At 63.4% G+C, this 55,650-nt stretch carries 54 protein-coding genes, 7 pseudogenes and 1 riboswitch (1 of these 62 only partly in view); of the genes and pseudogenes, 16 read left to right on the forward strand and 45 right to left on the reverse strand.

Annotated features, from left to right (window positions below; genetic code table 11):
• A partial coding sequence (locus tag ACQ4MM_RS12380; protein ID WP_431477647.1) for a DUF520 family protein occupies window positions 1-222 on the reverse strand: 222 nt, incomplete at its 3' end.
• Window positions 223-356: 134 nt separating this feature from the next.
• On the opposite strand from ACQ4MM_RS12380, the gene murB reads away from it, so the two are divergent.
• Entirely contained in the window at window positions 357-1,382 is a 1,026-nt protein-coding gene (gene murB, locus ACQ4MM_RS12385; RefSeq protein WP_431477648.1) for a UDP-N-acetylmuramate dehydrogenase, read from the forward strand.
• An 84-nt stretch (window positions 1,383-1,466) separates the two neighbouring features.
• Here murB and ACQ4MM_RS12390 read toward each other — a convergent pair whose 3' ends face one another.
• The 13 genes and pseudogenes from ACQ4MM_RS12390 to ACQ4MM_RS12450 all read right to left on the reverse strand — a co-directional run bounded on the left by ACQ4MM_RS12390 (window position 1,467) and on the right by ACQ4MM_RS12450 (window position 17,720).
• The gene (locus ACQ4MM_RS12390) at window positions 1,467-2,483 is read right to left on the reverse strand and encodes a diguanylate cyclase (RefSeq protein ID WP_431477649.1); all 1,017 of its coding nucleotides are present in this window, start codon (window positions 2,481-2,483) and stop codon (window positions 1,467-1,469) included.
• A 9-nt stretch (window positions 2,484-2,492) separates the two neighbouring features.
• Window positions 2,493-3,521 (reverse strand): chemotaxis-specific protein-glutamate methyltransferase CheB, encoded by a 1,029-nt coding sequence (gene cheB / locus ACQ4MM_RS12395; protein WP_431477650.1) that lies wholly within the window; start codon window positions 3,519-3,521, stop codon window positions 2,493-2,495.
• Window positions 3,518-5,794, reverse strand: coding sequence for a hybrid sensor histidine kinase/response regulator (locus ACQ4MM_RS12400; RefSeq protein ID WP_431477651.1), 2,277 nt, complete (start codon window positions 5,792-5,794; stop codon window positions 3,518-3,520). The genes cheB and ACQ4MM_RS12400 overlap by 4 nt, the downstream gene beginning before the upstream one ends.
• Window positions 5,791-6,462 (reverse strand): chemotaxis protein CheW, encoded by a 672-nt coding sequence (locus tag ACQ4MM_RS12405; RefSeq protein ID WP_431477652.1) that lies wholly within the window; start codon window positions 6,460-6,462, stop codon window positions 5,791-5,793. Before ACQ4MM_RS12405 ends, ACQ4MM_RS12400 begins: the two co-directional genes overlap by 4 nt.
• A 15-nt stretch (window positions 6,463-6,477) precedes the next feature.
• Window positions 6,478-7,761, reverse strand: a complete 1,284-nt coding sequence (locus tag ACQ4MM_RS12410) for a CheR family methyltransferase (protein WP_431477653.1) — start codon at window positions 7,759-7,761, stop codon at window positions 6,478-6,480.
• On the reverse strand, window positions 7,758-8,216 hold the full coding sequence (locus ACQ4MM_RS12415; protein WP_431477654.1) for a chemotaxis protein CheW: 459 nt from the start codon (window positions 8,214-8,216) through the stop codon (window positions 7,758-7,760). The genes ACQ4MM_RS12410 and ACQ4MM_RS12415 overlap by 4 nt, the downstream gene beginning before the upstream one ends.
• Window positions 8,213-10,024 (reverse strand): methyl-accepting chemotaxis protein, encoded by a 1,812-nt coding sequence (locus ACQ4MM_RS12420; RefSeq protein WP_431477655.1) that lies wholly within the window; start codon window positions 10,022-10,024, stop codon window positions 8,213-8,215. Before ACQ4MM_RS12420 ends, ACQ4MM_RS12415 begins: the two co-directional genes overlap by 4 nt.
• A 96-nt stretch (window positions 10,025-10,120) precedes the next feature.
• Window positions 10,121-11,355: pseudogene (locus ACQ4MM_RS12425) on the reverse strand (argininosuccinate synthase).
• Window positions 11,356-11,362: 7 nt separating this feature from the next.
• Window positions 11,363-12,309 (reverse strand): annotated as a pseudogene (gene argF / locus ACQ4MM_RS12430) (ornithine carbamoyltransferase).
• Window positions 12,310-12,341: 32 nt separating this feature from the next.
• The gene (locus tag ACQ4MM_RS12435) at window positions 12,342-15,191 is read right to left on the reverse strand and encodes an ATP-binding protein (protein ID WP_431477656.1); all 2,850 of its coding nucleotides are present in this window, start codon (window positions 15,189-15,191) and stop codon (window positions 12,342-12,344) included.
• A gap of 11 nt (window positions 15,192-15,202) precedes the next feature.
• Window positions 15,203-16,102 (reverse strand): ribosome small subunit-dependent GTPase A, encoded by a 900-nt coding sequence (gene rsgA, locus ACQ4MM_RS12440; RefSeq protein ID WP_431477657.1) that lies wholly within the window; start codon window positions 16,100-16,102, stop codon window positions 15,203-15,205.
• Window positions 16,099-16,440 carry a 4a-hydroxytetrahydrobiopterin dehydratase gene (locus tag ACQ4MM_RS12445; protein WP_431477658.1) on the reverse strand — a complete coding sequence of 114 codons (342 nt, stop codon included), beginning with the start codon at window positions 16,438-16,440 and terminating at the stop codon, window positions 16,099-16,101. The genes rsgA and ACQ4MM_RS12445 overlap by 4 nt, the downstream gene beginning before the upstream one ends.
• A gap of 8 nt (window positions 16,441-16,448) precedes the next feature.
• On the reverse strand, window positions 16,449-17,720 hold the full coding sequence (locus tag ACQ4MM_RS12450; RefSeq protein ID WP_431477659.1) for a M48 family metallopeptidase: 1,272 nt from the start codon (window positions 17,718-17,720) through the stop codon (window positions 16,449-16,451).
• 58 nt (window positions 17,721-17,778) lie between these two features.
• On the opposite strand from ACQ4MM_RS12450, the gene orn reads away from it, so the two are divergent.
• Complete coding sequence (orn, locus tag ACQ4MM_RS12455) at window positions 17,779-18,366, forward strand: oligoribonuclease (protein ID WP_431477660.1); 588 nt, start codon at window positions 17,779-17,781, stop codon at window positions 18,364-18,366.
• Between the two features lie 114 nt (window positions 18,367-18,480).
• On the opposite strand, the gene ACQ4MM_RS12460 is transcribed toward orn, so the two are convergent.
• The 9 genes from ACQ4MM_RS12460 to ACQ4MM_RS12500 form a co-directional block, all read right to left on the reverse strand.
• On the reverse strand, window positions 18,481-19,836 hold the full coding sequence (locus tag ACQ4MM_RS12460; protein WP_431477661.1) for a DUF3526 domain-containing protein: 1,356 nt from the start codon (window positions 19,834-19,836) through the stop codon (window positions 18,481-18,483).
• Entirely contained in the window at window positions 19,836-21,269 is a 1,434-nt protein-coding gene (locus ACQ4MM_RS12465; RefSeq protein ID WP_431477662.1) for a DUF3526 domain-containing protein, read from the reverse strand. The genes ACQ4MM_RS12460 and ACQ4MM_RS12465 overlap by 1 nt, the downstream gene beginning before the upstream one ends.
• Entirely contained in the window at window positions 21,266-21,991 is a 726-nt protein-coding gene (locus tag ACQ4MM_RS12470; RefSeq protein WP_431477663.1) for an ABC transporter ATP-binding protein, read from the reverse strand. The genes ACQ4MM_RS12465 and ACQ4MM_RS12470 overlap by 4 nt, the downstream gene beginning before the upstream one ends.
• A gap of 17 nt (window positions 21,992-22,008) precedes the next feature.
• The gene (locus tag ACQ4MM_RS12475) at window positions 22,009-24,114 is read right to left on the reverse strand and encodes a TonB-dependent siderophore receptor (protein WP_431477664.1); all 2,106 of its coding nucleotides are present in this window, start codon (window positions 24,112-24,114) and stop codon (window positions 22,009-22,011) included.
• A gap of 58 nt (window positions 24,115-24,172) precedes the next feature.
• On the reverse strand, window positions 24,173-24,505 hold the full coding sequence (locus ACQ4MM_RS12480) for a hypothetical protein (protein ID WP_431477665.1): 333 nt from the start codon (window positions 24,503-24,505) through the stop codon (window positions 24,173-24,175).
• A gap of 74 nt (window positions 24,506-24,579) precedes the next feature.
• Complete coding sequence (locus tag ACQ4MM_RS12485; protein ID WP_431477666.1) at window positions 24,580-24,912, reverse strand: hypothetical protein; 333 nt, start codon at window positions 24,910-24,912, stop codon at window positions 24,580-24,582.
• Window positions 24,913-24,959: 47 nt separating this feature from the next.
• A complete protein-coding gene (locus ACQ4MM_RS12490; RefSeq protein ID WP_431477667.1) occupies window positions 24,960-25,103 on the reverse strand; it encodes a hypothetical protein in 144 nt (47 codons plus the stop codon).
• Window positions 25,100-25,783 (reverse strand): crotonase/enoyl-CoA hydratase family protein, encoded by a 684-nt coding sequence (locus ACQ4MM_RS12495; protein WP_431477668.1) that lies wholly within the window; start codon window positions 25,781-25,783, stop codon window positions 25,100-25,102. The genes ACQ4MM_RS12490 and ACQ4MM_RS12495 overlap by 4 nt, the downstream gene beginning before the upstream one ends.
• Before the next feature lie 13 nt (window positions 25,784-25,796).
• Complete coding sequence (locus ACQ4MM_RS12500; protein ID WP_431477669.1) at window positions 25,797-26,486, reverse strand: UPF0149 family protein; 690 nt, start codon at window positions 26,484-26,486, stop codon at window positions 25,797-25,799.
• Between the two features lie 66 nt (window positions 26,487-26,552).
• On the opposite strand from ACQ4MM_RS12500, the gene ACQ4MM_RS12505 reads away from it, so the two are divergent.
• On the forward strand, window positions 26,553-27,530 hold the full coding sequence (locus ACQ4MM_RS12505) for a serine/threonine protein kinase (protein WP_431477670.1): 978 nt from the start codon (window positions 26,553-26,555) through the stop codon (window positions 27,528-27,530).
• A 45-nt stretch (window positions 27,531-27,575) separates the two neighbouring features.
• Here ACQ4MM_RS12505 and ACQ4MM_RS12510 read toward each other — a convergent pair whose 3' ends face one another.
• Window positions 27,576-27,992 (reverse strand): YidB family protein, encoded by a 417-nt coding sequence (locus ACQ4MM_RS12510; protein ID WP_431477671.1) that lies wholly within the window; start codon window positions 27,990-27,992, stop codon window positions 27,576-27,578.
• Window positions 27,993-28,254: 262 nt separating this feature from the next.
• Here ACQ4MM_RS12510 and ACQ4MM_RS12515 point away from each other — a divergent pair, with 262 nt between their 5' ends.
• The gene (locus ACQ4MM_RS12515) at window positions 28,255-30,543 is read left to right on the forward strand and encodes a hypothetical protein (RefSeq protein WP_431477672.1); all 2,289 of its coding nucleotides are present in this window, start codon (window positions 28,255-28,257) and stop codon (window positions 30,541-30,543) included.
• Window positions 30,544-30,591: 48 nt separating this feature from the next.
• Here the strand turns inward: ACQ4MM_RS12515 and ACQ4MM_RS12520 are convergent, their stop codons facing one another.
• Window positions 30,592-30,954: a hypothetical protein gene (locus tag ACQ4MM_RS12520; RefSeq protein WP_431477673.1), complete on the reverse strand. Its 363-nt coding sequence runs from the start codon at window positions 30,952-30,954 to the stop codon at window positions 30,592-30,594.
• Window positions 30,951-31,986 (reverse strand): annotated as a pseudogene (locus tag ACQ4MM_RS12525) (DUF475 domain-containing protein). The gene ACQ4MM_RS12520 and the pseudogene ACQ4MM_RS12525 overlap by 4 nt, the downstream one beginning before the upstream one ends.
• 68 nt (window positions 31,987-32,054) lie before the next feature.
• Between ACQ4MM_RS12525 and ACQ4MM_RS12530 the strand changes: the two are divergent.
• From ACQ4MM_RS12530 to ACQ4MM_RS12560, 7 genes and pseudogenes are all read left to right on the forward strand, one after another.
• Window positions 32,055-32,475, forward strand: a pseudogene (locus tag ACQ4MM_RS12530) (divergent PAP2 family protein).
• 226 nt (window positions 32,476-32,701) lie between these two features.
• Window positions 32,702-33,187 carry a biotin/lipoyl-binding protein gene (locus ACQ4MM_RS12535; protein WP_431477674.1) on the forward strand — a complete coding sequence of 162 codons (486 nt, stop codon included), beginning with the start codon at window positions 32,702-32,704 and terminating at the stop codon, window positions 33,185-33,187.
• A gap of 129 nt (window positions 33,188-33,316) precedes the next feature.
• Window positions 33,317-33,889: pseudogene (locus tag ACQ4MM_RS12540) on the forward strand (efflux RND transporter periplasmic adaptor subunit); the annotation flags it as partial.
• Window positions 33,890-33,920: 31 nt separating this feature from the next.
• Window positions 33,921-37,143: pseudogene (locus ACQ4MM_RS12545) on the forward strand (efflux RND transporter permease subunit).
• Window positions 37,144-37,218: 75 nt separating this feature from the next.
• Window positions 37,219-40,432, forward strand: a pseudogene (locus ACQ4MM_RS12550) (efflux RND transporter permease subunit).
• Window positions 40,433-40,596: 164 nt separating this feature from the next.
• A complete protein-coding gene (locus tag ACQ4MM_RS12555; RefSeq protein ID WP_431477675.1) occupies window positions 40,597-42,051 on the forward strand; it encodes an OmpP1/FadL family transporter in 1,455 nt (484 codons plus the stop codon).
• A 71-nt stretch (window positions 42,052-42,122) separates the two neighbouring features.
• On the forward strand, window positions 42,123-42,548 hold the full coding sequence (locus ACQ4MM_RS12560; protein WP_431477676.1) for a hypothetical protein: 426 nt from the start codon (window positions 42,123-42,125) through the stop codon (window positions 42,546-42,548).
• A 311-nt stretch (window positions 42,549-42,859) separates the two neighbouring features.
• Here ACQ4MM_RS12560 and ACQ4MM_RS12565 read toward each other — a convergent pair whose 3' ends face one another.
• From ACQ4MM_RS12565 to ACQ4MM_RS12575, 3 genes are all read right to left on the reverse strand, one after another.
• Window positions 42,860-43,186 (reverse strand): hypothetical protein, encoded by a 327-nt coding sequence (locus tag ACQ4MM_RS12565; protein ID WP_431477677.1) that lies wholly within the window; start codon window positions 43,184-43,186, stop codon window positions 42,860-42,862.
• Between the two features lie 41 nt (window positions 43,187-43,227).
• Window positions 43,228-43,332: riboswitch (SAM-I-IV-variant riboswitch) on the reverse strand.
• A 135-nt stretch (window positions 43,333-43,467) separates the two neighbouring features.
• Complete coding sequence (locus ACQ4MM_RS12570; RefSeq protein ID WP_431477678.1) at window positions 43,468-43,803, reverse strand: hypothetical protein; 336 nt, start codon at window positions 43,801-43,803, stop codon at window positions 43,468-43,470.
• A 6-nt stretch (window positions 43,804-43,809) separates the two neighbouring features.
• On the reverse strand, window positions 43,810-44,451 hold the full coding sequence (locus tag ACQ4MM_RS12575) for a GNAT family N-acetyltransferase (RefSeq protein WP_431477679.1): 642 nt from the start codon (window positions 44,449-44,451) through the stop codon (window positions 43,810-43,812).
• A gap of 203 nt (window positions 44,452-44,654) precedes the next feature.
• Between ACQ4MM_RS12575 and ACQ4MM_RS12580 the strand changes: the two genes are divergently transcribed.
• Window positions 44,655-44,981, forward strand: a complete 327-nt coding sequence (locus ACQ4MM_RS12580; RefSeq protein ID WP_431477680.1) for a hypothetical protein — start codon at window positions 44,655-44,657, stop codon at window positions 44,979-44,981.
• A gap of 145 nt (window positions 44,982-45,126) precedes the next feature.
• Window positions 45,127-45,507, forward strand: a complete 381-nt coding sequence (locus ACQ4MM_RS12585) for a hypothetical protein (RefSeq protein WP_431477681.1) — start codon at window positions 45,127-45,129, stop codon at window positions 45,505-45,507.
• Between the two features lie 310 nt (window positions 45,508-45,817).
• On the opposite strand, the gene ACQ4MM_RS12590 is transcribed toward ACQ4MM_RS12585, so the two are convergent.
• Window positions 45,818-45,997, reverse strand: coding sequence for a hypothetical protein (locus ACQ4MM_RS12590; RefSeq protein ID WP_431477682.1), 180 nt, complete (start codon window positions 45,995-45,997; stop codon window positions 45,818-45,820).
• Between ACQ4MM_RS12590 and ACQ4MM_RS12595 the strand changes: the two genes are divergently transcribed.
• The 3 genes from ACQ4MM_RS12595 to ACQ4MM_RS12605 are packed head-to-tail and all read left to right on the forward strand — an operon-like array spanning window position 45,987 to window position 46,970.
• Window positions 45,987-46,271, forward strand: coding sequence for a hypothetical protein (locus ACQ4MM_RS12595; RefSeq protein ID WP_431477683.1), 285 nt, complete (start codon window positions 45,987-45,989; stop codon window positions 46,269-46,271). The two genes, ACQ4MM_RS12590 and ACQ4MM_RS12595, sit on opposite strands and share 11 nt — an antisense overlap.
• Window positions 46,265-46,477, forward strand: a complete 213-nt coding sequence (locus ACQ4MM_RS12600) for a hypothetical protein (RefSeq protein ID WP_431477684.1) — start codon at window positions 46,265-46,267, stop codon at window positions 46,475-46,477. The genes ACQ4MM_RS12595 and ACQ4MM_RS12600 overlap by 7 nt, the downstream gene beginning before the upstream one ends.
• Window positions 46,428-46,970 carry a hypothetical protein gene (locus ACQ4MM_RS12605; protein ID WP_431477685.1) on the forward strand — a complete coding sequence of 181 codons (543 nt, stop codon included), beginning with the start codon at window positions 46,428-46,430 and terminating at the stop codon, window positions 46,968-46,970. The genes ACQ4MM_RS12600 and ACQ4MM_RS12605 overlap by 50 nt, the downstream gene beginning before the upstream one ends.
• 473 nt (window positions 46,971-47,443) lie before the next feature.
• Here the strand turns inward: ACQ4MM_RS12605 and ACQ4MM_RS12610 are convergent, their stop codons facing one another.
• The 15 genes from ACQ4MM_RS12610 to ACQ4MM_RS12680 form a co-directional block, all read right to left on the reverse strand.
• The gene (locus ACQ4MM_RS12610; protein WP_431477686.1) at window positions 47,444-47,758 is read right to left on the reverse strand and encodes an NAD(P)H-hydrate dehydratase; all 315 of its coding nucleotides are present in this window, start codon (window positions 47,756-47,758) and stop codon (window positions 47,444-47,446) included.
• A 208-nt stretch (window positions 47,759-47,966) separates the two neighbouring features.
• Window positions 47,967-48,203, reverse strand: a complete 237-nt coding sequence (locus ACQ4MM_RS12615; protein WP_431477687.1) for a hypothetical protein — start codon at window positions 48,201-48,203, stop codon at window positions 47,967-47,969.
• The gene (locus tag ACQ4MM_RS12620; protein ID WP_431477688.1) at window positions 48,175-48,330 is read right to left on the reverse strand and encodes a hypothetical protein; all 156 of its coding nucleotides are present in this window, start codon (window positions 48,328-48,330) and stop codon (window positions 48,175-48,177) included. The genes ACQ4MM_RS12615 and ACQ4MM_RS12620 overlap by 29 nt, the downstream gene beginning before the upstream one ends.
• A complete protein-coding gene (locus tag ACQ4MM_RS12625; RefSeq protein ID WP_431477806.1) occupies window positions 48,327-48,767 on the reverse strand; it encodes a histidine phosphatase family protein in 441 nt (146 codons plus the stop codon). The genes ACQ4MM_RS12620 and ACQ4MM_RS12625 overlap by 4 nt, the downstream gene beginning before the upstream one ends.
• Window positions 48,722-48,880: a histidine phosphatase family protein gene (locus ACQ4MM_RS12630; protein ID WP_431477689.1), complete on the reverse strand. Its 159-nt coding sequence runs from the start codon at window positions 48,878-48,880 to the stop codon at window positions 48,722-48,724. Before ACQ4MM_RS12630 ends, ACQ4MM_RS12625 begins: the two co-directional genes overlap by 46 nt.
• Window positions 48,813-49,094 carry a histidine phosphatase family protein gene (locus ACQ4MM_RS12635; RefSeq protein WP_431477690.1) on the reverse strand — a complete coding sequence of 94 codons (282 nt, stop codon included), beginning with the start codon at window positions 49,092-49,094 and terminating at the stop codon, window positions 48,813-48,815. The genes ACQ4MM_RS12630 and ACQ4MM_RS12635 overlap by 68 nt, the downstream gene beginning before the upstream one ends.
• Window positions 49,095-49,456: 362 nt before the next feature.
• A complete protein-coding gene (locus tag ACQ4MM_RS12640; RefSeq protein WP_431477691.1) occupies window positions 49,457-49,663 on the reverse strand; it encodes a hypothetical protein in 207 nt (68 codons plus the stop codon).
• Between the two features lie 166 nt (window positions 49,664-49,829).
• Window positions 49,830-50,384, reverse strand: a complete 555-nt coding sequence (locus tag ACQ4MM_RS12645; protein WP_431477692.1) for a hypothetical protein — start codon at window positions 50,382-50,384, stop codon at window positions 49,830-49,832.
• Between the two features lie 149 nt (window positions 50,385-50,533).
• Window positions 50,534-51,016, reverse strand: coding sequence for a hypothetical protein (locus tag ACQ4MM_RS12650; RefSeq protein ID WP_431477693.1), 483 nt, complete (start codon window positions 51,014-51,016; stop codon window positions 50,534-50,536).
• A gap of 134 nt (window positions 51,017-51,150) precedes the next feature.
• Window positions 51,151-51,534, reverse strand: a complete 384-nt coding sequence (locus ACQ4MM_RS12655; RefSeq protein ID WP_431477694.1) for a hypothetical protein — start codon at window positions 51,532-51,534, stop codon at window positions 51,151-51,153.
• A gap of 258 nt (window positions 51,535-51,792) precedes the next feature.
• A complete protein-coding gene (locus ACQ4MM_RS12660) occupies window positions 51,793-52,803 on the reverse strand; it encodes a pectate lyase family protein (RefSeq protein ID WP_431477695.1) in 1,011 nt (336 codons plus the stop codon).
• Window positions 52,804-52,834: 31 nt separating this feature from the next.
• Complete coding sequence (locus ACQ4MM_RS12665; RefSeq protein WP_431477696.1) at window positions 52,835-53,404, reverse strand: PEP-CTERM sorting domain-containing protein; 570 nt, start codon at window positions 53,402-53,404, stop codon at window positions 52,835-52,837.
• Window positions 53,405-53,504: 100 nt separating this feature from the next.
• Window positions 53,505-54,185 carry a sensor histidine kinase gene (locus tag ACQ4MM_RS12670; RefSeq protein WP_431477697.1) on the reverse strand — a complete coding sequence of 227 codons (681 nt, stop codon included), beginning with the start codon at window positions 54,183-54,185 and terminating at the stop codon, window positions 53,505-53,507.
• A 27-nt stretch (window positions 54,186-54,212) separates the two neighbouring features.
• A complete protein-coding gene (locus ACQ4MM_RS12675) occupies window positions 54,213-54,824 on the reverse strand; it encodes a hypothetical protein (RefSeq protein ID WP_431477698.1) in 612 nt (203 codons plus the stop codon).
• Between the two features lie 28 nt (window positions 54,825-54,852).
• Window positions 54,853-55,650, reverse strand: partial view of a sigma-54-dependent transcriptional regulator gene (locus tag ACQ4MM_RS12680; protein WP_431477699.1) — the 3' portion only. It continues 588 nt past the right edge of the window; 798 of the gene's 1,386 nt are visible here — the last part of the coding sequence; the start codon falls outside the window, past its right edge — the gene reads right to left on this strand; the stop codon is at window positions 54,853-54,855.

Consider the following 55,650-nt stretch of genomic DNA (forward strand, 5'->3'; position numbering starts at 1 on the left):
CACGTCGACCTTGCGTTTGGCCAGCTTGTTGGTCAGCACATCGCGTACCTGGCTAAGCTGGAACTCCGAATCGGCGAATGCCGTCAGGTCGTTTTCTTTTTGTTCTACGCGCGCATCGCTGCCTTTGAAGTCGAAGCGGGTCGAGATTTCCTTGTTGCTTTGATCGACGGCGTTGCGCACCTCGATCATGTCCGCTTCGGATACTACGTCAAACGATGGCATATTCTTTCCTTTACAATGAAGCACCCGCCCTACGGGCGGATTCAAAAGAAGCGACATTTTAACGGACAAACAAGCGAACGCTCGGTCGTTTTTGTCATAATTGCACTATAATCGAGCAAAAACTTGATCTGCCCATGCCTTTCCCCGATTTTCTCCAGCACGACTACTCACTGAAGCAATTAAATACATTCCGTATTGATGTACGCGCCAAACATTACCTGCGCGTGACATCGCTGGAGCTATTGCGCAGCGCGTTAGCCGATCCGCAACTGGCCGCCATGCCGCGCCTGGTGCTGGGCGGCGGCAGCAACCTTCTGCTGACGCGCGATTTCCCCGGCCTGGTGCTGCATATTGCGCTGGAAGGCCGCGAAATCCTGGCCGGTACCGCGACGCACCACCACGTCCGCGCTGCAGCCGGGGAAAACTGGCACGACTTCGTGCAGTGGACGCTGGCGCAAGGCGTTGGCGGGCTGGAAAACCTGTCGCTGATCCCGGGTACCGTGGGCGCAGCTCCGATTCAGAATATTGGGGCGTATGGGGCGGAAACCAAGGATTATTTCCTGTCGCTGACCGCGTTTGACCCGGCCAGCGGCGCAGTGCGGGTGATGGATAGCGCCGAATGCCGCTTCGCCTATCGCGACAGCGTGTTCAAGCACGAAGGCCGCGAGCTGATCATCCTCGACGTGAGCTTTGCGCTACCGCGCGCCTGGCAGCCCAACCTGCGTTACGCCGAGCTGGCGAACGCCGTGACGGAGCAGGGCCTGGCCGCGCCAACGCCGCAGCAAGTAGCCGACACAGTGATCGCCATCCGCCGCCGCAAGCTCCCCGATCCGGCGGAAATCGGCAATGCCGGCAGCTTCTTCAAGAATCCCGTGGTCAGCCCCGAACAATGCGCCCGGCTGCTGGAGACATTCCCGGCCCTGGTGCACCACCGCCAGCCGGACGGCAGTGAAAAGCTGGCAGCAGGCTGGCTGATCGACCAATGCGGCTGGAAAGGGAAGTCGATGGGCGCGGCCGGCGTGTACCCGAAACAGGCCCTGGTGCTGGTGAATAACGGCGGCGCCACCGGCGCCGAAGTGCAAGCGCTGGCCGCCGCCATCCAGGCCGACGTGGCCGCGCGCTACGGCGTAGCGCTCGAACCCGAGCCAGTCTTCATATAGAAATGTCCACTTTGGGGTCAGGAACCAAAATGGACATTTTCTGTAGAAATGTCCACTTTCGTTCCTGACCCCAAAGTGGACATTTCACTCTGCGTTGACGACGCGGTTGCGGCCGCCTGATTTGGCGGCGTAGAGGGCGCGGTCGGCTGCTGCGACCAGTTCGCTCCACGACGATTGCTTGCTCGGTACGATGGTCTTGACACCGATCGACATGGTCAGCACGCCGTGGGGCAGGGCGTTGGCGTTCTCGATCTCCAGCTTCTCCAACTGCCGCAGGCAGGCGTTGGCGACATTCATCGCGCCGGCATTGTCGGTCTCGGGCAGGATGATGGCGAATTCCTCGCCGCCGTAGCGCGTGACCAGGTCGGCCGGGCGCTTCAGGTTTTCGGTCATCACTGCCGCCACCTTCTTCAGCGCCAGGTCGCCGGCCGGATGGCCGTAGCTGTCGTTGTATTGCTTGAAGAAGTCGACGTCCACCATCAGCAAGGACAGGGGTGTCTTGTCGCGCTGGCCGCGCTGCCATTCCAGCACCAGGGTTTCATCGAAACGGCGGCGGTTGGAAATGCCGGTCAGCGGGTCGAGTGCAGCCAGCTTTTGCAGCTCCACGTTGGCCGCCGCCAGTTTTTGCTGGCTCTCGCGCAGGAAGCGGAAGGCCTGGTCGCGCTGCAGGCGGTGGATGTGGGCGTTCGAGTGGTGGCGCACGCGCGCCAGCAATTCCAGCTTGTCGGGCAGCTTCACCAGGTAGTCGTTGGCGCCGACGGCAAAGCCGTACGCTTTCAGCTTGGGGTCTTCGCGTGCCGACAGCACAATGATCGGCACATGGGCCAGCGATTCCTCGGCGCGGAAGCGGCGGATCAGCTCAAAGCCGTCTACTTCCGGCATCACCAGGTCTTGCAAAATCACGGTTGGCTGCAGCGAATTGGCGCAGGAAATGGCCTCACGTGCATCGGTGGTGAAGTGGAATTCGATATCGTCCTGGTCGGCCAGCATGCGCCGCACCGCTTCCGCGATGATCAACTGGTCGTCGACCAGCAGCACACGTACCTTGAAATGGGTCAGGCTTGGCTCGGTTTCCAGGTTCAAGGTGAGTACGTCAGGCATCGCTTTCCTTTAAATCAGTTTGCCTCCGATCGTGCTTCGCAGGAATGGGCCGATCTTATCGAGAGGCAGGATGGTTTGCGCCGCATCGAGTTCTATCGCGGCGCGCGGCATGCCATATACCGCGCAACTGGCCTGGTCCTGGGCAATGGTGTTCTTGCCCGCGCGGCGCAATGACAACATGCCTTCGGCGCCATCGCGCCCCATACCGGTCAGCAGCACGCCGACTGCGTCGCCTTTCCAGTGCTGTGCCACGCAGTTGAAAAACACGTCGACCGAGGGCCGGTAGGCGTAATCCTTCGGATTGGCATCGTAACTCAGTTGGTACTTTTCATCCAGCACAAGATGGTCGTTGCTCTTGGCGACCATGACAATTCCACCCTGCAGGGCTGTGCGGTTTTCTATTGCCCGCACCGGGACGGCCAGCTGTTCCGACAGCCATTTGGCAAAATGGTCGGCGAAATTCTCGTCGATATGTTGTACCACGACGACGGCGCAATTGGGCGGCGGCGTCCAGCCGGCGAGGATGCGCGCCACAGCCATCGGGCCGCCGGTCGAGGCGCCAATCGCCACCAGGGTATCGAGCGCTGCTTCGCGCGGCTGCGGCATGGTCGCATTGCGGCGCGGGGGCATGGACTGGTTGCCGCCGCTGTGGCGGATCAACTTGTCCATGGTCTTGATCTTGTGCAGCAGTTCGGCGTCGCCGCCCTGTATCCCCTGCAGCACCGGGGTGGCCGTCACATCGAGCGCCCCGGCCCCCAAGGCGCGAAACACCTGGTTGACGTTGTCCTGCGGGCGCCCGGTCACCACCAGGATGGCGCACGGACATTCCTCCATGATGCGGCGCGTGGCTTCGACCCCGTCCAGCTCCGGCATATTGAGGTCCATCAAGACCAGGTCAGGCCGGTCGACGCTGCATTTGTATACTGCCTCCAGGCCGGTGCGGGCGATCCATGCTACCTGGTGTTCCTGTGTGCTGGCGACCACGCGCCGCAGCGCTTCCGCCGCCATCGGAACATCATTGGCGATGGCGATTCTCATCGGTAAGCTTCGCCTATCAGGTCGGACACCGCATCCAGCAGCGTCTCGTCGTGGAAGCTACCCTTGGTCAGGTAATAGTCGGCCCCCGCGGCCAGCCCGCGCGCGCGGTCTTCCGGCCGGTCTTTGTAGGAGACGATCATGACGGGCAGCTTATGCAAATGCAGGTCTTTCTTGATCAGGGTGACCAGTTCAATGCCATCCATGCGCGGCATGTCGACGTCGGTGATGACCAGGTCGTAGTCGCCGCTGCGCACCACGTTCCAGCCATCGATGCCGTCGATCGCAATGTCCACTTCAAAACCGCATCCCACCAGCAGTTTGCGCTCCATTTCGCGCACTGTGAGCGAATCGTCCACGACAAGGATGCGTTTCATTCTACGCCGTCCGGCGTGGTCTGCGCGCGTGAGTTGATGCAGGCCGCCTTCTTCCAGCAGCTTTTCAACTGATAGCAACAAGTCCGGCACGTCCAGGATCAGCACCGGTTCGCCGTCATCCAGCAGGGCAGCGGCCGAAATATCGCGCATCTTGCCGAAAATCGGGTCGATGGCTTGCACTGCCAGGCTTTCTTCGCCGCGGATCTTGTCCACCACCAGGGCATAGCGGCGCGTGCTGCCGCCGATCACCACCACCGGCATTTCTTCGGCATGCTCCATATCGCCCAGTTCCAGCACCTGGGCGGCGGCCACCAGGCCGAGATGCTCGCCTTCGTGGTCGAAGAACTGCTTGTTTTCCAGCGTATGCACGGCGCCTTGCGGCACCATGATGACGCGTTCGACCTTGACGATGGGGACGGCGTAGGCTTCGCCTTTGACGTCCACCACCAGGGCGCGCACGATCGACTGCGTGAGCGGCAAGGTGATCGAGGTGCGGAAACCCTTGCCCAGTTCGGACTCGATGCGCACCGTCCCGTTTTGCTGGCGGATGGTGTCGTGCACGATGTCCAGGCCCACGCCGCGGCCGGAGATCTCGGTAATGCCGCCTTTCAGGCTGAAGGCGGGCAGGAACAGGAATTCCAGCAGTTCCGCATGCGACATGGCGGCCACCATCTGCTCGGTAGCCATCTTGCGCTCAATGACCGTGCGGCGGATTTTTTCCGGATCGACGCCGCGGCCGTCGTCGCTGATCTCGATATTCAGCATGCCGGCGCGGTGGCGCGCTTCCATCACAATGGTGCCGGTGGCAGGCTTGCCGGCCGCAAGCCGTTCTTGCGTGGTCTCCATGCCGTGGTCGACGGCGTTGCGCAGCATGTGGTTCAGCGGGCTTTCTATGCGCAGCAGGATGTCGCGGTCGACCAGGGTGTCTTCGCCATCGATCAGCAACACCACGTCCTTGCCCAGGCTGCGGGCCAGGTCGCGCACCATGCGCGGGAAGTGCTGGATGCCGTCGCGGAAAGGGCGCATGCGCAGGGACAGCACTTCATCGACCATGTTCTCGGAACCCGTCAACAGGCGGCGTTCGTAGTTTTCCATGTCGGTGATGTGCTCCAGCATGAACTGCTTGAGCGGCTGGCTTTTCTGGATCGCCAGCAGGGCCTTTTCCTTCAGCGTCGGGTCGCTGGTGTGGGAGGCGGCTTCCATCACGTCTTCCAGTACCGCGAACAGGGCGGCCTGGTTGCGCTTGTAGCGCTGCATGCCCTGGATCAGGGGATGCAGCTGGTGGGCGTTGATGCGCGCTTCGCTTGCCAGCGCGAGCAGGCGGTCGAAGTTTTGCGCGTTCTTCATCGGCGGCAGGCTGCGGCCGGGGATGGCCGGTTCCGCTGCGCTATCGGAGGGCGTTTCGGCGGCCGGGCTGACGGCTGGCGCGGTTACCGCCGCGGGCACCGGCGCAGGTGCGGCGACTGCGGATGGCAGCACTACCGGCTCCGGCAGGAAGGCAATGCCTTGTACATCGTTCATGGTCTTGCTCACTTGCGCGCTATTGGCTGCCAGCCAGGCGTCCAGGTCGTCGTTGACGCGTGAGCATTGCACGATCAGGTCGACCGCCGCCAGCAGCGCATCTACCCGGTTCGGCGCCAGTTTCAGCTTGCCGGCCTGGGCGGCGATGAAGGCATCCTCCATGCCGTGCGCCAGCTGCACGATCATCTCCAGCCCGACGATGGAGGCGGCGCCCTTGATCGAATGGGCGGCGCGCATCATGGATTCCACGGCGGCCGGGTCGTTGCGGCGCTCGAAGGCCAGCAGGCCGTCGGTCAGGATCTGGGTCTGGCTGTCGGCCTCCATGCGGAACAGGTCCAGCATGGAAAACTGGCTCAGGTCATCCTTCTTGTCGCTCATCGCAAGGTCCTCGCCAGTTGGTAGCCGAGCAGGCTGTCGTCCAGGCAGCCGACCTGCATGTCCTGGTGCGGCAGTACGCCGGCCAGGTATCGCTCGATGCCTTTATTGATGGTGGCGGCGGGCGGTTTCAGTTCGCCGGCGGCGTAGCGGATGATGCCGTGCAGCTCGGCCACCGGCAGGGCGTAGGCCTGGCCTTCCCACTGCACCAGCAGCATGCGGGCGAATGTATGGCGGCCGGCGCTTGCCTCGCCGCCGGCTTCGTCGACGCCCAGCAGGTCGGCCAGCGATATGCAGGGATACAGCTTGCCGCCGGCATTCACCACGCCGCGCAGGCCGCGTGCATTGCGGTGCGGCAGGCGGTGCGGGATGGCTTTCGGCGCGATCTGCTGGAACATACTGGTCGGCAGGGCGAGCCACTCACGGCCGATGCGGAAGGCGACGCAGGAGCTGTCGTGGCGCGCGCTGTTGTCCGGCGGGGTGCGGAAGTGCTCAGCCCATTCGCGCAGGTAGCCGGGATCGACCGGGCGCTGCAGGTTGCGTAATGCGGCGTCGGCATACACCTGGCAGTTGCGGCAATGGACAGCCTTGTCGAGGATTTCACAGCTATGGTCGCCGGCGACGCCGATCCGGTTCCAGCAGGCGTCGATGTCTTGGATTTGATCAGTCATGGTTCTGGTCGGCTATCACTGTGGCTGCTGGCGCTGGAATGCGCGCGCCGCGCGGGCCTTCAGCGTAGCGGCGGCGCTGCTGTTGCCGCCTTGCTCTTGCAGCAGGGCCAGGTGGCACAGGGCTTCATAATGGTCTGGCTTCAGGTAAAGGCAGCGTTTCAGCTGCGCTTCGGCGTCGGCTGGTTTGCCGGCAGTTTCGGCAAGCAGGCCGAGGATGAAATAGGCTTCGGCGGACTCGGGCTGTTGGGCAAGCAACTCGCGGCAGGCGGAATCGGCTTCCAGCGGCTGGCCGGCGTCGGCCAGCTTGCGAGCGTGCGCGAGCAGCGATTCGTCGCCGGCAGCGACCAGCGGCGGCGTTGCGGCGCTGGCGGGGTGGCGGCTGGCATGGGGCGGGCGGGAGCCGATGCCGGCCGCGGCGGGGGGCGCGCCGGTGAGGCGCGCGTGATTGGCGGCCTGGCGCTTGGGGGCTGCGGCACCTGCCGCGGCGGATTGGCCTTGCGCCAGGGCGGGGCGGGCCGGGGCGCCGCTACGCATGATGTCCTTGCGCAGGGCGAATGCCTGGCGATGCGGCATTGGCGAAAAGCCGTGACGGACGAAGGACGGCACCTCCGCGTAGCCCGCCAGCATCATGCCCTCACCGGTGAGGTGCTCCGACAGGCGCGCAATAGCGGCCGCGGTGGTCGGCTCGTCGAAATAAATCAGCAGGTTGCGGCAAAAGATCACGTCGTACTGGCGCGCCGTGCCAAGCGCGCCTTCAAGGATGCTGCCCTGGCCGAAACGGATGCGCGCGCGCAGCGCGTCGTTGATCCGGTACAGCTCATCGTCGCCGGCCCAGGTGAAATAGCGGTCGCGGAACGACAGGTCCTGTCCGCGAAACGCGTTGCGCCCGAATACTCCCGCTTCAGCGCGCGCAATACAGGCTGCGCTGATATCGATGGCATCGATCACGAATGATTGCGGGCTGACGCCTGAATCGCACAAGGCCATCGCCATGGAATAGGGCTCCTCGCCGCCGGCGCAAGGCACTGACAGGATGCGCACGAGTTTGGCGCCGTCGGCCAGTCGTTGGCGCACGAACCCGACTGCTGCAGCAAACGCTTGCGGATCGCGGAACAGCCAGGACTCCGGCACCACCACCAGCTCCACCAGCTCGCGCAATTCCGCTTCATCGAGCGCATCGGCGTAGGCCTTGCGCACCGTTTCTCCAGTTGCCCGCATGCGCCGCTGCACCGCCTGTTCAACCGTGCCGCGGGCCAGGTTCATGCCGGTCAGGCGGCGTAGTGTGGAGAGCACATTCATCGGGCTGCAGCCTCCGCCGGGAACAGGCGCGCCCGCAACTCGGCCGGCAGCAGCGCATTGACATCGACCAGCTGCACCATGCCGTTCGCATCGCCGGCCACCGGGCCGAGGAAAGGGGCTGCCTGGACGCCGCTCGGCGCCAGGTCTTGCGCCGCAACCTCCTGCACGCCCTGCACGCGCTCTGCCATCAAGCCCAGGGCATGCAGCGTGCCGTCGGGCGCGGTGTAATCGGCCACCACGATGCGCGTGTCGAAATGCTGGCGCGACGGCGCGCCGCCGCTGATGCGCGACAGGTCGATCACCGGCATCGGGACGCCGTGCAGGTTCAGCAAGCCCGCCACACTGTCCGGCGCCAACGGAATGCCTTTCAGTTCAAGCAAAGGCAGCACGCGCCGCACCTGCCGCAACGGAAGGCCGTAGCGGTCGGCGCCAATGTGGAAGACTAGTACCTTCATGCGTTCACGGCGAATGTGGAGACGCTCGATTGCAGGTCGCCGGCCGCGTACTGCAACTGGTGCACGGCTTCGCTGGTGGCCTTCAGCGATTCCACGGTCTGCTGGGTCGCATCGTTAAGCTGCATCATGGTCTCGCTGATCTGCTGGGCGCCGACTGCCTGCGCCTGCATGCCTTGCAGCACGGCGTCGAACTGCGGCGCCAGTTTCTGCACCTGGTCCATCACGCCCGACAACTGGTCGGTCACCTGGCGCACTTCGCCTACGCTGCGGCGGATCTCTTCGGAGAATTTGTCCATGCCCATCACGCTGGCCGATACCGCCGACTGCATTTCCTTCAGCATCTGCTCGATGTCCCAGGTCGATACCGAAGTCTGGTCGGCCAGGCGGCGGATTTCAGTGGCCACCACCGAGAAGCCGCGGCCCGCCTCGCCCGCCTTCTCGGCTTCGATGGCGGCGTTCAGCGACAGGATATTGGTCTGGTCGGCCACCTTGGTAATGGTGGTCAGCACGGAGTTGATGTTGGAAGCCTTTTCCGACAGCGCCGCCAGCTTGGCATTGATCGAATCGGTGGCGTTGACCATGTTCTGCATAGTCTGGTCCATGCGGCGCAGGTTGCCCTGTGCTTCGGAAGTGGCGCTGGTGGTGTAGTCGGCCACTGCGGTCGCATCTTCCATGGTTTTGAGAAGCTGCGAAGTGTTCGACGAAATCTCCTTGGTGGTGCTAAGTATTTCCACCGAAGTCTGCGCCTGCTCGACACCGGTGGCTTCCTGCTGCTTGGCCGAAGCGGCAATCTCGGTGGCCGAGGTGGTGACCTGGATGCCGGCCTTTTGCACATTGTTCAGCAGCTGGCGCAGGTTGTCGAACATGCGCTGCAGGCCTTCGCCAAGCTGGCCGATGGCATCCTCGCCGGTCACGGTGATCTTGCCGGTCAAGTCGCCGCTGGCCGCGCCTGAAACAGTGATCAGCAGCGCATCGACTTTACGGCGCAGCGCATTTGTCTGCTCCTGTTCGCGCACGGTGGCGTCCTGCAGTTGCTGGGCCATCCTGTTAAAGTCTTCGCTGACTTTGCCCAGTTCATCGCCCGAGGTCACGCTGATGCGCGCCGCCAGATCGCCGCTGCCCAGGCGCGACAGGCCGGCTGTCAGCTCGGCCAGGGGGCCAAGGATGGCGCGCGCCAGGGCGTAGGCGATCAGCACCGACAGTACGACAACCGCAATGCCGCCGCCGATCATCAGGTTATTCTGGCTGCTATGCAGGTCGGCCGACTTGCTATTGCGCTCCGCCAGCAGGCGGCGCTCTTCTTCGCTCGCCTGTTCCAAGAGGTCGCGCGCGGCGGATACGATGGCCGCCGCCTCCTTCAGCTCGGGCGACTGGCCCAGCGTGTCGGCAGCGCCTTTGGTGTCGGCCAGGGCACGGCGCTTTTCGATCTGCCGGCGGATGTTTACGTCGGCCCAGGTGGTCAGCAGGGCCTGCGCGCGCTTCAGGCGGTCATTTTGCTGCCCGTTGTCGGCTGTCAGCTGGACCGCTCTCGCGATGTATTGTTTCAGCTTCTCGGAATTTTCACGCTCGCTGGCGATGAAGGTCTCGTTGCCGGTCAGGATATAGCCGCGCGTGTCCACCTGGATCTGCAACGACGCATTGTTCACGCGATCGAGCTCGATCAGCACTTCCATCGTGTGCTTGTCCCAGCTATTGGCGTCGGTCAGGCGGGTGAAATTATTGTAGGCCAGGATCAACAGTAGCAAGATGATTGCGACTATGGTGCCGAAGCCGATGTACAGTTTATTCTTGATACTCATATTATTCATGCGCTGGTCTCCGGGGACGAGGGGCTTTCTTCCAAGGCAATGTAGCAAAAAAAACGGGCCGCGCAAAGCGGCCCGTCTTAGAGGAGCGAGGACAGCTTACTGGCCGCGCTTGTTTCGTGCGTTGGCAGCGATGCGCATGCGCAGCGCGTTGAGCTTGATGAAGCCGCCGGCGTCGGCCTGGTTGTAGGCGCCGCCGTCTTCGTCGAAGGTGGCGATGGTCTGGTCGAACAGCGAGTCGGTCTTCGAATCGCGGGCCACCACGATCACATTGCCCTTGTACAGCTTGATGCGTACCCAGCCGTTCACGGTGGCCTGGGTGTGGTCGATCAGGGTCTGCAGCGCAACGCGCTCCGGCGCCCACCAGTAGCCGTTGTAAATCAGCGAAGCATAGCGTGGCATCAGGTCGTCCTTCAGGTGGGCCACTTCACGGTCCAGGGTGATCGACTCGATGGCGCGGTGCGCCTTCAGCATGATGGTGCCGCCAGGGGTTTCGTAGCAGCCGCGCGACTTCATGCCGACGTAGCGGTTTTCACACCAGGTCCAGGCGGCCGATGCCGTGCTTGCCGCCCAAGCGGTTCAGTTCAGCCAGCACCGTGGCAGGCGACATGCGGGTGCCGTTCAGGGCCACGATGTCGCCCTTTTCGAATTCGACGTCCAGGTATTCCGCCTGGTCCGGTGCAGCCTCAGGGCTGACGGTCCAGCGCCACATCGATTCTTCCGCTTCCGCACTTGGGTTTTCCAGGTGGCGGCCTTCGAAGGAGATGTGCAGCAGGTTGGCGTCCATCGAGTACGGCGCGCCGCCGTTCTTGTGCTTCATGTCGACGGCGATGCCGGCGTCTTCCGCGTATTTCAGCAGCTTTTCGCGCGACAGCAGGTCCCCACTCGCGCCATGGAGCGATCACGCGCACACCTGGCTTCAATGCATAGGCGCCCAGTTCGAAGCGAACCTGGTCGTTGCCCTTGCCGGTGGCGCCGTGCGAGATGGCGTCGGCGCCGGTCTGGTTGGCGATTTCGATCAGGCGCTTGGCGATCAGCGGACGTGCGATCGAGGTGCCCAGCAGGTATTCGCCTTCGTACACGGTGTTGGCGCGGAACATAGGGAACACGAAGTCGCGCACGAACTCTTCGCGCACGTCGTCGATGAAGATGTTCTCAGGCTTGATGCCGAACTTCAGCGCCTTGGCGCGTGCCGGCTCCAGCTCTTCACCCTGGCCCAGGTCGGCGGTGAAGGTCACGATCTCGCATTTGTAGTTGTCCTGCAGCCATTTCAGGATCACGGAGGTGTCCAGGCCGCCGGAGTAGGCGAGGACTACTTTTTTAACGTCACTCATGGTTTTCTCAGTCAGTTGGGTGTTCGGTGTCGATTTTTCCGAGCAACAGGTACTCGATCAAGGCCTTCTGTACGTGCAGGCGGTTCTCCGCTTCATCCCAGACCACGGATTGCGGACCGTCGATGACTTCGGCCGCGACCTCCTCGCCGCGGTGGGCCGGCAGGCAGTGCATGAACAGGGCGTCCGGCTTGGCGCGGGCCATCTTGGCGGAATCGACGATCCAGCCGTCGAAGGCCTGCAGGCGGGCCCGCGTTCTCTTCTTCGTAGCCCATCGAGGTCCAGACGTCGGTGTTGACCAGGTCCGCGCCCTCGCAGGCGTCCGACGGGTTGGCGAAGAAGGTGTGAGCGGGTCGGTCGATACCAGCGACATGTCCATGTCGTAGCCGTGCGGCGTGGAGACATTGACGTGGAAGCCGAAGACTTCGGCCGCCTGCAGCCAGGAGTACAGCATATTGTTGGCGTCACCCCACCCAGGCCACCACCTTGCCCTTGATCGAACCGCGATGCTCGATAAAGGTGAAGATGTCGGCAAATACCTGGCAAGGATGGTGTTCGTTGGTCAGCCCGTTAATCACCGGCACGCGCGAATGCGCAGCGAAACGCTCGATGATGTCCTGGCCGAAGGTACGCACCATGATGATGTCGCACATGCGCGACATGACCTGGCCCGCGTCTTCCACCGGCTCGCCGCGGCCCAGTTGGGAATCGCGGGTATTCAGGTAGATCGCAGCGCCGCCCAATTGATGCATGCCGGCCTCGAAGGGACAGGCGGGTACGGGTCGAATTCTTGTCGAACACCATGACCAGGGTGCGGTCGATCAGGGGATGGTAAATCTCGTAGGCTTTGAACTTGCGCTTGATTTCCGCTGCGCGGGCGATCACATATTCGTACTCCTCCAGGGTCAGGTCGTTGAACTGGAGGTAGTGCTTGATGCTTTTAGGTGGTATAGACATCTTTGCAAAGTTTTGCTGCGGTGGACTAAAGATTATACGGGCATTTCAATAAATCGTGGCCGGGCGTTCGGGGTCATGCCGCGGCGCCGATAGCGGCAGGTCCAGCGTGAAGGTGGTGCCAGCGCCGCCGCTGTCGACGGCGATCTGGCCCGCCCAGCAGGGAAGTGACGATGGTTGTAACTGATTGACAACCCCAGGCCCGAGCCGCCCTGCCCAAGCTTGGTGGTGAAAAATGGGTCGAAAATGCGCGCCTGGTTCTCCGGCGCGATACCGGCGCCGTTGTCGCTGAATGATATCAGCACGCGGTCCTGCGCCGGCGTCGTGGCCACCAGGCGCAGTTGGCCGCCTTCGCGGCCTTCGAATGCGTGCAGCAGGGCGTTGTTGATCAGGTTTGTGATGACCTGGCCGAAGGGGCCGGGATAGCTGTCCAGCATGATCATGTCCGGCACCTCGAACTCCATGACGTGGCCATCCTTGCGGATGCGGTTCATCACGGTTGCCACCACTTCATGCGTCACCTGGTGCAGGTTGAAGATGCGGCGCTGCTCGGTGGTGCGGTCGACCGCCACCTGCTTGAAGCTCGATACCAGGTCGGCCGCGCTGTGCAGGCCGCGCATCACCAGGATGGAGGCCTTGCGCGCATCGTCGATGAAGGCCAGCAGTTCCGACTTGCGCAGCCCGCGCCCGTTGATGGTGTCTTCCAGCTCGGTGGTTTTCTGCTCCAGCGTGCTGGCAATCAGCAGGCTGTTGCCGATCGGCGTATTCAGTTCATGCGCCACGCCGGCCATCAGCGCGCCAAGGGCCGCCAGCTTCTGCTGCGATACCAGCTGCGACTGGGCTTCCTGCAGCTGCCGGTAGGCCAGGGCGTTATCCAGGGCGATGGCGCCGTAGGCGCACAGGGTGCGGAAAATCAGGCGCTCACGTTCACCGTAGGCGTGGTCGTGCATGGCTTGCACCGTCATCACGCCGAGTACCCGTTCGCCTACCAGCAGCGGCACGTACAGCGCGCTGCGGCTGGCCGCGGTACCCGGCGTGACCGTGCTGTCGCGCTCGAACGGGATCTGGTCCATGTACACCTCGCGCCGTTCGCGCAGGCATTGCGCGGTGTAGGCGCTAGGGTGGTCGAGCCGGATCGTGTTGCGGGGCAGGGCCTGGCCGGCTTCCACGCCGAAGGCGCGTTCCAGCTGGCGGCCGGCTGGATCGACCAGGTAGACCGCGAAAGTATTGGCCGACAGCAGGGCGTGGGTGTGGCGATCCAGGGCCTGGAACACGGCGCCGGCATCGAGGTGGGTGGTGATCTCCTGGCCGATGGCGGACAGGCGCTCCAGCAGCTTGCTGGTCTGCTGCAGCACTTCGGCGCGGCGGGCTTCGGACATGGCCAGCTCGCGGTGATGCAAGCCTTCCGCGCGTGCCTGCTCCGTCTGGTGGTGCACCTGCATGGCGATGGCGCGGCTGGTGGCTTCCAGCGTGTGGGTCTTTTCGCGCGCGGCGCTGGCGGCAGTCGCCATTTCATAGGCGCGGGCAAAGTCGCCCAGGCGTGCGTACTCGGCGCCCAGGGCGTCATACAGGTCGCCCGGTACCGTGTAGCCCTTGATGGTTTGCGCCGCTTCCAGCGCCTTGTGCAGGTAATGCAGGCGCGCGTTCGGCGCTCCCATGCCCGGCGGCGCTGACAACTGGAGTTGGCCGTGGATCAATGCCAGCACGCGCAGCGCGGCAATATGGTGGAAGGCATTGTGGTGGCGCGCGGCCCGCTCCACCGCCAGCAACGCCATGTCCAGCGCTTCCAGCGAACGATTGAGGTAGCTCAGGGCATGCGCCTGGCCGCGCAGCGCCACGATCTTGAAGTCGCCCTGCTGCAGCGCTTCGGCACGGTCCGACAGGCGCTGGAAGGCGTCCAGCGCTTCGCCATAGTCCTTCTTGTCCAGGCACAGTTCGCCCAGGTGCTGCAAGGCGATGGCGTAGGTGCGGCCGTTGGCTTGCGGCGCCAGTATCACCAGCGCTTCGCGCAGCAATTCTTCCGCCGCGTCCAGGCGGCCCAGGCGGCGCACGATGTCCGCCGTGTGCACCAGGCAGGAACCGATGCTGCGCGGCCAGCCGGTGGGCTTGGCCAGTTCCATGGCGCGCTGCATCCATTCCAGGCCTGAATGGTGGTCGTTCAGTTGCGAGAACTTCTCCGCGATATTGATGGCGGCGGTGGCGGCGGCGCGGACCTGGCCGGTTTCCAGCGCAGCCTCGTAGCTGCGGATGTAGAAGCCGGCGGAATTGCCGATGTCGCCGGCCTGGCTGGCGGCGATGGCGAAAAAATCGTTGATCCAGCAATCGACGCTCGGCGGTACATCTTCGGACAGGTCGAAGCGTGCGCCCCAGCGCTCGGTGGCGGCGTGCAGGTCGCGCAATGCCGCCCAGCGCGCCTGGACCGCATCGGCGATGGCGGCGCGCTGCTGGTCGCAAGCCTTGTGCGCCCACAGGGAGCAGGCTTCCAGTTCCGCGTCGCGCTGGCCATGGTTGCCGCGGTCGACGGAGATCCAGGCGCGCAGCCAGTGGGTGTCGGCACGGCCGATGCAGTCGTCATGGGTTTCGAATGCTTCCATGGCGCGGGCCGCCAGGGCCCAGGCCACATCGAGTTCGCCCAGCAGCCAGCGGATTTCGCCGTCTATCAGCAGCAGGCGCGCTTCCAGGCAGGCGCGCTCCAGGTCCGGCAGTTGGGCCACCGACGCCAGGGCGGCCGCTTCGCGCGCCAGTTCCTGCGCGCGCTTGCCGTCGCGCTGCCTTAGATGCCAAGCCAGGGGCAGCAGCACCGGAAGCCGCATGAAGCCACGTAATGGCAGCAGCTCAAGCTCCCACTGCGCAACGGCGTCGTCATCGGCAAACAGAAGCTGCATTGGCGTCCCGGTCAATAAAGCGTTTGCGAGGACTCGTGCAACAACTGGCCGTACAGCGTGTGCCGCATTTTCGCGATCTTGCCCTCGCTGACGGCTTCCAGCACGGCGCATTGCGGTTCGCTCAAATGCCGGCAGTTGTAGAACCGGCAGCCGCCCAGATAGGGCTGGAAATCGCGGAAGGCCCGTTCCAGCATGCCTTCGCTCAGGTGATACAGGCCGAATTCCTGGAAGCCCGGCGAATCGATCACGCTCGAATCGGCCCCCACGTGGTACAGGCGGGTGAAGGTGGTGGTGTGCTTGCCGGTGTCGAGCGCCTCGCTGATCTCGCGCGTGGCGATATCGGCATCCGGCACCAGGATGTTGATCAGCGAAGACTTGCCCATGCCGGACTGGCCGATCAGGATCGAGGAATGCCCTTGCAATAGCGGCGCCAGGGTGGCGCCGGTCTGCTCCGGCTGGCCGGTGGCTGATACCTCGATGACCTCATAACCCATGGCGGAATACACCTGCAGGCGCTTGCGCGCGTGTTCCAGCATCTCGGTCACGTCGACCTTGTTCAGCAGCAGGCGCACGTGGATGCCGGCCGCCTCCGCTGCCACCAGGGCGCGCGACACCAGGTCGTCCGAGAAGCTCGGTTCCGTGGCGACCACGATGAACAGCTGGTCCACATTGGCCGATAGCAGTTTGGACTTGTATTGGTCGGAGCGGTACAGCAGCGTCTTGCGCTCCTGGATCTTGTCGATCACCGCCTGGTCGGGGGAGGTCAGCGTCAGGTCGACGATATCGCCCACGGCGACATTGGTCTTCTTGCCGCGCGTAACGCATTGCAGGCGCTGGCCTTGCGCTTCCGCCAGGTAGTGGCGGCCGTGGGCTGCGATGATGGTGCCGGTTCGTTTGCCTTCCTTGCTCATGCCTGGCCCAGTGCATCGGCCTTGGCGGCGCAAATGAAATCGTTGATCGACAAGCCGTTGACCGAGTGCGTGTCATAGCGCACCTGGCAGGTCTTGTAGCCCACCACCAGCTCAGGGTGGTGGTCTTCGCGGTGGGAGATGTAGGCCAGCGCATTCACGAAGGCCATGGTCTCGTAGTAGTTGTTGAAGCCGAAGGTGTTTACCAGCTTGCCGCTGGCCATGCTCCAGCCATCCAGCAACTGGCACAGGCGCAGCGCTTCGGCTGCATCCAGGGCTTGCGTCTGGTGGCTGCAGCGCAGGGCGCGCAGGTCGTCCGCGGTGTGGATGTTCGCTGTCATTGTCGCAGTCATTGGGATGCCACCAGGTTGAGTTGACGGATCCGCACGCTGGCGGGCGGGTGCGAATCGTAGAAGGCCGAATGTAGCGGGTCAGGCGTCAGGGTCGAGGCATTGTCCTCGTACATCTTGACCAGCGCCGACACCAGGTCGCGCGCGTCGGTATGCTTGGCGGCGAAGGCATCCGCTTCGAACTCGTGCTTGCGCGAGGTGAGCGATGTCAACGGGCCAAACAGGAAGGTAAATACCGGCAGCACCAGCATGAACAGCAGCAGCGCCAGCGCGTCGTTGGCCTGGCCGGGCACGATGATCGGGTTCACGCCCAGGCCGGTGTAGAACCAGAGCTGGCCTTTCAGGTAGCCAAGCAAGGCGAGGAAGCCAAGCGACAGGCCGAACATCACCACGATGCGCTTGACGATGTGTTTCAGCTTGAAGTGGCCCAGTTCGTGCGCCAATACCGCTTCCACTTCCTGCGGCGACAGGCTGGACACCAGGGTATCGTAAAACACGATGCGCTTGGCCGCGCCGAAGCCGGAGAAGTAGGCGTTGCCGTGTGCGCTGCGCTTGGAGCCGTCCATCACGAACAGGCCCTTGGAAGCGAAGCCCACGCGCGTCATCAAGCTTTCGATGCGCTGCTTCAGCGACTCGTCCGCCAGCGGCGTGAACTTGTTGAACAGCGGTGCAATCAGGTTAGGGTAGAGCGCCATCACCAGGAGCTGGAAGCCGCACCACACGAACCAGGCGTACAGCCACCACAGGCTGCCCGCTTTTTGCATCAGCACCAGGATTACCCAGACCAGCGGCAGGCCGATCACGGCGGCGATGCCGACGCCCTTGACCAGGTCGAAGAAAAACAGGCCCTTGCTCATCTTGTTGAAGCCAAAGCGCTCTTCCAGCGTGAACTGGCGGTAGTAATCGAGCGGCAGGTCGATCAGGCCCGACACCAGGCCAAAGGCGACAATCAGCCCAAGCTGGTAAGCCATGCCGCCGCCAGTGAGGTTGAACAAAGTCGCCGACAGCCATTGCAGGCCGCCCAGGAAGGTAAAGGCGATCAGCGCATTGCTGGAAATGAGCATATTCACCAGGCCAAGCTTGGTGCGCGCGATGGTGTAATCGGCGGCCTTCTGGTGGGCGGCGAGCGGGATCTTTTCGGCGAAATCAGCCGGCACGGCGGCGCGGTTCTGCAGCACATGGCGGATATGGCGCGAGGCGAGCCAGAAGCGCACCGCCACGGTCAATGTTAAAAAAGCAACGAACAAAAACGAAAACGCGTGTGAATACATTCTGTGCCTGTGAGAAAATGGCGGATTAATCCTGCCTTATATTGTCTTAGAGAGAATTATGTCACAAGCGAACGACACCCCAGTAACCCCGGCCACCCCGCAGCGCCCGAACGAGATGAACCTGGTGTGGGTCGACATGGAGATGACCGGCCTGGAGCCTGAGACCGACCGCATTATTGAAGTGGCAATGGTGGTCACCGACATGCACCTGAACGTGCTGGCCGAAGGCCCGGTGCTGGCGATTCACCAGTCGGACGCAACGCTGGACAAGATGGACGCCTGGAATAAAGGCACCCACGGCCGCTCCGGCCTGATCGACCGCGTGAAAGCGTCGACCGTAAGCGAAGCGCAGGCCGAAGCCGAGCTGATCGCCTTCATGCGCCAATGGGTCCCGAACAGCAAATCGCCAATGTGCGGCAACACTATTGGCCAGGACCGCCGCTTCATGGTCAAGTACATGCCGAAGCTGGAAGCGTTCTTCCACTATCGCAATATCGACGTCTCGACCCTGAAGGAACTGGGCCGCCGCTGGAAGCCGGAAATGGTTTCCGGCTTCAAGAAAGCGCAAAAACACACCGCGCTGGCTGACATCATCGAATCGATCGAAGAGCTGAAGTACTACCGCGAAAACTTCATCAAGCTGTAATTGCCGCAAGAAATGTCCACCTTGGGGTCAGGAACGAATGCGGACATTCCCCAGGGAAATGTCCGCATTCGTTCCTGACCCCAAAGTGGACATTTTGCTTTGCAGCTTCGTCGCTTAGGCGACTACGCGGGCGGTGCGGCGCAGGCCCAGAAATAGGGCTGATGCGGACAGCGCCGCCAGTGCGGCGGCCAGCGGCCAAGGCGGAGCGCCGTCCCCGCTCACTGGGGTGTAGACCGGCAGCAGTGCGAAATCAGCGGGGCCAAAGGGTTTGCCGTTGAAGACGTAAGGATAGAAGTGGCGCCTTACCCGCTCGTGGTAGGCGCCCACGCGATCCAGGTAGGCCAGCCGCGCCTCCATATCGGTGCCGGCCAGCCGGTGCAGCAGCACCTGGACGTTCACCCCCGCCAACACCAAGCCCGCATTCCGCGTCCAAACTTCGCGCGACCATAGCGCACGGCGGTACTGTGCTGCCTGGGCTGACACCATGTCGTCTCCGGCCTGGTGCATCGCGTAATACCATTTCCAGTGGAAGCCTTCCGGCAGTGGCGCAGTGTCTTTCCATTCTGGATGCGTGCCGAAGAAGCGCTGCATCGTTTCGTCCCGCGGTCTGTCCCAGGCTGTATGCACGGCCTGGCGCTGTGCCAGTGCCAGTTCGGCGCCTTGTGCGACGGGAAGTGCGCGTTCCAGCACGGCGTTGACGGTCGTCGGCAGCACTAGCGCAAGCAGCACGAAGGCGGCCAATAGCAGTGCGGCGCCGGCCGCCGCGCTGCGCGCTGTGGCTGCACCCCAGGCGGCCAGGCCGCACCAGAACGTCACGTACAGCAGGGCGGCTCCGGCCAGCACGGCTGCTTCGCCGGCTGCGGCACCGGACAGCAATGCCCCGGTGGCCAGCGGCAGCAGCAGGGCGGCGGCAACCAGCACAAGGCGCAGCACAACCCGCCGGCGCCACAAGGCACCGCGCTCGCCGGGCAAGGATGAAAGCAGCCGCAATCGCCCCGCTTCGCGTTCTCCGCTGACCAGGTCGTGCATCAGCGCGATGATGAACAGGGGCGCCAGGTAGACCAGCACGAAAGCAAAGTCGAAGCGCCCCGGCGCTGCCAGTTCGGGGTTGAAGGCCTCCGATTCGTAGAGCTGCGCCTGCAGGCCCAGGGCGCGCACCTGCAGCGCATACGGCTGGACGTCGCGCTGGCCGATGGCGGCAAAAGCCAATGGCGCCGCTGGGTCGAAGGTCAGGTGCGGCGTGTAGTAGGCAGTGAGCCCGGCGTCGCCGTCGGCTGGCTGGTGCGCCGACCGCTCGGCGAGAGCGGCGGCATGGACGCCGGCAATCCGTTCCAGCGCCGCGCGCTGCGTGGCCACTGTGCGCATACCGTTCCAGACCGCCAGTGCGGACAAGAGCGCCAGCACCGCCAGCGCCGCAACAGCAGGGCGTGAGCGCAGCAACAGCAGGAGTTCAAACTTCCAGTTCTTCATCAGATTTTCCTTTCCAAACGGTGCGCCACAAAGGCTGCGGCCAGCGCTGCGGCGGCCAGCCAGCCGGCGAGGATTGCCAGTGCTGGCCATACGCGCTGCGTGACGCTGCGTTCCAGCGGCGATGGCGGATGCCGGTAGCGCGGTAGGGCGCGCCAGTAATCGGCCGCAATGCGCTGGGCGCGGTCGTCGTGGTATCTCACTTTTTCGGCGTGCAGCCGGTTCAGGGCCTGGATCAGGCGATAGCGGTAGTCCTCACCGGCCAGCAGGAAGCGTTCATGCGCGCTGCGGTCGGTATCGGCCAGTGCGGCCGACATGCTGCGCAGGGCCAGCAGCGGCACCGCCATTGCCGCCGTATCCAGCAAGCTTCCCTGCGCCGCCTGGAGCGCGAAGTCGCGCTGCATGCTGGACAGGAACAACGCGCTGGTCAGGCGCTCGCCTTCTTCGATCACCAGACCCTTGTAGTTGACCGGCAGGTCCTCTACCTGGCTGACGCCATAGCGTTTCAGCACACTGTCGCGGAAGTTCCTGAAGTAGGGATCGTCCGGGTCATGGCTGTCGCCGATGCGCGCCAGTTCGGCATGGACGGCAGCCTCCATCTCGATGCGGGTGGGGCGCGGCACCATATCGGCCGCCATGTCGGGCAGCACGCGCGGCAGCAGCACCGCCATCAGGGCCCAGGCGCCGACCAGCAACAGCAAGGCATCGCGCGCCCGCCGCGCCAGTGCCGACAGCAGCACCGCAGCGGCCGACCAAAGCAACAGGTAGGCCGCGTAGCCCAGTGCCAGCCAGCCGGCCGGCGCGGCCAGCAGCGGATCGGCTGCAGCAATCGCCGCCAGGGCAGCCAGCGCCGGCGCCGCCAGGGCCACGGCCAGGATGCCATGCGCCGCCAGCTTGCCGGCCACCAGCGCGCCGCCGCTGACCCCATGCGCCAGCATCAGGCGCAGTTGTCCGCGTTCGCGCTCGCGCGCCAGCGAGCCGAAGGCAAGGAACACCAGCAGCAAGGGAGCCAGCACCTGCAGCACGAAGGCTGGCGTCAGCTGGCCGAAGCGCAGCAGCAGCGAGGATTGGCCGGCGTCGCTGAAGTTCGCGCTGTTCTGCCGGTGGCCCTCCAGGTACAGTGTGCTGCCGGTGAAGGGCGCCACGCCGAAATCGAAAAAGGCGAGTGCAGTCAGGGGCCGGAACACGTAGTGCCCGTAATGCACCACGCGGTGCGGATGCCGGTCCGGCTGGCTGTTCCACTGTTGGTCCGCAACATGTTGCAGCCGTTCGCGCTGCACCTCCACATTATGGGCGCGCTCCAGGCTGACCATGATGGCGGCCAGCGTCAGCACCAGCAGCAGTCCTGCTGCCGCTACGGCGACCTTGCTGCGCCGCAGGGCGCGCCATTCTTCGCAGGCCACACGCCAGGCGGTCGCGGCAAATGCCGGCTTCATGCCGCCCTCCGTGCATCGGCATAACGCTGGAATAACTGCTGCACGTCAAAGCGCTGCGGCCCTTGCGCCGACAGTTCGTGCGCGATGCGGCCGCGGTCAAGGAAACCGATGCGGTCCGCCACTTCGGCCGCGCCCAGCAGGTCGTGCGTCACCATGAATACGCTGACGCCGTGCTCGCGCAGCTTGAGCAGCAGGGCATTGAATTCGCTGGTGGCGTGCGGGTCCAGGCCGGTGGTTGGTTCGTCCAGCAGCAGCACCGGTACCAGGCGCGCCACTGCCAATGCAATGGCAACCTTCTGGCGCATGCCTTTGGAATAGCCGCCCAGGCGGCGCTCCCAGTCCGGCTGCGCCAGCCCGACATCGTCCAGTGCGGCTTCGATGATGGCCGGCGCCGCATCGGCTCCACCCATGCGCAGCAGGTATTCGAGGTTTTCACGTGCCGTCAGGTGCTCGTACAGCGCCACGTTCTCCGGCACATAGGCCAGGCTGGCGCGTGCTGCCAGCGGCTCGAGCGCAGGATCGATGCCGCATACGCGGGCGTAGCCATCCACCGGGCGCGCGAAACCCAGGAAAGCGTTCAGGGTGGTGGACTTGCCGGCTCCGTTGCCGCCCAACAGGGCGTAGATTTCGCCGCGCCTTACCTGCAGGTCAAGGCAGTCAAGGACGGTAGCAGTGCCATAGCGGACTGTCAGGCCCACCGTTTCAAGTGCGATGTTATTCATGCGTGTTCTCCTTAAGGTCAGTAGGAAGCCTGCAGCCCGAGCGATACCGCGCGCGGCGAGCCGGGCGCAACCCAGGTGCGTTGGTAGGAACTGGTGTAGTAGGTTTTGTCGAAAACGTTGTCGATGTCGAGCGACAAGCGCAGGCCGCGGGCGATATGCCAGTGCGCGAGCAGGCGCGCCACGGTGTAGGCGGGCAGTTCGAAGGCTGCCGCACCGGTGTTGGCCTGCGCCTGTGTGCGCGATTCGCCCAGGCGGCGCCCGCTATGGGTGGCGCCGCCGCCGAGCGCGTAGCGCTGCCCGGCAAGCATCCCTTCGTACACCAGCATCAGGCTGCCATTCACACGCGGCACGTTCAGCAGGCGGCCGCCTTGCTCCAGCGTGTTGTCGCGCTGGACTTGGGCATCGAGCAGGGACAGGTTGGCATTGGCGCGCCAGCTGCGGCCAAGCTGGCCGGCCAGGTCGAAGTCCAGGCCCCGGCTACGCACTTCGCCCGCTGCCACGGAGTAGGAAGGCTGCGCCGGATCGGCGGTCAGGGCATTGCGTTTGCGGATGTCGAACAGGGACAGCGTGGCGCCAAGCCGTCCATCAGACTGTTCCCACTTCAGGCCAGCCTCGCTGGCCTTGCCGCGTTCCGGGGCGAAGGAGTTGCCGCGCGCATCGTTGCCGGTGTTGGGGCGGAACGAGCTGCCCCAGTTGGCGAACAGCGTCCATTCGGGCGTGGCGAGGTAGCTGGCTCCGATGCGGGGCGAGCTGGCATGCGGCTGCTGTCCTGCGATGCTGCCGTTGCGCCGGTTGGCCAGGGTTTGTTCATGCCGGTCGTGGCGCAGGCCAGCCACCACGCGCCATCGGTCGGCAAGGCGCATCGTGTCCTGGGCGTAGAACGCCACGTTGCGCTGCTTTTCCAGCGTGTCGGTGAATGGCAGTGGGACCGGCTGCGGCTGGCCGTACAGCGGGGCCAGAATGTCGATGGCGTATGGCGCCGCCGCGCTTGGGCTGGCGCGCGACATGCGCAGGTCATAGTCGAAGCGGAAGCCTTCCACGCCAAACAATAATTCATGGCCGGGCGCCGGGCGGCCCGCCAGTTCGGCATGTGCGCCCAGGTCGTCGGAAGCATAGTCGCGCAAGCGGCGCTGGCGGCGCAGGGTATGCTGGTCGGCTTCCAGCGCAGCTGCCGGTTCGCTTGCGTAGCCTTCCAGCGTGGCGCGCTTCCACAGCAAGCCCGCGCGCAGTTGCCATTGGGCGGACAGCGCGTGCTCCAGCATCAACTGCTGCGTGCTGTTGAAGATGCGGATATCGCCATCGGCCGGCTCGCCCAGGAAGCGTTCGCGCGGCACACCCCCCAGCACGCCGTTGATGGCGGCGATGCCTCGGTCCAGCGTGCCCACATGGCGCAGCAGCTCGCCGCGATATTCGAGACGGGTGTCCGGTCCAGCCTTGATGGTCAGCGCCGGCGCCAATAGCGTGCGATGCGATTGCACATGGTCGCGGAAGCTGTCGCACTTTTCGCTGGCGGCATTCAGGCGCCAGGCCAGCGTTTCGCCCAGCGGGCCGGTGGCGTCCAGTGCCGCGCGGCGCAGGCCGAAGCTGCCGACGACGGCGTCCAGCGCGTAAGCGGGCCGCCACAAAGGCCGCTTGCTGACGATGTTCAGCGTGCCGCCAGGTTCACTGGAGCCGTACAGCGCCGCCACAGGGCCTTTCAGGAACTCGATGCGTTCGACTGCCGCCGTATCGCGCGGTGCATTGATGCCGCCCCGGTTGGCTGCGAAGCCGTTGAGCAGCAAGGCCATGCCATTGTTCGGATCGCCCGCCAGGCCGCGGATGGCGATGTTGTCCCACAGGCCACCGAAGCTGTTCTGACGCGATACGCCGCCTGCGTAATCAAGGGCATCGTCGATGCGCAGCGCACCCAGGTCGTCCAGCACCTGGCGCGGCATGATGCGTACCGCTTGCGGCAATTCGCGCAGCGGCAGTTCGGTCTTGCTGCCTCGCGCGTCGCCGGCGAGGTAGCTGCCGGAATCGCGGCGGCCCACGACATCGACGGATTGCAGGTCTTCGGCTCCAGCTGTAAGGGCGAGCAGGGCCAGCGCGCCCGGAAGGGCGCGCAATTGGAAATTCTTCTTCATTTTTCAGTCTCGTCTTGCTTGAACAAGGCGCCGCCATGGCAGGCGGCGCATGGATTGGTCAGGGCAAGGCGAGTGCGGGCGGCCCGCGCGGCAGGCTGGCGATCGTGCTGCGGCGGCCGGGCGGCAGCACCTTGGCGCAGGGCAGAGGCCGGGCCAACGGCGGTGGTGCAGCCAGCACCATGGCGGCTGCTGGCAGGCGTTCGGCCAGCGTGGCCGCGTCGTAGGCCAGGCAGGAATGCGCCGGCGCGGTATCGCGGGCGGCTTCGGGCCAGGCGTGGAATATGCGGTGGCGCAGTCCGGCCGCGATTGCCAGTAGCAGCGCCATCGACAACAGGGCGATCAGCGCAGTACGGGCAGCGGGCCGCGACGGCACACCGGTGCGTCGGGTCATATGCATAGCGGAAGGCGGCACGGGGCCGCAGTCGTGGCTAGGAACCCTGCGCGCAAAAGGGCAGGGGCGTCAGGTCACGAAGCGATGCAGGGCGGCGCTTGCCGCTGAGGGATCAGGTAGCGTGGAGAGGAGAACCGTGCCGGCACCGCTGGCAGGCGCGCCAGCAGGTAGGCGACAGCGAGGAAGAGCGCCAGCAAGGCCGGCGGAGTACCCGGCAGGTCGGCCGGGAAGTGGCTCGCCATCTGGCAGGCCACGCAGTCATCGAGCTGGTCGGCCAGGTCGTGGCTGTGCGAAGACGCTGCCAATACCTGCAATGCGAATACGATCGCGCACAGCGCAAGCATCCAGCGCCACAGGCGTTTGCCTTGGTGCGATGAACGGAGCTGCTGCGTGGAAGGAGTTTGCATGGGCAGCGAGTATAGCATCGCTTTTGCCGCCCGTGCGTGAGGTGCGCCTAGTCCTTGAATGCCGGCGCGCGCTTGGCCATGCTGGACATCATGGCTTCCTGCAGGTCGGCCGACATCAGCATGGCCGCGTTCCAGGTCGCGTTGTAATTGAGGCCGTCGGCGATCGAGTGGTCGCGCGCGTAGGTGATCATTTCCTTGACGCCGCGCCACGGCCAGCGGGGGCCTTGGATGCGATGTCGGCGGCAATCGCCCGCACGCCATCGCGCAGCGCTTGCGGTGATTCAAACACGCGGTTCACCAGGCGGATTTCCCTGGCTTCCGCCGCATCCACCTTGCGCGCGGTGTAAGCCAGTTCGCGCGCCATGCCTTCGCCGATCAGGCGCGGCAAGCGCTGCAAGGTGCCTACGTCGGCCGTCATGCCGATATCGATTTCCTTGATCGAGAACCAGGCGTCCGCCGAGCAGTAGCGCATGTCGGCGCAGGTGACGAGGTCGATGCCGCCGCCCACGCAGGCGCCGTGCACCGCCGCCAGCACCGGCTTGCGGCAGCGTTCCAGGCTGGTCAGGGTGTCTTGCAGATCGAGGATGATGCGGCGCAGCGCTTCGCGCATGCGGCCGTCGCAGTCGTCCTGGATCTGCTGGCCCAGGCCCATCATCATCTGCAGGTCGATGCCCGCCGTGAAGGCCTTGCCTTCGCCTTCCAGCACGGCGACGCGGATCCCGGGCGTGTCGTCCACATAGCGGAAGGCGCTGCGGATGTCGTGCCACATCTGCAGGTTCATGGCGTTCATCTTCTCCGGCCGGTTCAGGCGCACGGTGGCGATGTGGGCCTCGACGCTGATGGTGACCGTTTCCAGCACTGGAATGCTCATGGGGCGCTCCGGCTTATTGGTCAGCGCCGTGGCACTTCTTGTACTTCTTGCCGCTGCCGCATGGGCAGTCGTCGTTGCGGCCGACTTTCGGTTCTTCGTGCTTGACGGTGGTCACGCCGGTCTTGCGGCGCGGCACCCACCATTTGTGGATGGCCGGCAGGTTGGCTTCGATGTCCAGCGCCAGTTGGTGCGCTTTTACCGGGTCTTCCACTTCCGCCAGTTCTTCCGGCTTGATCTCGTCGGCACCCAGCAGGTAGATCGGGCGCATCAGCGGCGCGGCTTCGGAATCCCAGATCTCGTCCCAGGAACCTTCGCGCAGTTCCATGCCTTCCCAAAAGCCCCAGCACCAGGCTTCGGCGTTCAGCAGGGCCTTGCCTTCGTGCTCGTGCTCGACGAACAGCGGTTCGAACTCTTTCGGCGCCACTTCAAAGGTCACCAGCACTTCGTTCATGAAGCGGGTGATCAGGTTGTAGATGCGCTCTTCCTGTTTAGGGTTCTTGAACTTCGGGCCATCCTTGCGGTCTTCGCCCCAGATGCTCGGCAGCCATTCGGCCGGGGTGATCGGCTCCGGGCCGATGGCGATGGCGGTCAGGAAGCCATGCAGGTGGTCCATCGTCATGGAATCCTCCGGGCTCTGGTCGCCCAGCAGGAAGTTGTCGAGTTCGTCGAATTCTTTGTCGGTCAATGGCTGGTCGAGTTGCATGGCTTGGCGCTTTATATATTGGGTCGAAGGGCGACAGTATACGCCCTGGCCCTTACAATAGCGAGAATGACGCATCCTTTCATAGATCTGAGCCCGGACCGGGTACTCGACGCCCTGGCCTCCATCGGCCTGTATGGCGATGGCCGCCTGCTGGCGTTGAATTCCTACGAAAACCGGGTCTACCAGGTGGGCATGGAGGAGGGGCCGCCGGTGGTGGCCAAGTTTTACCGCCCCGGGCGCTGGACCGACCAGCAGATCCTGGAGGAACACGCCTTCGTGCAGGAGCTGCAGGAGCGCGAGGTGCCGGCCGTGCCGGCGCTGGAGCGCGATGGCCGCACCCTGCATGAATTCGAGGGTTTCCGTTTTGCCGTCTTCCCGCGCCATGGCGGGCGGGCGCCGGAGATGGACGACCCCAAGGTGCTCGAATGGACCGGCCGCTTTATCGGCCGCATCCACGCGGCCGGCGCCGCGCGGCCGTTCACCACCCGTCCCACGCTGGACCTTGCTTCCTTCGGTGAAGAGCCGCGTGACTGGCTGCTGGCCAACGATTTCCTGCCGCCGGAACTGGTAACGCCCTGGCGCTCGGTGGTCGACCAGGCGCTGGACGGCGTCCGGCGCTGTTATCAGCGGGCAGGGCAGGTGGAATTGATCCGCCTGCACGGGGATTGTCATGGCGGCAATGTTTTATGGACCGACGCCGGTCCGCATTTCGTCGACTTCGACGATGCCCGCATGGGGCCCGCCGTGCAAGACCTGTGGATGATGCTGTCCGGCGAACGCAGCGACATGGTGCGCCAGATGGGCGATATCCTGGCCGGCTACGAAGACATGCGCGAATTCGACCCGCGCCAGCTGTACCTGGTAGAAGCGCTGCGTACCTTGCGCCTGATTCATTACTCGGCCTGGCTGGCCCGCCGCTGGGACGACCCTGCCTTCCCGGTGGCATTTCCCTGGTTTAATACCCAGCGCTATTGGCAAGACCGCATCCTCGAACTGCGCGAGCAGATCGCGCTGATGGACGAACCGCCGCTCTGGCCGGTTTGATGCAATGGCCCGGGAGCAGCGGATTCGCGCCAGCTTGATTGCTGGCTAGTTGAAAAACTTGTTCTTCAACAGGTTGATGCCTTGCTGCAGCAGCTCGTTCTGAGGCACGTTGCCGTCCGGGGTAAGGTGATCGACGATCTGAGGCAGTAGCTGTGCCAGGCCGGCCGACGCATGTTCCGGTGCCAGGCCCGCCTGGGCTGCAAGCGCATGCACCTGGTCCGGGCCCAGGGCGTCGGCGATCTGGTCGCCCGATACCGGCTGGTTTTCGCCGGTCCCGACCCAGGACGCAACCTGGTCGGAAAGACCGCCGGATTTCATTTTTTCAAGAATCGCGGGAAGGCCGCCATTCGCTTCAATCATCTGTATCAGGCCGCCCAGCAAGGCGCCTTGCGGCACCGCATCCTGCTTTTGCGCGCCGAGCGCTCCCGTCACCTGTCCCACCAACTGATCCAGTATTCCCATCGCATCCTCCGGGTAAAGTACAGAATATTGTTTAAATTGAAACTTTGTGATGTCCCCAGGTGAGTTGTTGCAAGGGGCACGCTTTTTAGTCTACTCCTGATCGCGGGTCTGCCAAGCAGATTGCAGCTGGCATCCCACTTGGCGTATGCTGGGATTGGACAAGGCGAGAATTGGCGGGCTTTTCCCAGCCTCTTCGTGCGCTTCGCCGCCCGTGGACTCATCGATAATGGCAACATCACCCTCAAAGCCAAGCGAGATCCTCATGCAAGCACAATTGCCGCCAACTACCGACACGGTCGCCCACGAGCGTGCTGAGCATGAGAAGGCCGAGATGAAGGCGATCACCGAGGCCATCGCCCGCGTCGAAGCCGAGGCCAAGGCGCAATGTGCGGCCGAATCGCGCGCCGTGGCCGAGGCCCGCGCCCGCGCCTTGGCGGAGGACCGCGCCGCCCTGGAATCGGCGGCCGCCGCCGCAGCGGTACAGAACGCCGAAGCCACCGAAGAAGCCATCAAAGTCAACAAGGAACGCCTGGAAACCCTGCGCGCCGCCGCTTCCGCCAGCGTGGCCCGCCTGGAAGCAGTCAAGCAGGAAACCGCCGAATTGCGTGCCCGCGTCGATGCCGACATCCAGGTGCGCCTGGCCGCCGAACAGCGCGCAAAGGCCGAGGAAGAAAGCCGCCGCCGCGCCGCCGAACAGGTGGTGGAAGAAGCCAAGCTGACCGAACTGGCCAGCAAGGCCGCCGAAGACTTGGCGGTTCAGGCCGAGCACGCCCGCTTGCAAGCCGTGGAACGCGCTGCCGCCGTGCAGGCCGCCCACGACGAAGTAGTGGGCGTGGCTTCCGCCGATGCCCGCATGACCACGATTGCGCGCGAGCGCGAGCGCCAGGCCCACGCCGCGCGCCTGACCGCCGAACAATTGGCCAATACTGAATCCGAAGCGCTGGAGGCGACCCGCCAGCGCGAGCGCGCCGACCAGGTTGCGCTGGAAGCCGCCTTCAAGCGCGCCACCGCCGAAGTGCGCGCGCTGGAAGAAGCCCGCGCCCTGGCCCACCTGGAGCAGGAGCGCGAACAGATCGCGCTGGCCAAGGCCGAATCCGATCGCAGCGCTGCCCAGTCGCTGCACCTGCGCCTGCAGACTGAAAAGGAAATCCGCGACGCCGCGCTGCACCGTGAACGCGTCGAAGCCATGGCCGCCGACGCTGCCCAGGCGCGCCGCGACGCTGACCTGCAGATCATGGCCGCCACCGAGCGCCGCGTGGAAACCGACCGCCAACTGCACGCCATCGCCATGGCCCGCGTTGAAGCGGAGCAGCAAGCCGATTTCGAAACCCGTGCCCGCCTGGACGTGGAAGCCCTGACGCTGGAGCAGGCCAAGCTGCGTGAACGGGCCGAGCAGGCCGCCGCCGAGCAGGCCCGCATCGAGGCCGAAGAACACCAGCGCGCCGCCGCCATCGCCGCCGAGCGCCAGCAGTTGTCAGCGCGCTCCGCCAGAGTGGCCGCCGAGCAGGCTTCGGCCGAAAAGATCGAACGCGATGCCGTGGCTGTCCAGCTGGCCGCCGCCGAGGAAGCCAATGCGCTGGCCCAGGAAAAAGCCGCCGCCGCCGTGCGCCTGGCCGATGCCGAGCGTGCCCGTGCCGAAGCCGAGCAGGCGGCGCTGGATGCCATCAATGCCCGCCTGGCGGAAGCCGAACGTGGCCGCGCTGAAGCAGAGCAGGCCGCGCAGGCCGCCATGAACGAGCGTATCGCCGCCGAAGAAGTGGCCACTGCCGCTGCCAAGGCGCGTGTCGATGCCGAACGTGCCGGCGCCGTCGAAGCGCGCCGCAAGGCCGCTGCCGACGCCCGCCTGCAGGTGGCGGCCGAACAGGAAGCGGCTGCCGTGCGCGCGATGGCCGAGCAGGTCGAATACGATGCCGCCAACAAGGCCGCCGCCGCGGAAGCTGCCGCTGCCCAGGCGCGCCTGGCGGGCGAACTGGTGAAGGCGCAGGCCGCGCGTACCAAGGCCGAGCAGGCTCGCGTTGCGGCCGAGGAGTCGCTGCTCAAGTCCGAGCTGGAATTCGTCGCCAAGGAACGTGAAACCCTGGCCCTGATCGACCAGAAGCTGGTGCAGCAGCGTGCGGCCAATGCGGCCGAAGCGCGCGCGGCAAAGGCGATCGAGGTACGCGTGGAGCTGGAGAAGAAAGCCGCCGCAGCCGCCAAGGCGCGGGCGGATGCCGAGGAAGAGCTGGCGGAAGTTGCACGCCAGCGGGAGGCGGCGGAAGTGGCCGCCAACGAGGCGGAATGGGCCAAGCTGGCGGAGCAGAAGACCCTGGTCGATACCGTTCATGCCCATGCAGAGTTGCAGCGCCGCGTGACCGCGACGACTGCGGCGATGGTGGAGTCGAAGAAGAAGCTGCTGGAACAGGAATCGCGCCGCCAGCACGCGGCGCAGAATATGCTGAGTGCGATGGAAGACAAGGCGGCGCATCCGGCCGACGAGCATTCGGAGACGATGGCACGCGATGTGATCGGGCGGCTGAAGGAAACCGCCGGCGCCGTCTGGCGCGGCCGCTAACAGTTTGCGGGCGTGTCAGGCCCTAGGGCCTGACACAGGTTTACCGGTTCAAGGCTGAACGCTCACCGACTCGACAAAGTACTGCGTATCTCCGAAGCACGAAGTCGGAATCCCTTTATGCTGCGCATAATGCAGCACCACCCGCTTGCCGGCCGCCGCCGCGATCTGCGACGCGACCACATCATCCTGCACGGTAAATTCAAACTTCTCCGGAATCGCCCCCGGCATCGAAGTCAGCAGAATCTCGCCCTCCCAAGTCTTGCAAATCCAGCCGCGCTTGGAAAACTTCTGCAAATACCCGGCGCGTTCGCCCTCCGAATACGAATAGCTCAACGCCACCCACACATACGCCGCAAACAGCAGCGCCACGGCGGCCAGCAGGCCGCCAACAATCACCAACACACGGCTCATTCAGACTCCTGGGGATTCAATTTCTTATATTTGAGGGAAGACCACAGCGAAACACCGATAAACGCCACCCCGGACAGGCCTGTGAACCACTCCGGAATGTGATACTTCACGCTGGCGAACATGATCAGCGCCAGGATGCCGATCGCATAATGCGCACCGTGCTCGAGGTAAATGAACTCGTCCAGCGTGCCCTTGTGCACCAGGTACACCGTCAACGAACGCACGTACATGGCGCCGATCGCCAGGCCCAGCATGATGATGACCACGTCGCTGGTGATGGCAAACGCGCCAATCACGCCGTCGAAGGAGAACGACGCATCCAGCACTTCCAGGTAGAGGAAGCCGCCGATCGAGCCGCCGGCCACCGCCTTGCCGACTTCGCCATGGCCTTCTTCTTCCAGCAAGCTGCTGATCCAGCCCACGCCAACGTAGATGGCGGTGCCGATCACGCCGGAGTACAGCACGGTGTAGCGCTTGGCTTCGGGCACCATCTGCACGCACAGCACCACGGCAACCAGGGTCAGCAGTACGGCCAGGCTCTCGGTGCCGTATTTGCCGACTTTTTCCTCAAACCAGTGGATCCAGTGCACGTCCTTTTCTTCATCGAACAGGAAATTCAGGAAAACCAGCAGCAGGAAAGCGCCGCCAAAGGCTGCCACTTCCTCATGCACGCCCAGCAGGTGACGCGAATATTCTTCCGGCGTCTTGAGCGCCATGTCCCACACCGAGATCATGTCCAGCCCCCGTCGCCGCCGCCACGATGGCCAGCGGGAAGACCAGGCGCATGCCGAACACGGCCACGAGAATACCGACCGTCAGGAACAGTTTCTGCCAGAACGCGTTCCAGTTTTTGAGGACCGAGGCGTTGACCACGGCATTATCAAACGAGAGGGAGACTTCCATCACCCCCAGCACACCGGTAATCCAGAGCGCCGTCAGCGCCGCGGAAACGCCGCCATGGTTATAGCCCCACCAGCCGGCCAGCCCCATCAAAATGATGGTGACAATAATCGAAATCCTGAAATGCTTCATTTTTTGCTTGCTATTAATATTGTTAGTGCGCCGATTATAATGGGGGATTGCACCTTAGGACGCTATAAATGGATCTCGCTTACCTGCTGACGCCTGTTTTGACCTGGATTACTGTCGGTCCGATCAAATTCCTGATTAACAGTATCAAAGCCCGCAAATGGGCATTTAACCTGGTCGGGAATGGCGGTTTCCCATCCAACCACAGTGCCGTGGTTTCCAGCATGGCCACCCTGATCGCCCCTGCGCGAAGGCATCGGCCACCCGGCCTTCGGCGTCGCCGTCGCGCTGTGCTTCATCGTGGTTATCGACGCCAACAGCCTGCGCCAGCACGTCGGCCGCCAGGCAGCGGCGATCAACCGCCTGGCCAAGGATGCCACGGACCATAAATGGCTGCGCGAACGCATGGGCCATACCGTGATCGAAATCACCGGCGGCTTGGCCACCGGCATCGCGATCGGCCATATCGTTTTCGCCCTGTTTCCTCGCTAAGCAATAAGCAATTCCTCCATGGATTGCTACACTAATGTAGCAATCCAGTCCTGCCGTTCAGTCACCATTTTTGCGGTTCATCCGCGAATCCTGCAGTCCAGCCCTAAAAACCGGCATTCTGGCCCCCGGTGAATTGACACTCTCCCTCGGTAAAAGGATACTTTTGCACGCTGCAGAAGTATGCATTCAATATTCAAATAAGCCGTCCACCAAACTGGAGATTCACATGTTGCGTAAAACCCTATTAGCTCTCGCCGTTGCATCCGCGCTGGTCGCTTGCGGCAAGTCCGACAAAGCGCCTGAAGCCGGCAAGGCCAGCGCTTCGGCGACTGCCGACGCGAAAGGCAAGGGCGATGAGAAGAAGCTGGCAACGCTGCAGGTTGCATCTGAAGATCTGGTGACGGTGGAAAGCAATGCCCTGTCCTCCGGCCCGGTGGTTACCGGCTCGATCCAGCCTGAACGCAAGGCCGACCTGCGCGCCGAAGTGGGCGCCGTGGTCATGCAAGTGCTGAAAGAGAACGGCGAAGCGGTCAAGAAAGGCGACCTGCTGGTGCGCCTGGACGATACTTCGCTGCGCGACGCACTGAACTCGGCCCAGGAAGCGGTGCGTGCTTCGACCCAGTCGATGGACCAGGCCGAACGCGTGCTGGTGCGCCAGAAAACCCTGAAAGCGTCCGGCATGGTGTCCCTCGCAGGTGCTGGAAGACGCTGAAGTGCGCCCGCAATAATGCGCAGTCCGACCTGTCGGCCGCCAAGGCGCGCCTGGTTGCCGCCAACCAGCAGCTGACCCGCACCCTGGTGCGCGCCCCGTTCGACGGCATCGTCTCCCGAACGCAAAGTCTCGGCCGGCGACACCGCGCAGATCGGTAAGGAACTGGTAAAAGTGGTCGACCCGGCCTCGATGCGCTTTGAAGGCCGCGTGTCCGCCGACTCGGTGGGTGTGGTCAAGGCAGGGCAGGGCGTGGTGTTCGCCATCAACGGTTATCCGGGCCAGAACTTCCTGGGCAAGGTCAAGCGCGTTGACCCGGCTGCCAACCCGGTGACCCGCCAGGTTGAAGTGCTGGTCGATTTCGCCGACAAGAACCTGCCGCGCGTCGCCGGCCTGTTCGCCGAAGGCCGCATCGAAGCGGAAACCACCTCGGCCCTGATGGTGCCGGAATCGGCCCTGGTCAAGCAAGGCGACACCACCTACGTCTGGAAGATCAAGGATAAGGCCCTGGCCAAAGCCCAGTTGCAGATGGGCGCCCGCGACGCGCGCAGCGGCAACTGGCAGGTGCAGACCGGCCTGACGAAGGGCGACATCGTGATGCGCACCCCGGCTTCCGGCTTCCGCGACGGCCAGAAGGTCGACCTGCAGATGAACAAGGCGGTTGCTTCCGCCTCTGTGCCAGCCGATGCCGTCAAGGGCAACTAAAGTAATGCAGGGAAACCGGGGAAACTAAACCATGTTCCTTTCCAATTTCAGTATCAAGCGCCCCGTCGCCATGATCGTGCTGATCGTGGCGATGTATGGCCATGGGGCCTGCTGGCCTTGTCCAAGCTGCGCGTCAACCAGAATCCGGACGTCGAGATTCCGCTGTTGATCGTCAACATTCCCTATCCTGGCGCTTCGCCGGAAACGGTGGAACGCGAGGTGGTCAACCGCCTTGAAAAATCGCTGCAGTCGATCGCCGGCGTGACCGACCTGTACTCGACCTCGCGCGAGGGCAGCGCCACCATCGAAATGCGCTTCACGTTCCAGAAGAACCTGATCGAAGCGTCGGACGAGGTGCGCAACGCCATTGCCGCGGTGCGTTACAAGCTGCCGACCGAGATGCGCGAGCCGATGATCCAGCGGATCGACACCTCGGCCGACCCGATCATGCAGATGTCGCTGTCGTCCAAGACCCAGTCGCACGCCGTGCTGTCGCGTATTGCGGAGGACAAGCTGGCTGACCGCTACCGCGCGCTGGACGGCGTGGCCGTGGTCAACGTCAACGGCTCGCTGCGGCGCGAACTGTCGGTGCTGCTGCGCGCCGACAAGCTGCGCGAGTTCAACGTCTCGGTGGCCGAAGTGGCCAACGCGGTGCGCATGCAGAACACCAATGCCCCGGTGGGCAAGGTGCGCGGCGACCTGGAAGAGAAGGCGATCCGCCTGGTGGGCCGTATCGAACGTCCGGAAGAATTCAAGGACGTCGTGGTCAAGCGTAATGGCGACCAGCTGATCCGCCTGGGCCAGGTGGCGACCATTGAAGACGGCTTTGCCGAAATCAATAACGTCAGCCTGCGTTCCGGCAAGCCGAACGTCGGCCTGGCCGTGATCCGTGCCCGCGACGCGTCCACCGTGTCGGTGGCCAAGGCCGTGCGCCAGCTGACCGACGACATCAACAAGGAATTCAAGGAAGAAGGCCAGGGCACCTCGCTGGAAGTGACCCGCGACGGCGGCGAAGACGCGCAGGATTCCCTGAACAACGTGATCGAGGCGCTGGTGTTCGGCGCCGTGCTGACCATCTTCGTGGTGTACGCCTTCCTGAATTCCTGGCGTTCCACCCTGATTACCGCCTTGTCGCTGCCGACTTCGGTGGTGGCGGCCTTCATCGCGGTCTGGCTGTGCGGCTTCACGCTGAACTTCATGACCCTGCTCGGCCTGTCGCTGGCGATCGGCGTGCTGATCGACGATGCGATCGTGGTGCGTGAAAACATCGTGCGCCACATGCAGAACGGCTCCGACCGCCGCACCGCAGCGCTGGAAGGCACGGCCGAAATCGGCCTGGCCGTGGCTGCGACGACCTTCTCCATCATGGCGGTGTTCATCCCGGTCGCCTTCATGGGCGGCATGCCGGGCGAGTGGTTCCGTCCGTTCGCACTGACCGTGACCTGCTCGGTGGCCGTGTCGCTGTTCATTTCCTTCACGCTGGACCCGATGCTGTCGGCCTTCTGGGGCGACCCGCCGGACCACCACAACGCGCCGAAGAAGGGCATCGGCAAGGTGCTGGACAAGTTCAACCACTGGTTCGATCACCAGGCCGACCGTTACGGCAAGGTGATCGCCTGGGCGCTGCATCACCGCCGCTGGATGGCCGTGATTGCGGGTGGCAACCTTCGTTGGCGCGCTGGCCCTGCAAGGCACCCTTGGCGGCTCCAGCTTCCTGCCCAAGGTGGACTTCGGCACCATCGCGATCGAAGTGCGCACGCCTTCTTCGTCCAGCCTGGAGTACACCAGGACCAAGATGGACAAGGCAGCCCAGATCGCCCACTCCATCAAAGAAGTGAAGGCGACCAGCACCTACGTCAACCTGTCGGGCGGCCGGATCTGGGTCGATATCGGCAAGCGCAGCGAGCGCAAGCGCGACGCGACCGAAATCGGCGTCGAGCTGCGCCAGAAGCTGGCCGGCCTGGTTGGCGGCGAGTTCGTGGTGCTTGAAGACATCAACAACGGCGCCCGCAAGCCGGTGCAGATCGACTTTGTCGGCCCGGATTCGCGCAAGCTGATGGAGATCACCAACCAGTACATGGAGAAGCTGCGCCAGGTGAAAGGTGCGGTCGATGTCGGCCTGTCCGAGCAGGATCCGAAGGACGAGCTGCAGATTGAACTGAACCGCGGCCTGGCCAACTCGATGGGCATTTCCGCCGGCGATGCAGCACAGTCGCTGCGCGTGGCCTTCGCCGGTATCGAAGTGGGCGACTGGGTCGACCCGACCGGCGAAACCCGCGACGTGGCCGTTGCGCCTGCATCCGGAAGATCGCGTCAGCCCCGACAATATCGAGCGCCTGCCGATCGCCGTCAGCGGCACCAACCAGATGGTGCCGCTCGACCAGATCGCCAAGATCACCATGGGCAAGGGCCCGGCCACCATCCGCCACAAGAACGGCAAGCGCATGGTGTCGGTCTCGGCCAACGTGGGAAGGGCGCTCGAACGGTGAAGTGATCGAGGGAAGCGCGCAAGCTGGCCAAGCAGATGGACTACCCGCCAGGCTTCGGCATGGACGTGGGCGGCTCCGGCAAGGACCAGGCGGAAGTGTTCGGCGCAATGGGTATCGCCCTGGTGTCCGGCATCGGCCTGATGTACCTGGTGCTGGTGATGCAGTTCGGCTCCTTCACGGCGCCGGGCGCGGTGATGCTGTCCCTGCCGCTGTCGCTGATCGGCGTGGTGGTGGGCCTGCTGCTGACCGGCGGCACCTTGAACCTGATGAGCTTTATCGGGGTCATCATGCTGATGGGCCTGGTGGCCAAGAACGCCATCCTGCTGCTCGACGCCGCGCGCAAGCGTGAGGAAGAGGGCTTTGGGCGCGAAGACGCGCTGATGTATGCCGGCCGCATGCGTTTGCGTCCGATCCTGATGACGACCTTCGCGCTGATCGCCGGCATGATGCCGGTGGCGATCGGCATGGTGCGAGGGTGGTGAGTTCTACCGTCCGATGGCCGTGGCCATCATCGGCGGCACCATCACCTCGACCCTGCTGACGCTGCTGGTGGTGCCGACCTTCTACGACAGCATCGAGATCACCCGTGACAGCATGGTCGCCAAGTTCAAGCTGCGCGAAGCACGCTGGAATACCGCGGTGGCCTTCTTGCTGACCTTTGTGGAAGCGATCCTGGCGCTGATCTTCGTGCGCCTGGTGTACCGCCTGCTCAAGAAACTGTTCGGCCTGGCCACCGGCCGTGGCCGCCAGCCAAACATCGCCTGATCCCTGTTTGGCAGGTGCAAGGAAGGGCCCGCGGGCCCTTTTTTGATACTTCACAAATTAACAAAAAGTTAATCAATGTTTCTATCTAACTTTAGTGTCAAGCGCCCGGTCGCGATGATCGTGCTGATCGTCGCGATGATGGCGATGGGCTTGCTGGCCCTGTCCAAATTGCGCGTGAACCAGAATCCGGATGTCGAAATCCCGATGCTGTTCATTAACATCCCGTATCCCGGCGCTTCGCCGGAAACGGTGGAGCGCGAAGTGGTCAATCGCCTGGAAAAATCGCTGCAGTCGATTGCCGGCGTGACCCAGATCGAGTCCGATTCCCGCGAGGGTGTTGCCACCTTCGAGATCGAGTTCTCGTTCGACAAGAACCTGATCGAAGCCTCGGACGAGGTGCGCAATGCCATCGCCTCGGTGCGCTACAAGCTGCCGACCGAGATGCGCGAACCGATGATCCAGCGTATCGACACCAGCCAGGAACCGGTGATGCAGCTGTCGCTGTCCTCCAAGACCCAGTCGCACGCCATGATTTCGCGCGTGGCCGAAGACAAGCTGGCCGACCGCTATCGCGGGGTGGATGGCGTGGCGGTGGTCAACGTCAACGGCGCGCTGCGGCGCGAACTGTCGGTGCTGCTGCGCGCCGACAAGCTGCGCGAATTCAATGTGTCGGTGGCCGAAGTGGCACAGGCGCTGCGCATGCAGAACACCAATGCGCCGGTCGGCAAGGTACGCGGCGACCTGGAAGAGAAGGCGATCCGCCTGGTGGGCCGCATCGAGCGTCCGGAAGAATTCAAGGACGTGGTGGTCAAGCGCAGCGGCGACCAGCTGGTGCGCCTGGGCCAGTTGGCCACCATTGAAGACGGCTTTGCCGAAATCAATAACGTGAGCCTGCGCTCCAACAAGGATAACGTCGGTCTGAGCATCGTGCGTGCGCGCGACGCCTCGGCTGTTTCGGTGGCCAAGAAAATCCGCGCGCTGACCGAGGAAATCAACAAGGAGCTGGACGCGGAAGGGCTGGGCACCAAGCTGGAAGTCACGCGCGACGGCGGCGAACAGGCCCAGCGTTCGCTGAATAATGTGATCGAAGCGCTGGTGTTCGGCGCGGTGCTGACCATCTTCGTGGTGTACGCCTTCCTGAATTCCTGGCGTTCCACCCTGATTACCGCGTTGTCGCTGCCGACCTCCGTGATCGCTGCCTTTATCGCGGTCTGGCTGTGCGGCTTCACGTTGAACTTCATGACCCTGCCTCGGCCTGTCGCTGGCGATTGGCGTGCTGATCGACGATGCCATCGTGGTGCGTGAAAACATCGTGCGCCATATGCAGAACGGCTCCGACCGCCGCAGCGCGGCCCTGAACGGCACGGCGGAAATCGGCCTGGCAGTGGCTGCCACCACCTTCTCGATCATGGCGGTGTTTATCCCGGTCGCCTTCATGTCGGGCATGGCCGGCCAGTGGTTCCGCCCATTCGCATTGACCGTGACCTGCTCGGTAGCGGTGTCGCTGTTCATTTCGTTCACGCTGGACCCGATGCTGTCGGCCTTCTGGGGTGACCCGCCGGGCCATCACGATGCGCCGAAAAAGGGCATCGGCAAGGCGCTGGACAATTTCAACCACTGGTTCGACCACCAGGCCGACCGCTACGGCAAGGTGATCGCGTGGGCGCTGCACCACCGCCGCTGGATGGCCGTGATTGCCTTTGCTTCCTTGGTCGGCGCTATCGCGCTGCAGGCGACAATGGGCGGCACCAGCTTCCTGCCGAAGCAGGACATCGGCATGATCAAGGTCGAAGTGCGGACCCCGTCTTCGTCCAGCCTGGCCTACACCCGCAGCAAGATGTCCAAGGTGTCCGAGATCGCGCTGGGCGTGAAAGACGTGAAGGCCACTAATGTCTATGTCAACCTGTCCGGCGGCTCGGTCTATGTCGACATCGGCAAGCGCAGCGAGCGCAAGCGCAATGCGCAGAATATCGGCAGCGAACTGCGCCAGAAGCTGGCCGGCATGGTGGGTGGCGAATTCACCGTGATCGACGACTTCTCCAATAATGGCCGCAAGCCGGTGCAGATCGACTTCATCGGCCCCGATTCGCGCAAGCTGATGGAGATCACCAGCCAGTTCATGGACAAGCTGCGCCAGGTGCCCGGTGCGGTGGACGTGGGCCTGTCCGAGCAAGACCCGAAGGCCGAGCTGCAAATTGAACTGAACCGCGGCCTGGCCAATTCGATGGGCATTTCCGCCGGCGACGCGGCGCAATCGCTGCGCGTGGCCTTCGCCGGTATCGAAGTGGGCGACTGGGTCGATCCGACCGGCGAAACCCGCGACGTGGCCGTACGCCTGCATCCGCTGGACCGTCTCAGCCTGGAAAACATCGAGCGCCTGCCGATCAGCGTGCCGGGCACCGGCCAGATGGTGCCGCTGGACCAGATCGCCCACATCACCATGGGCAAGGGACCGGCTGCCATCCGCCACTTGAACGGCATGCGGACCATCTCGGTCAGCGCCAACGTGGAAGGCCGTTCGGCCGGTGAAGTCAACAAGGATGCCCAGAAGATCGCCAAGGAAATGAGCTATCCGCCGGGCTTCGGCATGGACGTCGGCGGCGCCGGTAAGGACCAGAACGAGGTATTCGGCGCCATGGGTATTGCGCTGCTGTCGGGTATCGGCCTGATGTACCTGGTGCTGGTGATGCAGTTCGGCTCGTTCACTGCGCCGGGCGCCGTGATGCTGTCGCTGCCGCTGTCCCTGATCGGCGTGGTGGTGGGGCTGCTGCTCACGGGCAGTACCCTGAACCTGATGTCGCTGATCGGGGTGATCATGCTGATGGGCCTGGTCGCCAAGAACGCCATCCTGCTGCTCGATGCCGCCCGCAAGCAGGAAGAAGAGGGCGTCGGCCGCGAGGAAGCGCTGATGAATGCCGGCCGCATGCGCCTGCGCCCGATCCTGATGACGACTTTTGCCCTGATCGCCGGCATGATGCCGGTGGCCATCGGCTGGGGCGACGGCGGCCAGTTCTATGCGCCGATGGCGGTCGCGATCATTGGCGGCACCATCACTTCGACCGTGCTGACCCTGCTGGTTGTGCCGACCTTCTACGACAGTATCGAGATTGCCAAGGACCGCATGATCGCCAAGTTCCACCGCCGCGACGAACGCTGGGGCTCTGCGCTGGCCTTTGTGCTGACTTTCATGGAAGCAATTCTGACCCTGATCTTCGTCCGCTTGGCATTCCGCCTGGTCATGAAACTGGTCTGGCTTGTAACTGGAAAGCGACAATCGGTCACGGCCTGATTCAAGCTTTTCACTGGAAAAAGGGCCTTCGGGCCCTACTTTGTTAAACTATTTTCAATTAAAAAGCACCGTCGTACGGTTTTAGTGTAGACTGCGGTGCCCTTGTGCATTTTATAAATGCGCAAGGTTATACATATATCAATAACGAACAGCCGAGACCTACCTTGAACCCAAAATACCTCTCCCTGATGGTTGCTGCAGCCCTGTCGGCTGCTGCAATGAACGCTAACGCATCCGGTTACCGCTTCGGTTCCCAGTCCGTGTCCGGCCAAGGCACTGCGGACTCGAATACCGCTGAAGCCGCCGACGCTTCCACCATTTTCGCCAATCCAGCTGGCCTGTCCCGTCTGGAAGGTACCCAGATTTCCGGCGGCATCACCGCCGTTGTACCGCACTCGACCTACGACGACGAAGGCTCGAAGCGTTTCGCCAACATCGGCTCGACCGGCGGCGCAGCGCACCAGGACGACTACGCGCCAAACGCGGTGGCTGCTCCTTCCCTGTACATCTCCCATAAGCTGAACGACCAGTGGGCCGTCGGCTTCGGCACCTTCGTTCCTTACGGCGCGAAGCTGGACTATGACAACAACTGGGCCGGCCGCTACGCGCTGACCAGCATCGACCTGAAGTCGGTCACCCTGAACCCATCCGTGTCCTTCAAGCTGAACGAGCAACACTCCTTCGGCTTCGGTATCGATGCCGAGTTCATGAAGGCCAAGCTGGGCCAAGGCGTTGACGTGCCAGGCTCCATCATGTTCCTGGGCGCGAACGCCGCCACCAACCCTGCGATTGCAGTGCGCCGTGCGGCCCTGCTGCAAGCGATCGTTGCCAGCGGTGGCAACCCAGCAGCCCTGGCAGCTGCCAAAGACGGCCACGCCACCATGGACGGCAAGGATTGGGGCGTAGGCTTCAACCTGGGCTACATGTTCAGCCTGACCAAGGACACCCGCTTCGGCCTGTCCTACCGTTCGTCGATCCATCACAAGCTGAAGGGCGACGCAGTATGGGACTTCTCCACCGTGACCACCGATCCAAAGGTGAACGCAGTGCTGCAAGCTTCCTCGCGCAAGACCAACTCGCCTGCGCTGGTTGACATCAAGACCCCGGAAACCCTGTCGGCCAACGTGTTCTCCCAAGTTGACGACAAGCTGGCTGTGATGGCTGACCTGACCTGGTCCCGTCATTCCCGCATGGAAGACCTGCACATCCAGTTCGTCGGCACCGGCGAAGGCGATGAAGTGATCCGCCAGCAATGGAAAAACACCATGCGCGCATCGCTGGGCATGAATTACAAACTGAGCGACGCATGGCTGCTGCGTGCCGGTGTGGCAATCGACGAGTCCCCAGTGGACAAGGCATCCCTGCGCCACCCAGCACTGCCTGATTCGGACCGCAAGCAGATCTCCTTCGGTGCAAACTGGAAGGTAACTGCTAACTCGTCGATCGACCTGGCATACAGCTACCTGAAATTTGACGACGCGTCGTCCACCTACCAAAACCAGTGCAGCACCCTGGCACCTGCCGGCGCCGCCTCCTGCACCGGCAACGGCGAGACCACCGTCGGCACCTGGCGCACCCACATGTCGCTGGTTGGCGTGGCGTACAACTACAAGTTCTAATCCTCCCTGGATGAACCGAGAAGCCGGCGCTAGCGCCGGCTTTTTTTTATTGGCGCAAGTCGGGCATCAATGTGAATTCGCTACTGAAAAAATTGCTGGTAGGCGTTCTTGTTTCAAGCGCGATGACTGCGAGCCAAGCACATGAAGCAAGTACTCGCTGGTTTTTGCGTGTGGAGAACTTGAGACATGAGGTTAAAGTTCACGCCACGATAAGGTTTACGGCGGAGTCGGCATCCGAATCCTGCATGAGCGGGAAATGGAGGCGCATCGTTGTTGAAGAAGAGGCTGCCTACGATGAAGAGTTCTTCCCATTGAAGGAGCCGCTAGCTTATCAATTGGACCGCAATCAACTCACGGTCGGCCGAACAGCGATATGTGATGGATATCTGCTCTTATCCGGAAAGTTAGAGGCGTCAAGAATCGACGGAACCTTCGACGCCGTAGATATGTTAGGTGGCCAAAAGCTGGGATTCTTCACGTTGACGCGAGTTGAGTAACGTAAGTGGCCGCGCCGGGATGATTCAGCTCTTGGCGTTCAAGATCCTGCTTAGGGGCAGAATTTGAAGATCCAGAGAAGTCAAAACCTGTTTTTGAAAGCGATAGTTGCGCTTATCTGCCTGCTAGTCGTGGTCGGTCCATTCGTGTTTACGCGGCCATCATTTCAAGAGCAGCAGGTGGAATGCGTCTCTACGTGTAACCGCAATCGCCAGCCTGGACGGTTGGTGCGACAAGACCTGCCGGCCTCCTCAAAACCATCTTCACAAAAATTTGATTGCGTTTGCGGCGGTTGAATGCAACGGATATCGCATCAACGCTGCGATGCATCGCTATCAAAATGGAGCATGTGTTCTACATGCACCTTGATCTCTCCATTCAGGCTGGCCAGTTCGGAACGCAAGTCGCGCGCCGATTCGTCACCGATACCTTTTACAGTAATACAGTGGTCGTAGCAGCCGCCGCGACGCGAGATCACCCATTTCTCGATTTGTGCGTTGGCGTTTTTCAGCGTCGATTCCAGTTGGCCGGCAACGGGTTCATTCGTCCCAAGCGAGAGATGGAATGTATGGGTCATGCGGAATTGGTTGCGCCATGCGCTGATGTCGAGGGACGGAGCGTGGGAGGTATGCGTTGTCATGGTTTCTCCTGAGAGCTTGGCCCGATTCGGAGCAAACCATGTCGCGCCCGCTTCGTTGCCGTTAATAGGCCGCATCGCCGTGATGGCTTCCACCTTGCCCGGGAGAGGCAGGTTGGCGTCGGATAAACCGACTCTTGATGCTGAATAGTTGATAACAAACTCGTTGAACGAATTTCGTTATACAGAACATGTGTTCAATATAGCGGAATTTTTTGGAGTCAGCAACAGATCATTCAAATGGTGAATAAATTGTCAATGGTTACGCGGGTAGTGCATACCTCTCAAACAAGGATGATGCTGGCGAAGAAGGCAAGCGGCGCGGCACACGCAATCGCCGCGATCTCCAGTAGTCGTTTTCCTGGCCTTGGCCTCGCCATCCTGCAATACCCGATGAAGCCGAGCAGTGCGGCGGCACCTGACAGTGCAGTGCTAACAGCGGCACAAAAGGAGAACAGCAGGAATATTCCAGTTCCGCAGACAAAGCCCCCGTTACTTGCGCGCTCTTGCGCCCACTGGGTGAACAACCAATTCTGGTAAAGGAGATAGGCAAACGGCACCAGGGACGTGGCACCGAATGCCAGCGACCAGAATCTGAACGACTTGATTTTCGCGGGCACGGTGATTTAGCAATCCGCTGGAAGTACCGCAGTCGACCACGGCGAAATGACGCTCCAGCCGAGGCGGGTATAGAGCGCCCGGCCATCCTCGGTTGCCACCAGAAGCCGCTCGTTGATGCCGGCTTGCTTGGCGATGGAGTCCAGGGATTGCATGACCACACTGCCAAGGCCGCGGCGTCGATGGGTTTCTGCCGTTTCGATTTGGTCGAATATGGCGGTCTGGCCGTGCAGCACAATGCGTCCAGAAGCGGCCAAGTCTCCGCTGTCGTGAATCACTTTGACGACGTGCGCGCCGTGCTGGTTTTCGAAAGAGGTTTGATATCCCTGGGGCATCGCCACATTATTTAGTGCTTGTGCGGGTCCCAGCATGAGGTAGCCGGGACTTTCAATGTGCCAGCGCGCTGGCAGTGCTTGCCGCAAGACTTGGGGCTCAACTGCCGCTTTGAGGAAAATGAATGGATCGCGTATGCGGTCGGCGCAGGCCTGTAGCGCTTGTCCTGCATCGAGAAATACGTGGCGCCGCAGCTGTTCCGGCTTGCCGACTTCAACAACCAGGCCACCATCCAGTGAGTGTGGCAGCGGCACCCCGCGCGACAAACTCCAGCCCGTGAGCCAGCGCTCGACAAGTGCAATATCTACAGTCTTCAATCCGCGTTCTCCGTTACCACCGCAAAGCGGGTGATGTTTTTACCAATGTTGCACCCGAGTGTAGCAGGGGTAATCGGGTTCTGCATTTGTAGTGCAATTACATCATATTGCACGCAATGTAGTTGAGTTAACCATAGCTAAAGTGCAGAATAAATTCGCTACCAAGTAGCAAAAATACATAAATCAAGAATAGGGAGACATTAATGAATGTTCGCCGTGCCCTCCGGGTGGCGACGCTGGGTTGCGCCTTGTTGGGCAGCCCGGTCGTCGAAGCCGCCATCAATGCCAGCAACCTTGGCGCCGCCTACGACGCCACCAAATCCAGCATCAACTTCAAGATTTACTCCAGCCGCGCCACGCGTATCGACCTGTACCTGTACAGCGCCGCCACCGGCCAGCAGGAAAAAGTCAGCTTGCCGATGACATTGGGCACCGGTGGCGTCTGGAGCCTGAACGTCACTAGCAGCCAGTTGGCCCAGCTACGGCATCACCGGCACGGTCTACTACGGCTATCGCGCCTGGGGAGCTAACTGGCCGTACAGCGCTGCATGGACCAAGGGCTCGTCGACGGGCTTCATTACCGATGTCGACGCCAGCGGCAACCGCTTCAACCCCAATAAACTGCTGACCGACCCGTACGCGCTGGAGATCAGCCACGATCCGACCACCGCCGCCATGAGCAATGGCACGATCTACGCCAGTGGCGCCCTGTACCGCAATATCGATAGCGGAAGCAGCGCGCCGAAAGGCATCGTGCTGCAGGGCGATACCCAGTCGATCGGTACCAAGCCGACTCGCGCCTTCAAGGACGACATCGTGTACGAAGCCCACGTGCGCGGACTGACCAGGAGCGACAGCGGCATTCCTGCCGCCTATCGCGGTACCTACAAAGGGCGCCGGCCTGAAAGCGCCGTACCTGGCCAGCCTGGGAGTGACCGCGGGTCGAATTTCCTGCCGGTGCAGGAGACTCAGAACGACAACCAACGATGCCGATCCGAACTCCAACACGGGCGACAACTATTGGGGCTATATGACCCTGAACTACTTCGCCCCTGATCGCCGCTACAGCTACGACAAGACAGCCGGCGGCCCGACCCGCGAGTTCAAGGAAATGGTGAAAGCCTTCCACGACAACGGCATCAAGGTGTAGCATCGACGTGGTCTACAACCACACGGGCGAGGGCGGCCAGTGGACTGCCGGCCGACAAGACCACCTACAACATCTATGGCATGCGCGGGCTGGATAATCCGACCCTACTACTCGCTGACCAGTGATTTCCAGAACTCCTGGGACAACACCGGCGTGGGCGGCAACTAACAACACCCGCAACACGGTAGCGCAAAACCTGATCGTCGACTCGCTGGCTCATTGGCGCGACAGGCTGGGCGTGTGGACGGCTTCCGCTACGACCTGGCCTCGGTGCTGGGCAACACCTGCCAGCACGGCTGCTTCAACTTCGACAAAACGGACAGTGGCAATGCCTTGAACCGCATTGCGGCGGAATTGGCGCCACGCGCGGCGGCGGGCGGCAGCGGTGTTGACCATATCCGCCGAACCCTGGGCGATCGGCGGCAACTCCTACCAGGTCGGCGGCTTCCCGGCTGGCTGGGCGGAATGGAACGGCATGTACCGCGATGCGATCCGCCAGGATCAGAACAAAATGGGGCAGGCGGCAATCACGCCGGGCATGCTGGCAACCCGTTTTGCGGGCTCCAGCGATCTGTATGGCGATGATGGCCGCAAGCCGTGGCATTCGGTGAACTTCGTCACCGCCCACGGATGGCTTCACGCTCAAGGACCTGTATGGCTGCAATGCTAAGAACAACAGCCAGGCCTGGGCCTTACGGTCCAAGTGACGGAGGTGAGGACAACAACAATAGCTGGGACCAGGGCGGCGTAGCGAGCGAGCAGCGCAAGGCTGCGCGCAACGGGATGGCGCTGATGCTGTTGTCGGGCGGTGTGCCGATGATGGTGGGTGGCGACGAATCGCTGCGCAGCATTCAACTGCAACAACAATCCCTATAACCTGGACTCCGTCGCCACCTGGCAGAACTGGAGCTGGACGTCGGACCAGTCCAGCTTCCAGGCGTTCACCAAAGGGCTGACAGCTTTCCGTAAGGCGCACCCTGCGTTGCGGCCCGCGAATTTCTATTCATCGACAGACGGCAACGGCAATGTGATGGAGCAACTGCGCTGGTTCAAGCCGGATGGTGCGGTGGCCGATGCGGCCTACTTCAACGACAGCAATAATCACGCGATTGCCTGGCGCATCGACGGCAGCGAGTTTGGCGACAGCGCCTCCGCCATCTACGTCGCCTACAACGGCTGGAGCGGCAATGTGAACTTCACTCTGCCATGGCCAGGCACCGGCAAGAGCTGGTACCGCGTGACCGACAGCTGCACCTGGGCCGAAGGCGCAGGCCAGGTGCGCACGCCTGGCGCGGAAGACTTCATTGGCGGCGAGAATTACGCCTACAGCGTGTGCGGCCGCGGCTTGCTGCTGCTGATCGCGAAATAGAACCAAATGTCCACTTTGGGGTCAGGAACCAAAGTGGACATTCTGCCCGCCCTCAGTACATTGGGCGCCGGTCGCGCTGACGTATCCTTCTGGTCGATCCGGTCTGGGGCGGTGGCGGGGCGGCTGGCCGGCGCCGGAAGTGCCCTGCGTGCCGCTTGTGCCGCTGGGTGCCCGGTGTCGCGGCCGGTGGCGGGCGGAAGCGTCGTATCCGGCGGCGGCGTCACAGTGTCGGCTGGCGGTGTGGTTGGCGTGATGGGTGCCGGCGTGACCGGAGGCGGCGTAGGTGCTGTGGTTTCGGGCGCGGTTACCGGGGCAGGCACCGTGTCTTCCGTGCGGCTTTTGCAGCCGGCGACGCCGGCGGCCAGGGCTGCGCCCAGCAACAGGGCGCCCTGCTTTGCTCATGGTGTTCATCTTGAAATTCCTTTCATTTGGCAGCCAGCACCCGCAGCAAGGCCGGTACTTCGGCTGCAATTTCACGCGCCAGGTAGCCCAGCGGGCCGCAACGCAGCGCCAGTTGTTCGCCGGCGGCCGCGTGCAGCACTACGCCCCAGGCCGCAGCCTGTTCCAGCGAAGCGCCGCGAGCCAGCAGCCCCGGCGATGATGCCAGCCAGGGTGTCCCCTGATCCGGGAGATGGCCAGGCCGGCATTGCCGCCCTGGTGTTGCCACAGTTTGGCCGTCCGGCGTCCGCCAGCACCGTAGTCGCGCCTTTCAGCGCAACCACGGCATTCCAGCGGTCGGCGGCGGTTTGTGCTGCGCCATGTGGTTCCTGTTCGATATTGCTGCGCACGCCGCCTGTCAGGCGCGCCAGCTCGCCGGCGGGGGGGTGTCAGCAGCACAGGTGTGGAAAAACGGAAGTGCTCCCAATCGACTGCTTCGTCCAGCAGGTGCGGTTCACCGCGTGGATGAACCGCACACATGGCAGTGGCGTCGAGCACAGATGGGGATGGTACTGAAGCGTTGCAGCAAGTGGTGCACCAGTTCCACGCAACTGCCCTTCATCTTCCATGCCGGGGCCGACCAGCAGGCGCATCGGCCTTGCCTGCCAGCTCGGCGAGGCGGCGCGTACTGTCGGCCTGGAATCCGTGGCCCACTGTTTCGCCCAGGCTGATCACGCGCGCTTCGGGGATGGCTGCGCCTACATGCGGCGCGACACTGGCTGCGGTGGCGATGGTCAGCTTGCCGGCGCCGGCGCGCAGCGCGGCTTCACCGGCCAGGATGGCGGCGCCCGGCATTTTCCGCCGAGCCGGCCACCACCAGCACATGGCCGCGCGCTTCCTTGTCGCCGTCGAAGCCGGGTTGCGGCAAGGGCCACTCGCGAAGCAGGGTGGGATTCAGGTCGATCGGGGCGTGATTGCTCATGGTTTTGGTGCGGCAGGGATATCCGGCTTGTCGGTAACGGGGGTACCGCTGTCTTTCAGCGGCGCGACGAAGTTTTCCAGTTCCAGCACCAGCTTGCCGCGCTTGCCCGCCTGCTGGTCGAACTGGTAAGAAGTGACGCCGCAGTTGGGCACATCGGCGGCGCGGTCGACGGCGAGGATGGTTTCCTCGTCCAGCCGTTCGAACAGGTAGCGGAAGCAATTGACGATGACCTGGTGGCCGATGATCAGCACGCGCTCGCGGCGGTACTCGCGGGTGATGGTGTCGAGCACACTGCGTAGCCGCAGGATCACCGTCGCACCAGCTTTCACCGCCGGGCGGGCGGAAGTAGAATTTGCCGACGTGCTTGCGCTGCTCCGCCAGGTCGGGGTATTTATCCGCGATAACCCAGTGGCGTGAGGCGGTCGGTAATGCCGAATTCCTTCTCGCGCAGGCGCTCGTCGGAGACCACTGCCAGCATGTCTTCAGGGCCGAGGCATTGCAGTATGGCTTGCGCGGTGGCGCGGGCGCGCAGGTAAGGGGAGTACAGCACGACATTGGGCTGCTGCCCGGGCGGCAGGGTCGCGAACCACTGCGCCAGTGGCGTCGGCCTGGCGCGTGCCCAACTCGGAAAGCGGGACATCGACATCGCGCTCGGCAATGTCGATCAGAAACTCATTGGCAGCCGTGGCGGCGTCGCGCGCCACGTTGCCGGCGCTCTGGCCGTGCCGCACGAGCCAGATCTGTTGCGGCCATTTTTGCTCCATCGCATACCTTTTCGGTGGATAGCCAAAAGCTTATGGTAAGCGGATGCGATGGCGGGGCGGCACACAATCCCCAGCGGCAAGATCTACGGTCGCGTCCGTGTCACACCTTGGGGTCTGGCCCCAAGGTGTGACACGGGCTCGGCTGGTGCTGCTTGTTATGGGTTCCAGCCTGCGCCGTTGTTGTAGGCGGCGAAGATCTGGGCTCGGGTGGCGAAGCCGGCGGCGACGTCGGATGCGCTGAGCTGGTAGCCGCCGGCGCGGGCGCCCAGGTTGAGGGGATTGCCGAGCAGGTCGGTGCTGCCGTATTCGCCGCCAACCGCTGGTGGCGTTGGACACTGACGGGTTGGGCGCAGGTTGGCCGTTCACGCCGGACCCGGCCCAGCCGACTGCGGCAATGTGGCTATCCATTCTGGCAGTTTGATGAAGGCGATGCTGTCCCATACGCTTGCGTTGCCGGAGCTGCGGGCCAGGTAGGTGGCGCCGGCCGGTACGTCTCCGTGTGCCGGGCCAGGGCCGGGGCCGTGCGTCAGGCGGGCTGTTGAGGAAGACGTAGCCTTTGTCGGTGGCATTCGGCACGCGGGCCTGCAGGATGTACCCGCCGCTGCTGGCGCTGGTGGTGTCGCCGACCGAGCGGATTTCGCTTTCTTCAAACAGTGCGGCACGGCTGCCGCCCCAGATGAAGTCGACATTTCCGGCCACCAGCGTGCGGTAGAACACAGGACCAGCCTTTCAGGTTCAACGTGTCCTGCTCACTGTAGAAGGCGGGTGTCGCGCGCAATCAGGCGGCCGTTGTCGTTGTTGAAGTAGAGCGTTTCCGCTTTGCGCCGAGATGTTGGCGGCGCGCAGGGTCGTGTTGCGCAGGGTGAGGGTGTCGAGCAGCAGCATGTCCGAGGTTTCCACCAGCATGACGGAGCGCCCGCCGGCGGCGGTGGCGCTGGTGCCGGGAGCCTGGCTGGCGCCGGTGCCCGGGTTGAGTGTGTCGTAGTTGGCGTACTGGATGACTGCGCCGTCGCGGCTTTCGCCGCGCAGCGTCACATTGTCCTTGCCGCGCAGGTAGAGCAGTTCGTTATAACTGCCGTTGCGGATGGTGACAGTGGCCGGCGTGGCCTTGTCCACGTTCTGCATCAGGAAATTCAGCGCGCCCTGAACGGTGGCGAAGTCGCTGTCGGGATCTGCACCGACCACGAGATCCGGTCCGGACGGTGCCGCGGGCCTGGTCGTGAAGGACCAGTTACCGAGCTTGCCGATGCCTACAAACGGCGTTCCGCCCAGCGATGTGCCATTGAACACGCCGTTGGCAATCGCGACATAATATTCGGTGCCGTAGGCCAGCTTGCCGTTGTTGCGGCTTGATCGTCACGACGTTGCCGTTGATGGTGACCGGGTTGGTATTCACCTTGCGCACCGCGGCCTGGCCAGGATAGCCCAGTTCATCGGTCTCACCGGACAGCTTGATCACGTCGACCAGCGCATCGTCCATCTTGCGGAAGATGCGGATAGTGCCGCCGGTGCCCAATGCCGGCGTGCTGTCGAACGCCAGCCGCAGGCCAGTGTCGACGTGCGCTTACGCCTTGCGCTGCGGCGGGCGATGCCCGGTCGGCCAGTGTATAGGTCTGGGTTGGCTGCACGAATTGCGCGCCGATGGTGGCGCTGATCAAGCGCACCAGTGTTGGATCGCTGTCGCAGGTCACGCGCACCGTGGCGTTGCCTGCACCGACAGGCGTCAGCACGAGCGTGTTGCCGCTGACGCCGACCGCCAGCACTGCCGGGTTGCTGGAGCTGGCAGCAAAGCCATCGATCGTGCCGTCCGGCTTGAGGGCGGTAACGGCCAACTGCAATGGAGCATCGCCCGCTTCGGCGGTGTAGCTGGTGGTGGCGGGATTCAGCGTCAGTTGCGAGGGCTTCAGGGCTTGGATCGCCAATCCGCACATCGTCGATCTGGAATGATTTGTTGGCGGTGTACAGTCCAACCAGTCCCCGCGCGCTGAAGGCGGTGTCAGTGACGGAACCGAGCGATTCACCATCGAGGTAGACCGTCAGCGTGCTGCCGATCATCTCAAAGCGCACGGTGTAGAACACCGAATCCATATTGATTGCCTTGCGTACCTGCTTGGGCCGGGATAGTGCGCCGTTCAGCATTTTTGCGATTTCGACCTGGGTGCTGGTGTTCGCGTTCTGCACGTTCAGGCCGGCGCCGTACCAATTGGTGGCGTTGGTTGTAGCGCGTAATCAGGTAGAGCTGCTTGTTGCCGGTGGTGCTGTTGGTCTGCGGCTTGATGCGTGCTTCGACGAAATAGTCTCCGCTGGGCACCTTGGCCATGGCGGCAGGCTTCAACAGGGCCAGTACGCCGCCGGTCGTGGCGGCTGTGTACTGCATCAGCATATTCGTTGCCCCGACTGCTTCGGCCTTGACGCTGAAGCTGCCGTTGGGGCCGGCCACCGGCAGCAGATCCCAGTTGGCGGAGGTGCCGGACTGGAAGTCGTCGCAGAAATACAGGCCGCTCGGCGGGCAGGTTCAGGGTAAGGATCGGCGTGCCGCTGGTGTCGCCCGTGCCGCTGATACTGGTGGACAGCTTGCCGGCGCCGGCTTGTGCCAGGGCGTTGGCTTTCACCAGGGAGGTCGGACGCACGCTGTACGCATAGGGCGGCGTCCACGTCACGTTATTGTTGATGGTGCAGCCGCCCAGCAGGGTGCCATTCAACAGCGAGCCGCTTGTCCTTGAAAGTGCCGGTGGGCCGCGCCGCCCGGATTGACCACGACGCTGCCGCAGCCCTGGGCGCCGGTGATCTCGAATACATTCGAATGCGACAGGATTTTCGAGTTGAAACCGGCGCCGACGCTGTACAGGTTCGCGTACACGGCGGCGTTGCGGCTGCCGGCGAAATAGTTGTTGAACAGGTGGACCTGGCCGTAGCGCACGCGCGGGGCACGGCTCGACACGTTGCGGAATACGTTGTTGCTGAAAGTGACCCGCAGCTTGCCTTCGTCGGCCGTGGCGCCGTCGCCAGAACCGATAAGATTGTTCTTGTGGTGCTCACCGAACACGTTGTACGACACGGTCACGTAGTCGGATGCGTTGGTGATGTCGACCGCACCGTCATGGCACTGTTTGAGCTGCCCGTTTTCGGTTGGCAGCAGGTTGTCGGTCATCGGCGTATCGGTGAAGGTGTTGTGGTCGATCCAGATATGGTCGGAGCCGGAAACGCCGATCGCATCGTAGGCCGAATTCCACGCGCCGTTGGCGCCATCGGTCGGATCCCACACCGGCCCTACATCGCAGGGCGCGACGATCTTCAGGTTACGGATGATGATTTGCGAAACGCCGACCAGCTGGATATGGCCGTTGACGATGTCTGCGCCGGCTCCTGCGCCGATCAGCGTGGTATTGCTTTTCAGGCGAATGGCGCCGCGGATGGCCTGGTCTCCGGTATTCGCATAAGGCACGCCTTCGGTCATGTCGATGGTGCCGGTGATCTTGATGATCTTGGGATTGATGCCGCCGTTATTGATCGCGTTGACCAACTGGGAGCGGTTGGCAACGCTGTAGATTTGCGAAGCAATGGCGGCCGAACCGCCGGCAGTGCCGCCGGCCTGGTTTGCCCAGCCATCGGCCGGGGCGGCAATGCGCGCCGGGTCGTCGGCCGCCCGCGCGGGCAGGCAGAGCGCCGCAAGCAGGGCGAGCGCGATCCTGAAACCTTTGAGTTCCATATGATTCTCCTTGGAGGGAAGGGAAGCTGTGTTAGCTGCGGCGTGTACGGCGGCGGCTTGCTGCCAACGCCGCAAATCCGCCCAGCATCAGTGCCGCGCTGCCAGGCTCCGGCACGGCGGCGGCATCCAGTCGGGCGGTCAAGCTGCTAAATTCGGCCCAGGTGGTGCCGGTCAGGTCGATGTCGATCGACTTGCCGCTGGCGCCCAGCGACAGTACCGGCAGTCCGCCAATGCCGCCGCCATCGAGCAGCTTGAAGCCTGTCAGCGGTGCGGCCAGGGTATCGCCAAAATCGAAGTGGAACTTGTATGTGCCCGGCGTGATGGCGCTGTTTGCGATCACGGTTAACAGGCCGCTGGCATCGAAGTCGAAGCCGAACATGGCATCGGCGCTGAGGAATTCGACGCCGGTGCCCGATGGATCAAGGGCGGTAGTGTTGGAACCCGGTTCAAGCTGGAACAGATGGTCGAGGCCGACGATGGCGTCGGCCGAGCCGTTGTACGTGGCCGTGATCACGGCGTCCTGTAAAGGTAGCGGTGCTGCGTGTGCAATTCCGGTGGCGAGTACGGCAGCCACCAATGTCTCCATTATGGTTCTTTTCATTGTGTGCTCCGGTGGGGCTGAATAGGCGTGCCTGAACGGCACGGCTAATCTTATATTGGCCTGACCAATATTTCAATTAATCAGGCCAAATGTGATGCGGTCAGGCTACGTTGCTTTGCGGGAACACTATGGGAAACCAGATGTCGAAGGAGGTCTCGCCGGCCTCGTTAGGGGCCAGTCGGTGCGCGAAGCCGTGCCGCAGCAGCACCTCACGCACCAGCAGCAGGCCGATGCCCTGGCCGCCTTTCTTGGTGCTGAAGAAGGGGGTGAACAACTGGCTGGCAGGCACGCCAGCCAGGCGCGCACCGGAATCGATGACGGACAGCCGCACGCTGCCATCTTCGCGCACCAGTTCGAGTGCGATGGAGGCACTGCCGCCGCGCTCCTGCTGCGTGGCGTCGGCGGCCTCCATCGCGTTCTTGACAAGGTTCTGCAAGGCTTGCTCGATCAGGTGGCGGTCCAGTGGCAGCGGGGCGGCGGCGTCGCGCCGGCGCCAGCCGATGCTGATGCCACGGCTGCGGCACGGTTCGCGATACAGGTAAAGGATGTCTTCCACCACGTCCTGCACGGCGCAGGGACGCAGCTCGGGCGCGGGCAACTTGGCGACGTGGGCAAAGCGTTCGATGAACTCGCCGAGGCTGGCGTTGCGGCGCCTGACTGCGCCGATCGCGGTAGCGAAATCTTCGCCGTCCGAGGCGGCCAGCTGGCGACGGTAGAACAGTAGCGATTCCAGCACGGAGCCGGTAGCGGCCACGGTGTTGTTCACCTCATGACCCAGCACGCGAACCAGCTTTTCGTAGGATGCACGCTAGGAGCTTTGCAGTTCCTCGGTCAGTTCTTCCAGCAGTAGGAACCGGCGCGCGAAGCCGCGGTCGTAGAACTGGCCGCGCTGGCCGCGATATCGGCGGCCATCCGGATCGGACAGCATGGTGCTGGCGCCATCGGGCAGGGTTTCCAGTTGCAACAGCAGGTGCTCGCGATGGCGCAGGGCCTGGGCGCTGGGGTTCAGCAAGGACACGCGGCCGTCGAAATCGAAGACGATGACCGCGCTCGGCGTGGCCTCCAGCAACCGGTCCAGGAAGCCTTGCTGCTCGCCGACGCGCAGGCGTTCGGCATGCAGCGTATCGAGCAGGGCATTGAACTGGCCAAGCAACTGGCTTAGTTCATCGCTGCCGCTACCGCTACCGCTGTCGTGCAGGCGCGCAGCGTAATCCTGGTCTTGCAGCAGCTCGCGCAGGCGCTGGGTGTAGCCAAGCGGCTCCAGCGCACGCCGCAGCAAGCGCACGCCAAGCAGCAGGCTGCCCGCCAGCACCACCTCGACACCAATGAACAGCCACGGCCACTCCCGCAGTTGAACGAAGGCCAGCCCGAACAGCAGCGCATGCAGCACCGCCAGATAGGCAAAAAACCGCAAACGCATACCGCTGAGCCCGTGTCCCACCATGGGGTCAGGCCCCATGGTGGGACACGGGCTCAGCAACGCTCATGCCATGACGCTCCAGGCGCCGGTACAAGGCTGCGCGCGACAGGCCGAGCGTGGCGGCGACGCGTGTGATATTGCCTTGGTGCTGTTCCATGGCTTTACCGATCATCAGCCGCTCGACCTGGTCCAGCGTCATGCCATCGACACCGAGGCGCTGGCTGCCGCCTTCCTCGTGCGCGCTGGCGGCGACGAAATCTGGCTTGTCGAGCAGGGCGCGGCCAGCCAATAGCATGGTGCGCTCCAGCGTCTGCCGCAATTGGCGGATATTGCCAGGCCATGGCTGCGCCATCAGCCACTCCATGGCGGAAGGCGTGACGCTGGCAGGCGGCAGGCCGTAGCTGCTGGCGACCGTGCCGAGGATGTGCCGCACCAGAAGAGGGATATCGGAGCGCCGTTCACGCAGCGCCGGCAGGCGGATGGTGATCAGGTTAAGGCGGTAGAACAGGTCCTCGCGGAAGCTGCCATCGGCGACCATCTCCGCCAGCTCGCGATTGGTGGCGGTGACCACGCGCACGTCCGCTTGCTCGCTGCGGCTGGCGCCAACCGGCGTGAAAGTCTGGTCCTGCAATACGCGCAGCAGCTTCACCTGGTCGGGCCGCTGCAATTCGCCGATCTCGTCGAGGAACAAGGTGCTGCCATTGGCCGTGGCGAAATGGCCGCGCCGGTCACTGCGTGCATCGGTAAAGGCGCCTTTCACGTGGCCGAACATTTCGCTTTCGAACAGGCTTGGCGTGACGGCGCCCATATTGATCTTGACCGGCGC

Source organism: Massilia eburnea (assembly GCF_050709955.1).
GTDB classification, from domain to species: Bacteria; Pseudomonadota; Gammaproteobacteria; order Burkholderiales; family Burkholderiaceae_D; genus Rugamonas; species Rugamonas eburnea_A.

Bases quoted from the DNA above. Each gene is read 5' to 3' on its own strand.
- ACQ4MM_RS12390 (WP_431477649.1), bottom strand. From the start codon at position 2,483: ATGCCTGACGTACTCACCTTGAACCTGGAAACCGAGCCAAGCCTGACC.
- ACQ4MM_RS12640 (WP_431477691.1), bottom strand. From the start codon at position 49,663: ATGCCACCGACAAAGGCTACGTCTTCCTCAACAGCCCGCCTGACGCAC.
- ACQ4MM_RS12515 (WP_431477672.1), top strand. From the start codon at position 28,255: ATGCAAGCACAATTGCCGCCAACTACCGACACGGTCGCCCACGAGCGT.
- ACQ4MM_RS12405 (WP_431477652.1), bottom strand. From the start codon at position 6,462: ATGACTGATCAAATCCAAGACATCGACGCCTGCTGGAACCGGATCGGC.
- ACQ4MM_RS12505 (WP_431477670.1), top strand. From the start codon at position 26,553: ATGACGCATCCTTTCATAGATCTGAGCCCGGACCGGGTACTCGACGCC.
- ACQ4MM_RS12600 (WP_431477684.1), top strand. From the start codon at position 46,265: ATGCTAAGAACAACAGCCAGGCCTGGGCCTTACGGTCCAAGTGACGGA.
- ACQ4MM_RS12490 (WP_431477667.1), bottom strand. From the start codon at position 25,103: ATGATCACCTACGCGCGCGACCACTCGATCGCCGACGGCCTCAATTAC.
- ACQ4MM_RS12675 (WP_431477698.1), bottom strand. From the start codon at position 54,824: ATGCGTTTGCGGTTTTTTGCCTATCTGGCGGTGCTGCATGCGCTGCTG.
- ACQ4MM_RS12470 (WP_431477663.1), bottom strand. From the start codon at position 21,991: ATGAATAACATCGCACTTGAAACGGTGGGCCTGACAGTCCGCTATGGC.
- ACQ4MM_RS12445 (WP_431477658.1), bottom strand. From the start codon at position 16,440: ATGACAGCGAACATCCACACCGCGGACGACCTGCGCGCCCTGCGCTGC.
- ACQ4MM_RS12495 (WP_431477668.1), bottom strand. From the start codon at position 25,783: ATGAGCATTCCAGTGCTGGAAACGGTCACCATCAGCGTCGAGGCCCAC.
- ACQ4MM_RS12500 (WP_431477669.1), bottom strand. From the start codon at position 26,486: ATGCAACTCGACCAGCCATTGACCGACAAAGAATTCGACGAACTCGAC.
- ACQ4MM_RS12615 (WP_431477687.1), bottom strand. From the start codon at position 48,203: ATGCCGGGCGCCGCCATCCTGGCCGGTGAAGCCGCGCTGCGCGCCGGC.
- murB (WP_431477648.1), top strand. From the start codon at position 357: ATGCCTTTCCCCGATTTTCTCCAGCACGACTACTCACTGAAGCAATTA.
- ACQ4MM_RS12475 (WP_431477664.1), bottom strand. From the start codon at position 24,114: ATGAAGAAGAATTTCCAATTGCGCGCCCTTCCGGGCGCGCTGGCCCTG.
- ACQ4MM_RS12485 (WP_431477666.1), bottom strand. From the start codon at position 24,912: ATGCAAACTCCTTCCACGCAGCAGCTCCGTTCATCGCACCAAGGCAAA.
- ACQ4MM_RS12635 (WP_431477690.1), bottom strand. From the start codon at position 49,094: ATGGAGCAAAAATGGCCGCAACAGATCTGGCTCGTGCGGCACGGCCAG.
- ACQ4MM_RS12660 (WP_431477695.1), bottom strand. From the start codon at position 52,803: ATGGAACTCAAAGGTTTCAGGATCGCGCTCGCCCTGCTTGCGGCGCTC.
- ACQ4MM_RS12590 (WP_431477682.1), bottom strand. From the start codon at position 45,997: ATGGTCAACACCGCTGCCGCCCGCCGCCGCGCGTGGCGCCAATTCCGC.
- ACQ4MM_RS12480 (WP_431477665.1), bottom strand. From the start codon at position 24,505: ATGACCCGACGCACCGGTGTGCCGTCGCGGCCCGCTGCCCGTACTGCG.
- ACQ4MM_RS12620 (WP_431477688.1), bottom strand. From the start codon at position 48,330: ATGAGCAATCACGCCCCGATCGACCTGAATCCCACCCTGCTTCGCGAG.
- ACQ4MM_RS12460 (WP_431477661.1), bottom strand. From the start codon at position 19,836: ATGAAGAACTGGAAGTTTGAACTCCTGCTGTTGCTGCGCTCACGCCCT.
- ACQ4MM_RS12565 (WP_431477677.1), bottom strand. From the start codon at position 43,186: ATGACAACGCATACCTCCCACGCTCCGTCCCTCGACATCAGCGCATGG.
- cheB (WP_431477650.1), bottom strand. From the start codon at position 3,521: ATGAGAATCGCCATCGCCAATGATGTTCCGATGGCGGCGGAAGCGCTG.
- rsgA (WP_431477657.1), bottom strand. From the start codon at position 16,102: ATGAGCAAGGAAGGCAAACGAACCGGCACCATCATCGCAGCCCACGGC.
- ACQ4MM_RS12465 (WP_431477662.1), bottom strand. From the start codon at position 21,269: ATGAAGCCGGCATTTGCCGCGACCGCCTGGCGTGTGGCCTGCGAAGAA.
- ACQ4MM_RS12410 (WP_431477653.1), bottom strand. From the start codon at position 7,761: ATGAATGTGCTCTCCACACTACGCCGCCTGACCGGCATGAACCTGGCC.
- ACQ4MM_RS12520 (WP_431477673.1), bottom strand. From the start codon at position 30,954: ATGAGCCGTGTGTTGGTGATTGTTGGCGGCCTGCTGGCCGCCGTGGCG.
- ACQ4MM_RS12435 (WP_431477656.1), bottom strand. From the start codon at position 15,191: ATGCAGCTTCTGTTTGCCGATGACGACGCCGTTGCGCAGTGGGAGCTT.
- ACQ4MM_RS12450 (WP_431477659.1), bottom strand. From the start codon at position 17,720: ATGTATTCACACGCGTTTTCGTTTTTGTTCGTTGCTTTTTTAACATTG.
- ACQ4MM_RS12585 (WP_431477681.1), top strand. From the start codon at position 45,127: ATGAGCAATGGCACGATCTACGCCAGTGGCGCCCTGTACCGCAATATC.
- ACQ4MM_RS12535 (WP_431477674.1), top strand. From the start codon at position 32,702: ATGTTGCGTAAAACCCTATTAGCTCTCGCCGTTGCATCCGCGCTGGTC.
- ACQ4MM_RS12420 (WP_431477655.1), bottom strand. From the start codon at position 10,024: ATGAATAATATGAGTATCAAGAATAAACTGTACATCGGCTTCGGCACC.
- ACQ4MM_RS12510 (WP_431477671.1), bottom strand. From the start codon at position 27,992: ATGGGAATACTGGATCAGTTGGTGGGACAGGTGACGGGAGCGCTCGGC.
- ACQ4MM_RS12400 (WP_431477651.1), bottom strand. From the start codon at position 5,794: ATGAGCGACAAGAAGGATGACCTGAGCCAGTTTTCCATGCTGGACCTG.
- ACQ4MM_RS12415 (WP_431477654.1), bottom strand. From the start codon at position 8,216: ATGAAGGTACTAGTCTTCCACATTGGCGCCGACCGCTACGGCCTTCCG.
- ACQ4MM_RS12665 (WP_431477696.1), bottom strand. From the start codon at position 53,404: ATGAAAAGAACCATAATGGAGACATTGGTGGCTGCCGTACTCGCCACC.
- ACQ4MM_RS12580 (WP_431477680.1), top strand. From the start codon at position 44,655: ATGAATGTTCGCCGTGCCCTCCGGGTGGCGACGCTGGGTTGCGCCTTG.
- orn (WP_431477660.1), top strand. From the start codon at position 17,779: ATGTCACAAGCGAACGACACCCCAGTAACCCCGGCCACCCCGCAGCGC.